This window comes from Desulfovibrio sp. (assembly GCF_041907885.1).
Taxonomy (GTDB): domain Bacteria; phylum Desulfobacterota; class Desulfovibrionia; order Desulfovibrionales; family Desulfovibrionaceae; genus Desulfovibrio.
In genome coordinates this window covers 1-52,974 of record NZ_JAYRGM010000018.1, presented here as the reverse complement: position 1 = coordinate 52,974, position 52,974 = coordinate 1, and the positions used below count along the sequence as shown (strand labels likewise).

Here is a 52,974-nt window from a genome sequence, read left to right as displayed (position 1 = left end):
TGCTCCAGCTTGCTTTCGAAGTCAACAACTTTTTTCCGTTTCGTGAAACTCTTTGTTTCACCGTGGAGCCAGCTGCTTTTCTTCAATCGCGAGGAGCGGTTATGCTCCCCTTCGCTTCAAGTGTCAACCGTTTTTTTCGTTTCCGCGAATTTACTTCGCTTGCGTTTCCGTAAACCGTTTTCCCTCGTCGCGAGGAGCGTTTATGCTCCCACCCGCCAAACAAGTCAACCACTTTTTTTCAGTTTCGTGAAAAACAGCGTTCAAAGTCCTACTTGTTCGTGCAGCGGAAGTTAAAAATACCCAAACTCCACCAGGGAGTCAAGCCGATATGGCATTTTTTGACGGCTATTTGCTGAACAGCTCGACGTTTCAGGCAATTTTGATCTTTTTCATCCCCCGCAGGGCCAAAACCAGCACAGCGCCACACAGTGCGCTCTGCCACTGTGCGAGATTTGTAAACAGCAGCAAGGCCAAGGCAAGCATTCCCCCAAAGGCAGCAGCAGTTGCGTACACATCTTCTTCTATTGCTCGGGCCATGTCGCCAAGACAAAGGTCACGCGCAAGGCCGCCGACCAGGCCACCCAGCACCCCAACAATTATACTACCCGTGGGACCAAGCCCGGCCATCACACCTTTTACAGCGCCAATACCAGCTCCAAAGGCCAGTCCCAGGGAATCCAGCCAATAAAATGCAAACCATGCACGGCTGCCCTGCCCGATCAGAATACCAGTGATGCCGCCACACACGCACGCTGCCAGATATTCACCCTGATTAAGGGTAATGGCGGCATAGCCGAGCAGCCCATCACGCACAAGCGGCGCGGCCATTCCCGCCAGACAGGCAAGAACCGCTGCGCCGCTGAAATGTGCGCCCGTTGAGCGCGCCCTACATGATGCGGCAGCGGCCAGCACGAAGCTGGCCGCCAGATCTAACACAAATAAGGGAAGGTTCTGCATGCACGCACCCAGAGATTACTTGGCCAACCCCACTGCCCGGCGTTCACGAATGACCGTTACGCGGATCTGCCCTGGATAGGTAAGATTTTTCTCAATCTTTTCGGCAATATCCTTGCAGAGGATATAGGTGGTATCGTCGTCAACCATATCGGAATTGACCATCACCCGAATCTCACGGCCAGCCTGAATGGCGTATGCCTTGCTAACTCCGTCAAAGCTGGTGGCGATGCCTTCCAGATCTTCAAGGCGCTTCACGTAATTTTCGAGAAGTTCCTTGCGTGCGCCGGGGCGCGCACCAGAAATGGAATCCGCCGCCTGCACAAGCACAGCCAGAGCCGTTGAGGGGCGCTGGTCTTCGTGATGGGCGGCAATGGCGTGGATGATCTCCTGGCTTTCGTTGTACTTCTTGGCGATGTCTGCACCGATAAGAGCATGCGGGCCTTCCACCTCGTGGTCAACGGCCTTGCCGATATCGTGCAGCAGGCCTGCCCGCTTGGCTTTTTTAACATCCATGCCCAGCTCGGCGGCCATCATGCCGCACAGGGCAGACACTTCAAGCGAGTGCTGCAACACGTTTTGAGTAAACGATGTGCGATAACGCAACTGGCCGAGAAGACGGACAATTTCGGGATGAATACCGTGTACGCCTGCGTCAAAGGTGGCCTGTTCGCCCACCTCGCGCACCTGGGCGTCCAGCTCTTGCTCGCACTTTTGCACGATGTCTTCAATGCGGGCGGGGTGGATACGTCCATCCTGAATCAGGCGTTCCAGTGCCATCTTTGCAACCTGACGGCGCAACGGACTGTAGGCAGAGAGGATAACGGTTTCGGGCGTATCGTCTATAATAAGGTCAACGCCGGTGGCCGCCTCAAGCGCGCGAATATTGCGCCCTTCACGTCCAATGATGCGGCCCTTCATGTCTTCGCTGGGAAGGGTTACTGCCGTTACGGTCTGCTCGTTGACGTAGTCACCCGCATAGCGCTGAATGACATTACAGAGAATTTCTTTGGCCTTGCGGTCGGCAGTTTCACGCGCTTCCATTTCGATCTGACGGATCATGCGCGCCGATTCGTGCCGAGTCTTGGCCTCAATTTCGCTGAAAAGCCGGGCCTTTGCCTCATCGGCAGTAAGGCCTGCGATTTCCGAAAGCCGCTGTTCCTGCTCATCAATTCGGGTCTGCAAGAACATTTCAGACTCGCTGAGCTGGCGTTCCTTGCGGGCCAGCTCTTTCTCGGAGGTCAGCAGCTCATGCTCTCTGGTAGTAGCTTTTTCCAGCTTTTCTTCAAGGCGGCCGCCCATTTCTTCAAGCTTGCGTTCGCGGGCCTTAACCTCGCGCTCACGTTCCTTGAATTCGTTTTCGAGCTCGCGTTTCTGGTTAAACAGATCATCCTGACCCTGAAGCAAAATCTCTTTCTTCTGGGCCTGCGCCTCTTTGCGCGCTTCAGCAACTATGCGTTTCGCCAGATCATCGGCGTCGCCAACACGCTTTGCGGCAGAGCGCTTGTGCGCCACAACCCCCAGCGCAACCCCCAGCAGCGCCGCAGCTACAAGCGCTGCAATGAACAATGGATCCATGAATCCAGCCTCTCTCTTTTATCAATACGGACCCTGCGCACAGGCGCGGGCCGACGAACACCGGCAGGCGGCAAAAGACACCGCACGCCGTAGCAAAATGAGCCCAAAGGGGCTGCTGAAACCCTGGCTGGATACCGAATAAACGGTCTGGAGTGAACTGCGCAAAAGCACTGGCCGCGCATAAGGCAGCCAGATACGTCAAAAGAGAGGCGCGTTCCCCAGAGCGCCGTGTCATGCTTACGGTACAGAACCTGGATAACCAGGTCGGGCGCCTGTATGTCCTCTCCAGGCTTCCCGGTCTTGCCGGGCGTGCACACACAAGGACAGTGACGGCTCCCTATTATAATCTTGTCAGGTTAGCACCGAGGCATAAATCACGCGCGTCCCAGGGAAGCGCCCAAAGGAGCCTAAGAGGACTCCTCTATTTTTGAAAGCAGGGCCTCGACGCGATTCTGCACGTCGGCCTGCTCTTTCTGCGATTGCAGCAAATCATCCGCCAGTCCAAGGGCTATAAAAGTCAGCAGAATGTCCTTGGTCTGCCCTCCGTGGAACCTCAGCTTCTGGTCTGCGAACCGTTCCTCTACCAGCCGCACGGCTTCCTGCACACGCCGCATATCTGCGCCGGGCTTGAAAGCTATGCTCAGCCCAAGAACGGTGAGGTTGATAGTATCCTGGTTCACAAAAACCTACTCGACGCTGTCGTGCTCCTGAATCCTGCGCAACAAGGCGTCTATGCGATTCAGCGCCTCAGTACGCAGCTTTTCTTCGTTTTCAAGAGCTTCACGCAGCTTTTGGTTTTCCTTATCAAGCGCTTCGTTTTCGGCTGCCACAGCGGCAGACTCCGCGTTGATTTTAGCGTTTTCCGCCTTCAGGCGGTCAAGCCGGGCCAAAAGCGCCTCAACCTGCGATTCTAGCTGCTCCAAAAGTTCCATGATTTGTAGATAACACTGCTACATAACCTTGGCAAGAATGGATACGCCCAGGCAAAAAAATACCCGCGCCGACCAATGCCGACGCGGGCCATATATCACGCAAACCCTTGCGACGCCTGCTGCAAATCCTGTCTATTTGTTTTTGCGCGGCAGATTTTTTTGTTTCTCGCGGGCAATGGCCAGCTCTCCGTTGGGTACGTCGCGGGTAATAACCGAGCCTGCTCCCACGAGGGCATCGTCGCCCACGCTCACGGGCGCAACCAGGGCCGTATTGCTGCCGATAAAGGCATACCGGCCAATCTTTGTCTGATATTTGTGTTTGCCATCGTAATTGCAGGTGATTGTGCCAGCGCCAATGTTTGTGCCCTCGCCTATTTCGGCATCGCCAAGATAGGTGAGGTGGTTGGCCTTGGCCCCCTTGCCGAGACGGGCTTTTTTGAGCTCAACAAAATTGCCCACATGCGAAGCTTCTTCAAGCACCGCACCAGGGCGCAGGCGTGCGTAGGGCCCCACCAGGGCCGAAGCGCCCACGCGGGCTTTTTCAATGTGGGAAAAGGAGCGGATTTCGGCATTGTTGGAAATCACGCAATCGCGCACAACGCAATGCGAGGCAACGCTTGCGCCCCGGCTGATGCTGGTGTGGCCATAGATTTCGCACGGGCCGGTCAGTTCCGCGCCGGGTTCCACCTGCGCCAGGGGCCCAACTCGCACAGAACCGGGTGCGTGTACAATAACACCAGAAGCAAGCAGCCCATCAACAATACGGGCGCGCAAGGTTTCTTCCATGCGCGAAAGTTCCACCGGCGAATTCACACCCATCAGCGAGTCATCGCGCCCACACTGGATGCCAAGCACTTCGTATTTTTCTGCAACGGCAAGTCCAATCAGGTCAGTGATGTAGTATTCACCGCTTTTATTGCTATTATTCAGATGCGGCAAAAGCGTTTCTACAGCCGAAAGGCTGCAATAGTACATGCCCGCATTAACTTCGTTGGTGGCTTGTCCGTAGAGCGACGCGTCGTAATCCTTGGCTTCCACAATGGCTTTGACCTTGCCCTGCTGGCGCACCACGCGGCCATAGGCACCGGGGTTGTCGAGCTCAATGGTGGCAAAGGCCAGATCGGCCCCTACCGCCTCGGCAAGAAAAGAACGAACCAGAGATTCAGAAAGCAGGGGCGCATCGCCGTTAACGACCAAAAGATGCGTACAGCCCGCCTCGCTCAACGCGGGCAGGGCCTGAATAAGAGCGTGCCCTGTGCCAAGCTGCTGTTCTTGCAGCACAAAACGAGCATCGGGAAAGGCAGCCTGCACCATCTCGGCGCGATGCCCGGCCACAACCCATATATCTTCTGCAAATACAGGGCGCAGTGCTTCAATAACGCAGGCAAGCATGGGCTCGCCCAGCAGGGTCTGCAACACCTTGGGCCGGTCGGAATGCATGCGGGTTCCCTTGCCCGCCGCAAGAATCAGAGCCGCGTTCTTCGGCATGGATATCTCCTTCATTCGCCACATGGGCGGGAAACTTTGCAGGCAGACCAATAGCCTCTTGCGGGGCAAACAGCAAGACCACATAAACAAGACGGGCCAGTCAGCGCCCAAAAATTATCCGCGCAGACGCACCTGCGGCGGAAGCCCTGTGATACAAAGTTTGGCATAGGTGCTGCGCAAGCGCACGTCCAGTGCTTCGGCAGTAATATCTGCCAGACGGGGGAACATGCGCTTGAGCACCATAACAGCCTTGACGGCTGCGGGTGTAAGCGCGAGCCCTTGCCCTTGCGCAAGACGCAGACACTTGCCGCCATAATAAAGCTGAACAGGCGCAAGCCCGGCTGGATCCCCGGCCTGTATTGCCTGATTGAAAAGTGGCGCGGCGTTGAGCACGGCCTGCGTGAAAAAATTCTGCATGACAAGTGAGCGCTGCGGATCAGCCTGACAAAGAAAGCCCGCAGAACAAAGGCTGCCTGCGGCATGCGCAAGCCAGCCCGCGCACTTTGCTTGGACTGGGAAATTGGGTAAATCGCTGAGCATGCCCGCAATTTTTTCCTGCATGAACGAATCGTGTAGGTACATGGGCCGCATATCGCGGGTAGAATTGTCGCCATGGTGCATGTACAACACCAGCCCTTCAGTGTTCACCCCCACCTTTGCGCCCACGCCATAGCACCGCAGCCAGTATTGCTGATCTTCGCAATGACGTATGCTCTCATCAAAATAGCCAACCCTTTTTGCGCACGCCATGCGCAACAAAAAGCAGTGGATAGGAGCGAGGTTGGCATTGCAGGCATGCACGTCCCAGTGGCTGTTGGCCAGCGACCAGAGCGTCACATCCTGCCCCTCATGGTCATTCTGCCCCTGCTGAAGATTCATGCAGCGGCAGATGACCATGTCCAGCTCTGGCTGGGCCTCAAAAACCCTCAGATGGCTGGCCAAAAGCCCTTTGGCAAAAAGATCGTCAGCATCCAGAAAGGCCACAAAATCGCCGCTGGCCACCCGCAATCCGGCATTTCTGGCCGCAGATGGGCCCGCGTTGGCCTGCCGGATAAACGTAATATCCGCCCCCAGGCTTTCGGCCACCTCAACGGTATTGTCCGTTGACCCGTCGTCCACAACAATAACCTCTACATCAAGGCCGGGCGCACGCTGGCCAAGCACGCTGGCCACGGCCTGCGGCAAAAAGGCGGCGTAGTTGTAGCTGGGAATGATGACCGATACCAGAGTTTGCGCGGGCATGCTGCCTCCTGCGATGTCGGGGGGCCAGGGGTTGCCCCAGCCCCACCCGATCAGTGGAATATTCAGCCGCCCGCAGGGGCATGCTGTAATAAACGGTCTGCGGCCTCAGTTTTTCCACACAAAGGTAAACACCTGTTCCACATCTGGGTGCAGGGTGTGGTGTACCGGGCAGCTTTGGGTGCAACGCTCAATGACGGCCTTGTCCTTGGCGGAATATTCGCGGTCGGGCATCGTAAAGGTCACTTCAATCTTGCCGATGCGGCGCGGGTCGGCGCTCATGGTTTTGGTGATTTCCATTTCCGTGCCGGTCACGTCCACACCATGATTTTTGGCATAAATGCCAATAATGGTCATGGCGCAGGCCCCAAGGGCCGTGGCGCACAGATCCGTGGGTGAAAAAGCCTCGCCCTTGCCCTGATTGTCTGTGGGGGCATCGGTAATGATTTTTGTGCCGCTCTGGTTATGAATGCACTCCACACGCAGATCGCCAAGATATTTTGCGCTCACGGTAGCCATGTACACTCCTGATGTTGTGCCGCGCTTGCGGCATTCATAAAGATTTACCCAAAAACATTATGCTCGCGCAACGTGTTACAGGCAATAGCCAGCAAGGTCAGCCCGCCCAGCAGTTCTGCCCAGCCGTTGACAGCGCACAGGTTGGCCAAAGTCTTGCCCAGATACACGCCAACAGCACTTATGACCGCGCAAACCACGCCAATCACGAGCGAAGGCCCCCACACCGATGTCCCCAGAATGGCAAAGGAAAGCCCCACGGCAAGGGCATCAATGCTGGTGGCAACGCTCAGCACCAGCAGATTGCGCCCCGCAGCGGGATCGACCGACGGACAGGGACAGGATGCCCGCGCCCGCAAGGCCGAAAAACCTGAAAGCACCATTTTGCCGCCAATCCACCCCAGCAGGCCAAAAGCAATCCAGTGGTCCCAGTCTTCAATATAGGAGCGCACCGTTACGCCCAGATACCAGCCCACCACGGGCATGGCGAACTGAAAAAATCCAAATGCCGCCGAAATTCTGAAATAATGGCGCGGAAGTGGCGCGCGTAACGCGCAGCCAGATGCCAGGGCAACGGCAAAGGCATCCATTGAAAGGGCGACGGCCAGCAACAAAACAGCATAAAACGACATACCAACCTCATGGGGCGGCGCAAATATTGCGCCAGCAACGATTACAGAATGGCCGGACTATAGGGCAAGGGCGGCACAGCCGCAAGCCAGCCCCCGCACTTGCGGCTGCAACGCCCACAGGATACAAGGTTGGTTATGCAAACTATCCCTTTTTGGCTTTTCTGCTGGCAATGGATTGCCGCTGTTCTCACCCTTGGTGCCAGCGCCGCCTCGGCCATGCCCGTTATTATTGCCCTTACCCTGGCCGCTGGCAGGCGCGGCAACGCTGGCCTCAGCGCTCTGGGAGCCCGCACACTCGCCCGCTGCGCAGCAGCCCTGGCCCTTCTTGGCCCCCTGCTTGCCACAGGCGGTGTACTTGCCCTGCTGGCAAGCCTGCGCGGCCAGGAACACATGCTCGACGGCATTTCGCCGTGGATGCCCGCCATGCTGCCTTACTCAACGGCTGTGATCGCGTGGATTGCGGGCATTGCCTGCCTGCGGGGCTATCTTGTGGTGGACAAGGCCGCAGCGCAGTCGCACTCCCCTGCCGGGCAAAACCGCTGGCAACCGGGCCAGATCGGCCTGCGCGTGGCCCTGGCGCTGTTGGCGGCACTGTGCTTTTTTGTTGCACAGGTCTTGCCCAACTGGCCTTTTTCTGGCCTGCCCCAGGGGCTGACCATGTCAGATGTGGTTCTGGTTGTCCTTTCCACCACCGTACACGACTATTTTACCGCATTTGCTCCGGCGGGCAGCGTGGCCCTGCTGGTTCTTGCGCTCAAATGCGGCTCCGGCAGTGCGGGGCTTTCCGCCGAGGACGAGCAGCGCGCGGCCCGCTGGTGCGCCCTGTGGGCCATGGTGGGCTTTATCCCGCGCTGCATTGACCGCTGGGGACTTGTGCTAGGTCTCTATCTGCGGCCTGGCCCCCTGCCGCAAGGTGTTGCAGATCAGGCCCTGGGCCTTGTGCCCACCACGCTTGCCATAGCCTGCTGGGTTGCCCTGTTTGTCTTGCGCGCACCCCGCAAGCTTTACTGGCTCAATCTGCTCGGCGCAGCACTGCTGGTGCTGGGCGCCAGTTATCCCTTTCTTGTAACGCTTTCGCGTTGAGGCTTGCCCACCCCGCAAGCCGGGCGTATACGAAGTGCCACACGCGGGTTTATTTTTCCGCAACCAGGAGGAATCTATGCGGCGTCTACTGTTTACAACCCTTCTCGTGCTCTGCCTGGCGGTCAGTGCTCAGGCTGAGACACGCGCATTTACGCTTTTCAGTGCCGATCTGCCGCAAGGCTGGGATGGCGAGGAAAATATGGGCTTCAAGTCTGGCAATCCCAACGAATGCATGCTCATTCTGGGCCTTGCCAACGCCAAACGCGATGGCTACGATGCTCTTGTGAGCATCTTTGTGCTGCCCAACGACCAGAAAGAAGACTCCGCCTCTGTGGCCAACAAGCTTGCGCCGCTTCAGGCAAACGCCTCTACCCCCCGCCCGCAGGGCCATTTCTGGACATTCAACGGCGAACCGCGCAGCCAGACCTTTCCCGCACCGGGCGTGACCAAGGTCAGCGCCACGCCAGACAAGGTTCTTATTGCCATTGTGCAGGATCCCGATCAGCGCGGGGCAGAAGCTGTTTTTGCCAGCCTCAAGGGGCTTACGCCCGAGGCCGCCAAACTGCTGGGCGAGTAAAAAAAAATTCAGATGCAGCTGCCTGCCGGTGGCTGCAAAAAAACGGCTGCCCCGTCAGGGACAGCCGTTTTTTTATGCAGTCGATAAAACCTGCCGCCAGTGGGCAGGCAGGGGTTTGAGCGGCCTATTCGTGCCAGCCAAGAAACATCTTGTAGGCGTCGTTGTTGGATTCTTCCACATGCGGATAGCCCATGGCCTCAACCCGCTTGAGAAAGTCCTCGAAGACGGCCTTTTTTTCATCCGGCACTTCAAATCCCACCAGAACGCGGCCAAAATCCGCACCGTGGTAGCGGTACTGGAACAGCGAGATGCTGAAGTCCACCCGCATGGCATCCATAAAATCAAGCAGTGCGCCTGGGCGTTCGGGAAAGGTAAAGCGCAGCAGGCGCTCGTGCAGAATCAGGGGGGCATTGCCGCCCACAAGATGACGCACATGCACCTTGGCAAGTTCGTTATCCGTAAGGTCAATGGCCTCAAAGCCCTTGCTGCGCAGCTCTTTAAGCACCTGGGCAACATCGTCGCGCCCGTTGATCTTGATGCCCACCAGCACCCTGGCCTTGACCGGATCGGAATAGCGCGTACACAGCTCGGTGATGTTGCGGCTGCCAAACGAGGCGCACAACTGACGGAAACTGCCCACGGTTTCAGGAATGGTCACGGCCAGCAGGGCCTCACGCTGCGCACCGATTTCGGCGCGGTCAACAACGTGGCTCAGGCGGTCAAAGTTCATGTTTGCGCCGCTCACAATGGCCACAAGGGTGGCATCCTGCAAGCCGCCCGCCTTGGCATAGGCCCGCAGCCCTGCCAGCGAAAGCGCGCCCGCAGGCTCGGCCACCACGCGGGTATCTTCAAAAATATCCTTGATAGCACCGCAAATGGCGTCTGTTTCAACGGTAATGATGTCGTCGAGCAGGTCGCGGCACAGCACAAATGTTTCTTCGCCCACCAGCTTTACGGCCACGCCGTCTGCAAACAGGCCCACATCGTGCATTTCCACACGCTGGCCAGCCATCACAGAACGCCGCATGGCGTCAGAATCCACAGGCTCCACACCGATAACGCGGATTTCAGGGCGCAGATTCTTGATGTACGCGGCAACGCCCGCAGCCATGCCGCCGCCGCCAATGGGCACAAATACGGCGTGGATGTCACCGGGGTGCTGGCGCAAAATTTCCATGCCAATGGTGCCCTGCCCTGCGATTACGTCGGGGTCGTCGAAGGGAGGAATGTACACACAGCCTGTTTCCTGAATCAGATCAAGGGTATGCTTCCATGCATCACTGAATGATTCGCCAGAAAGCACCACCTGGCCGCCCAGGCGTTTAACCGCCTCTACCTTGATGGCCGGGGTGGTCACGGGCATCACAATGGTGGCCTCGCACCCCAGCTTGCGCGCGCCCAGGGCAACGCCCTGTGCGTGGTTGCCAGCCGAGGCGGTAATAATGCCCCTACGCAGTTCTTCCTTGGACAGGTGCGCCATCTTGTTGTAAGCGCCGCGAATTTTGAAAGAAAAGACAGGCTGAAGGTCTTCGCGCTTAAGAAAAATATTGTTGCCGGTGCGGCGCGAAAGACTGACCGCCTCGTCCAGAGGGGTTTCTACCGCCACGTCGTACACGCGGCTTAAAAGGATACGATTCAGGTATTCGCTGTGCTTGTCCATGAGAATGTCCTTGCGAGGCTTCGCGCATGGCCGCCCTTGCGGTCTAAAAACGCATTTTTGTAAGGCCAATCTTTATATACCCGCAATAAATGCTTCTCAAGCCCTTACGTTTCAAAAAATTTCGAGACGGCGCTGGCGGGGGAAAAATTGCTGTTGGGGCCCTGCAACACAAAACCATACCGGGGCCCGTGCAGTGCCGTATCTGTACAGCTCACCCCTGTTGCGCTATGCTTGGCTGATGACCGAACCGATTTCCGAATTTTCCACATCCGAAACACACGGCCTGACCGAATACACGCCGCACATTTCTGTGCGCGCTGCCGGTCGAGTGTGGCGGCTGACCAGGGCAGCCGATCTGGAACAGCTGTGGGATGCCATGACTGCCACACCCGACGATTTTGAAGACGAACGCCTGCCCTACTGGACAGAATTGTGGCCTTCAAGCGTTGCGCTGGCGGGCTGGCTGGCACAACAACAGCAGACCATCGCGGGCCAGGCCTGCCTTGATCTGGGTTGCGGGCTGGGCCTCACCGCCATTGTGGGCCAGTGGCTTGGCGCACAGGTAACCGCCATGGATTACGAAGAAGACGCCCTGCATTTTGCCTTTAGCAACGCCGGGCTCAACAATGTGCCGCAGCCGCTCTGGACAGTCATGGACTGGCGGCGTCCTGCCGTGCGGGCGCAGAGCATGCACCGCATCTGGGGCGGCGACATCATGTACGAAAAGCGGTTTGTGGCCCCGGTGCTGCGTTTTCTTGACCATGCCCTGGCCCCCGATGGCGCGGCATGGGTGGCGGAACCGGGCCGCTCGGTTTACGATGCTTTTTTGCACGCGCTGCAAAGCGGTGGCTGGCAAGGACGCCGGGTGTACACCGAAACGGTTGAACCGCTCTACGCCCAGCCCGTGCCCGTAACCGTACACGTTTGGGAAATCTGCCGCCGGGCCTGACGGGTGGCATTCTTCAACTATAGCACTGCGCCCCCCGGGCATAACGGAAAATACCATGGGAAACCTGGCACGCTTTGGTGTTTCACTGGATGAGGACCTGCTGGAGCCGTTTGACGAACTGTGCAAACGCAAAAGCTATCCCAACCGCTCTGAAGCAATCCGCGACCTTATCCGCAAGGCGCTGGTGGAAGAACGCTGGAGCAACGACCCCTCCGGGGCGGGCACGCTCACCCTGGTGTACGACCACCACAAAAACGATTTGGCCCGCCGCCTCATGGCCATCCAGCACGACGACCACGATCTTATCGTCACCACGCTGCATGTTCACCTCGACCACCACAACTGCCTTGAGGTTCTGGTGCTCAAGGGCGAGCCCACGCGCTTGCGCGCCCTTGCCGACAAACTGATTTCATGCCGTGGCGTAAAGCACGGCACATTTACCGCCACCACCACAGGACAGGATTTAGCATAATGGAAGATGTTCAAAGCCACGCCCCGCAGGTTGCCCTTAATATTGACCGCGTGGGTGTTCGCGATCTCAAGCTGCCCCTGCTGGTGCGCGACCGCTGCCAGGGCAAGCAACAGACCGTGGCTACCGTAGACCTGGGGGTGGACCTGCCTTCATCCTTCAAGGGTACGCACATGAGCCGCTTTGTTGAGGCTCTTGAACAGTGGAACGACGAAATAAGCTATCAATCGGTGCGACGGCTGCTGGTCAACATCAAAGAGCGGCTGGGCGCACGGCGGGCGTATGCCCGTTTTTGCTTTCCGTATTTTATAGTAAAAAATGCCCCCGCTTCGGGCAGCCCCGCCACCGTGGCCTACGAATGCCGCCTCACCGGTGAGCTGGACGACAAGGGTCAATCATTTGTGCTTGAAACAGATGTGCCGGTAATGACCGTCTGCCCCTGCTCCAAGGCCATCAGCCGCGAGGGGGCGCACAGCCAGCGGGCCATGGTGCGTATGCGCCTGCGCATGCGCGCTTTTTCGTGGCTTGAGGATTTTATCGACATTGCCGAAGCGTCAGGCTCATCTGCCGTGTACACCCTGCTGAAACGCGAAGACGAAAAATTTGTGACAGAAAACGCCTTTGCCCACCCCACTTTTGTGGAAGACGTGGTGCGCAACGTTGCCCAACGCCTCACGGCGCACGGCCAGGTTGAATGGTTCAGTGTTGAAGTTGAAAGCATGGAATCAATACACAACCACAATGCCTTTGCCCGCATAGAACGCGATCTCACCACACGGGAAACTGTCTAACTGCCCGGTTTTTCCCGCAAAGTACAAGCTGCGCATACCCAAATATCATTTGCGGTTTTTGGGTAATGCGCCGTATCTGCCCGCCAACCGTGACAAAAAAAAGTTTTTTGCATTCGGGTAATACTTATGCTAGTAATGCCGTAAGGTGTGAATGATGAGTAGCAGCAACAGCCTACAAATCGGCGCGTCGGCCTTGAATGCCTTTTCGTGGGGCACGGCCGTTACGGCGCACAATGTGGCCAACGTTAGCACGGCTGGCTTTGAGCCTCGGCGCGCTGTTTACTCCAACAATGCCAACAATCAGGGCGTCAGTTTTGACGCCGTACTCAAGGATACCGGCTCGGCCGCTGTCCAAAACCCAGACTGGGCTGCCGCCAAGGCAGTCTACGATGTCACCTCAGGTCTTCCTCTAGAAGCATCCGCCCCCAGTGGCACGGATCTTTCGCGAGAATTCACCACGATGATCACTACCCAGCACGCCTATGAGGCTAACGCCCAGGTTGTTCGCACCAGTGATTCCATGCTGGGTACACTTTTAGACATCAAGGCCTGACCAACTACAGACAAGCGGGTTTGCTCCCGTTTTTTTGCGTGACCCGCCGTGGCCTTTGCTGCGGCGCAACCCACACGGAGCGCCGATGGGTAAATATCTGAAACTGTGTGTGCTGGCTCTTGTTTGTTCAATGGCTTTTGGCTGCGCCCAAAAAACCAGCTATAAAACCGATCCATACAGCACTCAGGCAGAACAACGCTTCCGCCGCTCATACGAAGCAGCGTTTGACAACAACGAACAGCAGGGCAGCCAGCAGCTTTTGCGCAAGGCCAGGTCTGCAATCGGCACTCCATATGTGCCGGGGGGCATGTCTCCCGGCGGGTTTGACTGCTCCGGCTTTGTCTGCTGGGCATACAAAAGCGTGGGCGTAAATCTGCCCCGCACCGCCCGCGAGCAGTCTGTGGTGGGCAAACGCATCAATAATGTCGAAGAAATGCAGGTTGGCGACATCGTCGCCTTCAGGCATCCCCGCCGGGGCTATCACACCGGCATATATGTGGGCGATGGCAAGTTTATCCACAGCCCGCACCGCCGCACCACCGTGCGCGTCAATTCTCTTGATGACCCCTACTTTAAAGGCACGTTTCTCGGAGCCCGCCGCGTAAAGATGGACGGTACGGAAAACCTTGTTGCCGAAGCGGAAACACGCCTCAACGACTACGCCGAAGAAAAGGCCGTGCGCGATATTTACCGCAGCCACAAATCTTCGCACAGCGTGGCCGCCAATGACGACCACGGCAAAAACCGTGGCAAGGATAAAGACAAAAACTCCAAGGACAAAGATCGCTCGAAATCGCGCGACAAATTTGTAGAAGTGGCCAGCCTGGACAAAAAGAACGGCTCCAACCGCAAGATTGAAGTGGAAAAGGCCGACAAGTCGGACAAATCCTCTGCAAAATCTTCGGCAAAATCTTCGGCAAAATCTTCGGCCAAGGAAGACAAGTCCGACAAAAAGAGCAGCGCCAGCTCCTCCAAGTCCGGCTCATCCAAGCAGGAAGCCGCCAAGTCGGAACACAAGAGCGACAGCCGCAAGTCGGAACCGGCAAAATCTGAAACGCGCAAGAGCGAAAGCCACAAGTCGGAAGCTGCCAAGAGCGACAGCAAATCCGGGGCCTCCAAGTCCAGCGCGTCCAAGGACTCGTCCAAGAAGGAAAAATCGGATTCCGATAAGGTCGCCTCAAAGTCTGACAACGCTAAAGCCAAAAAAGCTCCCGAGAAAAAACGGGATAACAATTCGTAGGACATACTGATGCTTCCCAATATCTCTCCCGCAGAGGCACAAAACATGCTGCGGGAAAACAAGGCGCGCCTTGTCGACGTGCGCGAGGCGGATGAACTTGCCGCCGTGCGCATTGCTGGCGCAGAAGCTGCCCCGCTTTCGGTTATTTCGTGGATGAACCTGTCGCCCGCCACGGCGGAACTTCCCATCATCTTTACCTGCAATTCCGGCAACCGCACTACCAAAAACAGCGACCTGTTGCAAAAGCTGGCCGCTGGCCCTGCATGGCAGATGGAAGGCGGCGTGAGTGCCTGGGCCAAGCAGGGGCTGCCGGTAGAAACCACGCAGCAACCGCTGCCCATCTTTCGCCAGATACAGATCGGAGCTGGCGGCTTGGTGCTGGCTGGCGTGCTGGGCTCTTTTGTGTGGCCCTCCATGCTCTGGCTTTCGGCCTTTGTGGGTGCAGGGCTGATATTTGCAGGCGTTACGGGCTTTTGTGGCCTTGGCCTGCTGCTTGCGGCCATGCCCTGGAACAAAAAATAGGCACATGAGCGCCGCGTTGGCTATTCGCGGCAGGCTGGCTCCCAGCCCCACCGGCTACGCGCACCTTGGCAATGCCTGGGCGTTTTTGCTGGCCTGGCTCGCGGCGCGCAGCGCTGCCGGGCAGGTTGTACTGCGCATTGAAGATATTGACCCCCAGAGGTCGCGCACAGAATATACAACTGCCCTTATTGAAGACCTCACATGGCTTGGCCTGGACTGGGATTTTGGCCCTGACAAACCAGAACCAGCGGCGGGCAAAGCCCTTGGGCCTTTTGAGCAAAGCCGCAGGGGTGCTCACTATGCGGCAGCCATTGCGCAGCTTGAGCGCGCGGGCCTGACCTATCCGTGTTTTTGTACCCGCAAGGAACTGCGCAGCATGGCAGGCGCACCGCACGTGGATGATGCAGGCGCGCCCTATCCGGGGACCTGTCGCAGCCTGTCGCTTGCCCAACAGCAGGCGCACACGGCTGCTGGCCGCCGCCCTTGCCTGCGCCTGCGCTGCCCAGAGGGGCCCATCAGTTTTGTTGACACCGTGCTTGGGGAGCAAACGCACACCCTGGCAGACTGTGGGGGCGACTTTGCCTTGCGCCGTTCTGATGGCGTGGTGGCCTATCAGCTTGCTGTGGCAGTGGATGATGCGCTCATGGGAATAAATCAGGTTGTGCGCGGGCGCGACATTCTCATTTCCACGCCCCGACAGATTGCTCTTCTAAAGCTCCTGGGCTATGGTGCTCCCGCTTATGCGCATGTACCGCTGCTGCTGGATGCCGAAGGGCAGCGGCTCGCCAAGAGGCATCAAAGCCTGACGTTGCGCAGCCTGCGTCAAACAGGCGCAGATCCGCGCCGCATAACCGGCTTTTTGGGATCACTGGCAGGGTGTAACCCTGGTGGTCAAGCCGCCAGCCCTGCGGAACTTTTGCCGCACTTTTCGTTCTTGCGTCTGCCCGCTGAAGACATACGCATAGAAAGCGAAACTCTGCGCGCACTTGTGGCCTGATGGCCATTTGCTCAAACACCGCTCATGCAGACAGAGGATGTTTATGACCATGCAAGACCTGGATCAAAGCTTTCTGGACAAGATTTTTCCCGCTGGACGCGCAGACGAATTTTTTGACGCGCTTTTCGGCGGTGCGGAAGAAGGCGCTTACGACATTGGGCTTGTCTGCCGTGGCGTAGAGGCGCAAAAGGCCAAGCTGGCCTTTGAACTGCGTCAGCGCCCCGGCAAATGCCTGGCCTGCAACCTCACCTATGGCCTGCCCCAGGTTTTTCAGCGTCACCCCATTCTTAACGTGGCGGGCGTTGCCCGTGAAGTGGCCGCGCACCTTGGCTGGCCCGCAGAATCCACCAAGTGGAAGCTCGGCCATACCGAGGAGGTAAACCGGGAACTGCACGTCATTCCCCTTGTGGTTGAATGCGTTTAGTGCATCTGATTCTATTCGCTTGACAACCGCCTGTTTTTCAGGCAATTGATCTCGGTTGCCAGCTTAGCTCAGTTGGTAGAGCAGCTGATTCGTAATCAGCAGGTCAAGAGTTCAAGTCTCTTAGCTGGCTCCACAGAAATCAAGCCCTCACGGTGAATAACCGCGAGGGCTTTTTTTGTTGGGGTATCACCGGGCGACCACCGCGTGCAGACCGATCAATTCGGCCCATCCAAACACAAGACCGACATTTTCCCCCAAGGGCAAAATGCCAGCCTTATGTTTCGCCTGCCAGCTGGCCCAGTGGGGCCACACTGCGGCTGCGTATTTATTCAACGAACTGCCCTCTCCGCTCAGTCGCAAACGCCCTCATGTTCCGGGCCTTCGGGAATCGTGCAGGATTGCAGCTTTTTACCAGTACCGCTGCACTCAAAACAGTTAGATCCATCGTTGTTTTTTCCACTGCCTTCACAAGCAGCGCATGTGGTGTAGTCATCAACTCGCGTATTCTGGGCCATGTTACGTCCCCCTTGCTGGAGTTATGCTATGCATTATCACTAGCACCTCCCCACCAGGGGCACAAGCCATCTCCCGCGCAGCCGCTGGATTAATCCTTTTTCCTCAGCCGCAGACAACCAGCTATACTTGCTACTTTTCTCAAATGCTTTTTCACGTCACACTTTCACCTCTTCCCAACAACCACTAAAGCTTCAAAAAATATTTTTTTTGCTTTAATCAATGATAGTTAGCATTCACACTATACAAAACACGTAACAATACTGCCAAATAGGAGTAAAGTTCTTTGACACACAGCCGTAAATTCGCATATACAGAAAATCATCTATAAAATAAAACTATTTTTCAAATTATACTATTTATTAATTTTTTAATACACTACAAATATTTACCTACTCATGTAAAAAGCACGTTACATGCCTATTTTAAAAAAACCTATTTTTTTATTACATTTAAAACATATGTGAAAAAATTTGCAATACTCACACATCACCTAAAATCTTCACGGTGAGGCATACCATGAGTATCAAGTCCAAAGTTCTGCTCCTCTCCATTATCGGGCCAACCCTGCTTGCGATCACCATCTTTGTATACGCCGTGCAAAGTATCTGGACATCAGAAGAACATGCCGTCATTCATTCCGCCCAAGGCATTGTGAGCATGGCAGAATCGGCCCGCAACGAGATGGCCCAGAAGTTCAACGGGGTTATCAAGCCACTAGAAGAAATCCCGCGTGACAAGCTTGTTGAGGCCGTACCGATCATCACTGCCATATAGATGGCGCGCCAAAATGCCAGCAAACTTGGGTATGGTTTTCGCGTTCCCAAATATTCTCCCCGCAATCCAGAAAATGAACCCAACGCCCTTGAAAGGGCCGCCCTTGATCAAATCAGCTCAAAGGGCCTCTCAGAACTTGTGGTGCGCCAGCCCGGTGCAATCCACTACTTCAAGCCCATCGCCCTTACTGCCGAATGCCTCTACTGCCACGGCGATCCCAAGGGATCCCCCGATCCCATTGGCGGCATCAAGGAAGGCTGGAAGGTAGGCGAAATCCACGGAGCATTTGAGATCATCTACTCTCTGGATGATGCTGTATCCAAAACCAAGAAGGCCGCCCTTGCCATTGGCCTGGCTACGTTTGTGGTGCTGGTGCTTATTATCGGCGCTGTGTGGGTCATCATGCGCAACAGCCTGGTTACCCCGCTGATGCGGCTGCAAATTTTTGCCCGCGAGGTATCAGAGGGCGAGCTGGACACACAGCCGCACGGAACTTTCAAGGCAGAGTTGCAGGCACTAGAGCGGGCTTTAACGGCCATGGTTGTGCGGCTGAAAGAAAAGATTTTGTTTTCAGAGCAAAAAACCGCCGAGGCAGAAGCGGCAGAAGCCCGTGCAGAGCAGCACGCCCAGGAGGCATCGGATGCACGCGACGATGTTCTCAAGTCGCGGGCGCAAGGCATGGTTGAAGCAGCAAATATGCTCGAAGGCGTGGTAACAACTGTGATTTCTGCATCACAGGAGATTTCTGCCCAGGTTGAGCAATCCAGTAATTTTGCTTCAACCCAGGCCAATAACATGAATACCGTTGCCGCCGCCATGGAACAAATGAATTCCTCAGTTCTGGAAGTTTCCACCAATGCGGCCCAGGCGTCATCGTCCTCTGAAGTTGTCCAAGCCAATGCGCAGAAAGAATTGCATGCGGTCAAAGTAATGGTTGAAGCCATAAAATCTGTGCAGACCATGGCCAATGACCTCAAATTTGGCATGAGCGAGCTGGGACAAAGAGCTGAAGATATCGGCAAGATCATGAATGTCATCAACGATATCGCCGACCAGACAAACCTGTTGGCGCTTAACGCGGCAATTGAAGCGGCCAGAGCTGGCGATGCAGGCAGAGGGTTTGCCGTAGTTGCAGACGAAGTTCGCAAGCTCGCAGAAAAAACCATGCTGGCTGTTACGGAAGTTGGCAATGCTATTCAATCTGTCCAGCAAGGAACACGCAACAATGTAAACAGTGTGGATATGGCCGTTGAAGCCATTTCAAAGGTTAATGGAATGGCAGAGGGCACAGGTGAGGCCATCAGCCAGATCACAGCGCACGTTAATGATATGGCCTCGCAGATTCAGGCAATTGCCCGTGCTGTGGACGAGCAGACACAGGCATCTGCCGAGATTACCAAGTCCATTTCCATGGCCGATCAAAATTCTACAGAGACCTCGGCGGCACTTCAGGAGATATCAACTGCCCTGGTGGATCTGGCACAGCAAAGCCAGGTTCTGCAATCGCTTATCACCAGATTGCGCACAGGAGCAAAACAGATCACCGAAAAATTTGTTTCTCAGTAATGGTGCTTTGGCACAAAAAAATAGTTTTGCGCCATATAATGATTCAATCATGGCGCACCAATAAAACATCACACGTGAACAATATAATAGAGCTATCTTGAGTTGCGTAGCAACTACAAGCATTGGAGGCGGAAAAAATTTCCGCCTCTTTTTGCTATATTGTCCTCTCACCAAGTACGGGTTTATGCGCAGATATTCATACTCACACACTACAATTTAAGATTTATTCCCAATTGACGTCCCACCCCCCTATCGAATATTGAGTTAATGCCGATTGTTAATAAAATCACATCATATTTTTTAATCTGGTCGCCCACAAGACAATCACGCCGGAGGCTTCATGAAGCGGTTGACGATCAAGACCTTGCTGATCGCCCTGGGGTGCGCAACTGTTGCCGCATTTGCCACCATATTTTTGCTTTTCTTTACCGAATTTCGCCACATAGGGCAGTCGATAAATACTATCGTCAATCAGGAAGAAGCCCTGCTCGCCCAGATGCAGGAAATGTACGCCCAGGGGCTTCAAACCGAGCAGGCCATGCGCAACATAGTGCTGAGCCCCGGTGATGGTACGGCCCAAAACAACTTTACCGCTGCCCACAACAAATTTCAGGCGGCCAACAAGGCAGCCCTTCAGCTTGCCCCGCCAGCCCTTGCAGAAGACCTCAATAAAATTGCCGCCCTGTGGGCAGAGGCGCACCCTCTGAAACTTGAGGTGATCAACCTTGCGCAGGGGGGCAACATCCAAGCCGCCACAGATCTGCTGACCACCAAGGAAACACAAAAATGGCGTGCCCTTAAAGATGCACTATTAAAGAACATTGAAGCCCAGAGTACAAAGTCCAAAAAAATTTATGCCGACTTTCAGGCAGGCGTAGACAAATCCATGGTTATGGGCATTGGCATTGCGCTGTTCATTTCCATAAGCATTGCCTGCCTTTTGCTCAAGGTGGCGCACATGATACTTGCTCCACTGAAGAACATTAAAATATTTGCCCAGGCCCAGGCCAAGGGCAACTTTGAGGGACAGATTGAAGGCGAATACTCTGGAGAGCTCAAGGATGTGGTTGATGCCCTGAGCCTCATGTCTTCCAAAATGAATGACTCGCTTGGGTATACAAGGGGAACCCTGAGCGCAATCGCCACGCCCTTTCTGGTTGTAACTGTAGACAGCAAGGTGCGACGCACAAACAAGGCCCTCACCGATCTGCTTCAAACCGATGTGGGCCCGGACGAAGCAAAGGACATGGACGTCAGCCTGTTTTTTTACGGCGAAAAAGGCCGTAAAACGGTTATTTCAGATGCCATGGAAACGCTCAAGCCCATTCAGATTGAGCGGGACATGGTGGCCAGAAAGGGTGCAAAACGCCATGTGCTCATTGCCGCCTCGCCCCTTTTTAACGAAATTACCAAGGAACTGGTGGGCGGCCTTTGCCTCTACACCGACATGACAGACCTGCGCGAGAAAGAAGTGCGAATTCTTGAACAAAACAATTCAGTGCTTGAGGCAGCCAAGGCCGCCGAGGGCATTATAAATGCCCTGCTCGACTGCTCGCAACGCCTGGCAGACATCATCCACCTAGCCGAAAAAGGCGCTGATGAGCAAAAAGAACATGCAGAGGCAACCGTGCGCGCCATGTCCGAAATGGGCGAGAGCATTCGCGGCGCTTCAGAAAGCGCCGACGGTGCAGCTGCCGAGGCCAACAACGCCGGCATACAGGCCGCCCAGGGGCAGACATCGGTAAGTCAGGTGGTAACCTCGGTAGAGTCGGTGCGGGTTCAGGCCATAAGCCTCAAGGACAGCATGAGCGAGCTGGGCCGACGTGCAGAAAGCATTGGCAACGTTATGAATGTTATTTCAGACATTGCAGACCAAACCAATCTGCTGGCGCTCAATGCCGCCATTGAAGCAGCCCGCGCGGGCGATGCCGGGCGCGGTTTTGCCGTGGTGGCCGACGAGGTGCGCAAACTGGCAGAAAAAACCATGGGCGCCACGCACGAAGTTGAAGAAGTGGTTACCAATATTCAGGTGGGAACCCGCAACAACGTGTTGCAGATGGATACGGCAGCCAGCACCATTGAAGAAACAACCGCCCTGGCCCAAAACTCTGGCGATGCTCTGGGAAAAATTGTTTCCATGGTGCAGGAAACCATTGGCCGGGTGCGCAGCATTGGCCAGGCGGTTGAATTGCAGATCAGCACATCCTCGCGTGTGGATGCCGCAGTGAGGGATATCAACAGCATTGCCACCACAACAGCAGAGGGCATGACAGAGGCTGCGCGCAGCGTAGACGAATTGCGCGGTCTGGCAGACAAGCTGCAACATGTTGTGGCAGGCATGAGAAAAAAATAGCGCTGCACCCGGCAAACCAATGCATTCCGCCCCCGAGTGGCCGCCCAGCCTGCTGCTGGATGGCACCCGGGGGCGGCCTGCATTTTGGGCATCGGCAAAAAAAGCCGCGCCAACTAGGGCGTGTTAATAGCCAGATTCTGCCCGGTTACGCCACAATAAACCAAAAAAAGTTCAACCCCTTCGCTGCCAGTGTAACCGTAGTGCGGTTTGTTGACCATTTCTGCCAAAAAGTCGCCCTGTTTGAGGTGCCGTTCCTGATTGTCTGTTTCGCTTTTTACCGTCAGGCTTCCACTGTGTACATAGGCGATGTTGGGCATGGGGTGGGTATGGCTGGCAAGTTTGGTATTGGGGGGAATAACGATTTTTACAATCTTGATGTCTGCATTGCCAGCCGGGTACGCGCCGTATTCTGTGCCATCCCACGAATGAGTGGCCTCAAACAATACCGTTTTGCTCACGCCCACCACGGGAGGTGTGGCAGCAAGGGCAAAACCCGGGCCAGCCTGACCATAGGTTTTGCCTCCGGCCCAAAAGCCTGCCGCAAAAACGGCCAGACCAACCAAGACGCTGAAAAACAGATTCCTTCTGAGCACGCAAACCTCCATATTTGACGGTGGCGTATTGCCAGCGCACACGAACATGATTTTTCAAACAGCATCACGGGCAGCATCACGGGCGACATCACGGGCAGCATCACGGGCTGTAAGCTGCCACAACACAGGCAAATATATGGTTTACTGCACCCTGCCGAGCTACAGGCAAGGTCTGCCCCACGCAGGTTTCCCCACAGGCTTACCTTTTCCGCGTGTTGCCCGCAAAGCTGCCCCTGCGCAGCCAGAGCAGAATGGTTGTAAACATCTGCTCCGGGTCAACCGGCTTGGCAATAAAATCATCCATGCCCGCCGCAAAGCAGCGCGCGCGGTCTTCATTAAAAGCATTGGCGGTCATGGCAATGATGGGCAGATCACGTGCAAGGGGCAGCTTTCTGATCTCGCGGGTTGCCTCCAGGCCGTCCATGTTGGGCATCTGCATATCCATCAAGATCATTGCGTATTTTCCGGGCCGCGCGGCCCCTACGGCGGCAAGAGCCTCCAGCCCATCGCGTGCAACGTCTATCTCAAGGCGCGCTTCTGCCAGGGTTTCGGTGGCAACCATCATATTGATTTCATTATCTTCAACCAGCAAAATACGGCTGCCAGAAAAACCCGCCACAATCTCCTGGCAGGCATTTTTAATCTGCTCCCTTACCCGCACAAGACTGCTGTCTTCAACCTTGTCAAAAACTGCCGTAAACCAAAAAGTGCTGCCCTGCCCCAGGGTGCTGCTGGCCCCGGCATGTCCCCCCATCAGCTGTGCCAGCTTTTGGGTAATGGCCAGCCCCAGCCCTGTGCCACCAAAACGCTTTGACATTAACGCGTCAACCTGTTCAAAGGGCGCGAACAAGCCGGGCAGTTTTTCCTCTGCGATGCCAATACCTGTATCAACCACCTCAAAAAGAAGCCTGATCTGCGAATCAGTTTCCTCTTCCTTATGGGTACGGATTGTAACGCTGCCCGATGGCGTAAACTTGATGGCATTGCCCACCAGATTGAGCAGGGCCTGCGTCACCCGCATGCTGTCCCCACTGATTGCGCAAGGCAAAGTGTCAGACTCTGCCCGCAGCTGTAAGCCCTTGGCAGAGGCGCCCTCGGCCATTATTGACAGCACATTGTCGGCAACGGTCCTCGCGTCCATGGGCTCGTTGACAATAATCAGCTTGCCAGCCTCGATCTTTGAGAAATCCAGAATGTCATTGATCAGGCGCAGCAAATGCCTGCCAGAGGTCTGAACCCGATCCAGCTTTTCTACGGTGTCATTGTCGTGCGCTCTTTTTCTCAAAAGATGGGCAAGCCCGATTATGGCATTGAGGGGCGTGCGTATCTCGTGGCTCATGTTGGTCACAAACGAGCTTTTGGCGGCGTTTGCTGCTTCTGCCTGGGCGCGGGCCATGTTCATCTCGGCCATGGCCTTTCGCTCGTTTGTAATGTCGTCGATAACGGACACAACCCCTTTGGAACGGTCGTGCGGGTCAACCGCTGTGCCAGTCATGCGCACCCAAACACGGCTGCCGTCACGGCGCACCAGTTCTTCTTCACGGCAGTGGATTTCGCCAGCCCATATCATGTCATAAGGAATTTTGCCCGCTTCTATGTAGGCATTTCTGTCTACATACCATATTTCAACCGATTTGCCGATCATCTCGCCCTGCGGCCAGCCAAATATCTCGTGCATTCTGCGGTTACCGCGAACAAACATGCGGTCGGCTATCAGGGCAATGCCAGAGCTGGCGCAATCAAATATGGTCTGCAACTCTGCCGTGCGCGTGGCCACCAGTTCTTCCAGCTGGTCATTCAGGGCTGCGGTGGCCAGCTCTGCCAGCTTGCGCCTGCGGTTCTGCATTGCCAGAGCAATGGAAAGGGCTGACAAAACAACAATGGCCACCAGGGCAATAATTACCGAACTACGGTAGTCGCTCCAGAGTGTTCGCGGACGATTTATAAAAATGGTGTTGGTGGGCAGCTTTGCCGGGTTGGCCCCCCAGCGTCGTAATTGCGCCCAGTCAAACAGGGGCTGCGGCGCTACAAGAGCATCGGCATTGTCTTTGCCAAGTGTGCGCTTGCCGGACAAAATCTCAAACCCAACCATCCCAAGTTGCCTGCCTACCGCTGCGGTGATTACCACAGAACCACCAACAAGCCCCTGGCGAACGTGGGCATCATACAGGGCCAACACCGGTGCACTGGCCTTTTTGGCAATTTCGGCCGCAACATCAGCCGGAACAAAATTGCGGCCTGTTATGTCCGCAAAGTAGGTTCCCAGCAGAACAAGCGAGTCTGCGGGCAGGGTTGCCACGCGCAAAAGCATCTCTTCGTATGGCAGGGCAGAGGTGTCTTCAATCTCAATATTTTTTGCCAGGGATGCAGCAGCGGCAGAGGACTGCTCATAAAAGGCTGCCTGTGCGCTGCCAGCACCACCAATGACGACCAGCCGCTTTGTACGCGGAAAAAGTTCCATGCCGTAATGGATTGTTCCGGGGGTATCCCAGCGGCTGATAATACTCAGAACTGGCCTGGCGGGCCCCTGCCACGCAATGGCGGGGTTGGAAACAAGTGTGGCAAGCACCGGAACATCAGCAGGCACTATGCTGTGCCCCTCTTGAGCAATAAACTCCAGAGCGGCCTGATTTTGGGTAATCACCAGCCCGATATCTGCCTGGGAAATTTTGTGCCGCAAAAGTTCGGCAAGCATTGTGCGCCACTGCGGGGTGTTGTTGCGCACAAGGTCGAGCATCTCTACATAAACATGGCTGAAACTGAGGCCTTTGTCTCTCAGAGCATCCACGGCAGAGGTGGTGAGCGTGTCCGAAACTGGCAACCCGTATTGGGCGCCAGAAAGCAGAAGCACGGCCTTGTGCTCTGCCCCGCCCTGCACGCCACGCTGTGCCGCGCTGTCGCCGTTTGCATGCACTGGCGAAAAAGCGGCTCCCGCAACCAGCAAAAATAGGGCGCAAAAAAGTGCGCTCAGCCGCATCGCAAAAATGCGCAGCGCTTGTAGGCGGGGCAACGCTTTTATCAGCGTTGCGACTAAGGCTGGTTGAAATCGCATCCGTTATGCCCCGGCACGGCAATAACCGTAAATGTGTAGCCGCCGTATGCGATCACCTGCCCATCATTGACCGGGGTGAAGGGCAAAGGTTCTGGCGAGGCATAGATTTTTCCTGGGTGCGATTGCAGCAGTTCTTCAAGCGCGCTGCCAGAAAAGCCGTGCTTCTCCAGCCCGCGCATCATGTTTGTCCAGGCGGCATCGTCCTCAATAAACCTGTTAATGTGGTTGCCGTCTTCGGCGCTGCAAAAAATCCGGGCTTCAGGCGTGCGCAGCACCGAGGTGAGGCCGTTGTGGTCGCTGTGCAGATGAGTGAGGAAAAAATCCAGTTTTTCCAACGGGGCATCCAGCTCTTGCAACGCACTGCGCAGGGCGTGTTCGCACTCGGCCATGTTGAAGCCATTGTCCACAAGCAGATGTCGATCATCGCCCTTGATCAGATAGGCGTTGAGCTGTTTGAGGGGATTGCCCGGCAAGGGCACTTCGATACGGAACAAACTGGGCAATTCTTCAAAAACCATGGGGCACCGCCTGCACGCTTGGGAGGAAATTACGTTGCTCGCCGTATAATTTCTGTTGCGTCCTGCGGCGGCTTTTGGCGAAACCGCCGCAGGACAGTTCCATGGCATTACGCTGACGGCCCTAACGCCCCGCCCAGCCAGCAGGGCATCCAGCACAAAGGCCGGGCCGTAGCCCTCAATAACTTTCTGGGCGTGGCCCACAAGAGCCGTACTGTCTTTGAGCAGACAAACCAGCCCCTGCAACAGCAGCAGATCTGTACCGGTGATGTTGCCCTTCTTGGGCATGCGCAACAGTGCAGACTGCACGATGTCAGCCACCGGGGCCACATGCGGCTCTACAAATGACAAGCCCGTGAGCTTGGCATGCAGGGTACGCAGCGGCGAGAGCGCCTTGTGGGTTACCTCCGTCTTGCCGTGATAAACCCTGCGCCATATATCGTCAGCCGACTTGGCCACCTCATCAAACAGGGTGCCGCCGAGGCCTTGCACCTCTTCCGCCAGACCGGCTTCCAGCACAGCGGTGTTGTCTGTGTGCTGTTCAAGCGGGGCCACCTTATACAACTGCCAGCGAAAATCCATGCGGGCGCGTACATAGTCAGGCCCCACAAGGGAGTTGCGAATAATTTCGCCCCACTGATGGTGCTTCTCAATCCATGCTTGTACATTTTGGTCATAGTTCGCCAGAAATGCCTTCTTTTCTTTCTGAAATTCGGTGCGGATGTTAAGCAGCTCCTGCACGATCTCGCCAGCCCTTTCTTCAGGTATGGCCCAGCCGGACATGAACCGTACCCCGTGCCGGTCAAGGTAGTTGAAGGCGCGAGCCTTGAGCGTGCCGAACACTTTGAGGTTTTCCGGGTCGGCAATGCGCTTGGAGCCCAAAGATGCCAGATCTTCAGGGGGCAGTTCTGCGCCGCCCAAGTCTTCTTGGCTCATTTTGCGTCGAGCTGACCACAGGCTGACGTTGAGGTTTAGGGCCAGCAAGTTGTCCAAAATGCGGATGTCAGAAACAAGTTGTGTCATTATAGCCTCCTAGAAAGAGCTTTTTGCAAGGTTGAGGGCGTAGCCTTGCGTGATCTTTTTTGTCGCGCGAGCTTCAAGTTCAAACACGGAATTGTTGCCAGCACAATTTTCAGCGGAGATAAAGTGTTGTTGCCCGACAGTGTCCGGCTTGCCCCACTTTAGCGTGAGGCCCACAGGGCTAGCCTCGCCGATCCAGAACTTGCCGTCCTGCTTTTTGCCGGAAAGGTTGTGAATTACCTGAAGATGAACGAGGGGCTTGCCCACCGTGGGTGTGTGGTGCAGATGGCCGCGCATGAAGCGTAGGGCTTGCTCGCCTTGCAGGATTTCAATTTCTGCCGTTACGGTTTGGGGGGATTCAACTTCCACCAGTTGTGGGAACATGCGCTGAGCCAGCTCGTGCAACATTGCGCGGGTTTCACGGCTAGCACGGAAGGCCAGAGCCCGGTCGAGGGCGTAGGTTACAGGCTGTACGCCCTGATGGGCCAGCGGCTGAAAGCGAACGGTCAGATCTCCCCAGCGCAGCAAACTGCGCGTGGAGAATGTTACTTCGATGGCGTTAGTAAGATTGCTGGTGGGATCCTCGCCCATGAACAGCTTGCGGACCTCATTGGCATAGTCCACCATGGTAGTGCACAGCGACTCGGGCAGCGATGGGAAGCGCCGGGCAAGTAGGCTCTTTTCCACATCAGCAGATGGATAGTCCACCTCGCAGATAGTGAAGCGGTCCAGCCATGCGAGATTTTGCCGCTGGGTGCCCTGGTAGAGGCCGGTGTCATCGCCACCCCCATTGGTATTGGCCGTGGCAACCAGACGGAACATGGGATGTGGCACAATCAGTTCGCCGCCGTTTTCCGCAATGCACAGGGGGGAGCCGTCCAGCACGCTGTTCAGGCCTGCTGCAATTTCAGGGGATGTCAGATCAATTTCGTTCAGCAAGATTATCGCCCCGTAACGCATGGCAAGCGCAAGCGGGCCGTACTCGAAGGTCATGCTGCCATTTTTTACTGTCAGGTGACCAACCAGGTCGGCAAACTCCAGCCGCCCGTGCCCAGTAACCTCAAAGACGGGGTAGTTAAGCCTGGCTGCCAGCTGCTTGATGCATGTTGTTTTACCACAGCCAGTAGGGCCGAATACGTACAACGGTTCCTGTGCGTTGAGAAACCAGACCACAACATCGCGGCTTGACTCATGGAAGATATAGTCGTGGTCAATGACCGGGGTGTAGGCCGAAGGAACGGCGTATCCTTTGACCGTGGTGCCGGAGGGCTTGCCGCTGAAAACCTGCCCGGCATCAAGGTCGGTGGGTTGCAGGTTACTAAGTCCTTCGATCAAATTTGTATTCATAATTGCTGCTCCTTAGATGCAGAAAAAGCCCGGCTCCTTTTAAGGGAACCGGGCTCTTCGAAATATGGTATCAGTCTGGCTAGGATGGTTTTTTGTGTAATTATAGGGAATTGTCTGGCAGGTGAACTTCTGCGCCCTCAGACACCGAGACGGTTTCCGTATGACCATCAGGATAACGCAGGGTGTATTGCCCTTTTTCATCCAGATAGTTCAGTGGAATGCCTTTTTTAAGCTCAAATTCAAGAATAACATGCTGATTTTCAATGGCAGTTGCAACCAGCTCTTCAAGGGCAAGTGGCATAATGTCTCCGTTGCACTGCTGACAATTTGCCTATCAGGAAGCAGTGTTCTCCTTATGGCACTATTCGTCAGAGGGCATACGTCGTAGGGCTTGTCGATATGCCTCAAGGCGTTCACGCTTGCCAATGGAGATGACCGTTACAAAGAGAATGTCATCATTCACCTTGTACACCAGGCGATACCCAATGGAGCGCAATTTGATCTTGTAGCAATCACGCATGCCAGACAGGGCAGATGAGGGAACTCTCGGCTGTTGTAAACGTTCTACAAGTTTCTTTTTAAACTGTTCTCTGATGCTGGCATCAAGCTTTTTCCATTCTTTCAGTGCTAGCTCATGAAACTGTAGACTATAGCTCATCAAGCGTTACCTTGACAAAAGGGCCATCTTCGCGTTTTTCAACAATCTTTCTGTCTTCAAGATCTTCGAGAATTCCGAGGATTTCTTCGTAGTGCTTTGCGGACAAAAGGTAGGCTTCTGGCTTGTTATGGTTCAAAACTGCCACCGGCGCATCCTTGGCAGTTGCCAGGACATTCGCAAAGTTCCGTTTGAGTTCTGTGACGCTAACGGTGATATTGGAGTGTATGGAATCCATGAAATCCTCCAAGTTGGATAAATTCGATATCTTTTATGGCATCAAATTTGACATCAGTCAATAAGACTCAGTCCGCTGCAATTTCCCGGGCAATTCGCACCCGTTGCGGATTGCCCTGATAACTACCGCGAGTTTCAATGTCGTCATAATCTTCGCCAATACGGATGAACAGGAAGTCTTCGTGGGGCAAATTGTCCATGAACTTGCCAACAAAGGCGATTTCATCAAAATCATCATACCACTTTTCCCCTTCCCACAGAAAGACAACGGAGCCTGAGCCTTCATCGATTTTGTTGGGTTTGCCACCGATGAGCATTTTGATTGCTGCAAAGTTGTCGGGATTGTTCTTTTCTGCCTCTGCAAGAGCTGTTTTTAACCGATTCATGCCATTTTTTGTCAGGCACAGGGCCACGTCAGAATAATATCCCATGTAGATCTCCCGAAGTTCAGTTTATGGGCGAAATGCTCAATTTTTCAAAAGGTGAGCCCGTACGCTCACAGCGGGCCAGCAAGGTATCCACGTCGGTGTCGCCCAGATGCTCCGCATGAAAAATCTCGGTCAACTCCTCCCGCAGAGCATCCTTGTCCAAAGTGGTGCGGCCTGCTGCCACTGACATGCGAAAGCGGTAGTTTCCCGTGTCTACCCAATCCCGTGTGCCAGCCTGGCGGTGAACAAGCTTGAGCACAGTTTCCATCTCTTTTATTTCGCTATCTAAAGCGGTGCGCTGCTCCTTGAGCGCAGCCAGCCTTTCCAGGGCTGGTTCCCATTGGGGCATTTGCACGCCCTGCGGAAATTTGGGGCAGTCTCCGTTATGTTCGCAGTATGAGCACAATGGGTAAAAGCCTTGAGCGCAATCCACCTGTGCCAGGGTTATGTGCCCGGCGCGAAATGCTGCAAGCTCGCCCCAAAGCTGTGCCGCATGGTCAAGGGCCGTATCAAGCATGGCCTGGTTGAAGCCATAGGGGCCAAACGCCTTTACTTCCTTCATGGAGAGGCAGAGCAACCATGCTTCCATACTTGCCTCAGCAGCAGTTGAAGGCATCTCAAGGCTAAATTGGGCACGGCAAAGTTGAGGGAAGGTCATCTTCTCATGCAGAAGCGTACCGTCCTCAGCACGGTAACTGAAGACGGGTTTGTTCCAAGCTTTTGTCAGAAGACCGATTTGGCCATGCAATTGCAGAAGATGAGAATCATGCGGCGAAGCTGGCAGTTTGTCTGTGCTTTTCACTTCCAGAATGCGTATGGCATTGACCGGTGCGCCCCAGACCAGCACAAAATCAAGATGAGCTTTGATGGGCACGCCCTGATGTTGCCAGGTGATCTCAAGCTGGGGCAGTACATGGAGGCCCAGTGATTCGAGAGCTTGCCCAACCCCAGATTCGAACCAGTGCCCGCGTTGCAAAGTAAGCAGGCGCTCTAGGCTGTTCGCGGTGGGCAACACCTTTTTTGCCAGCGCAGCCCGTGGGCATTCCCAGTGCTGACCGATGTCGCTCATACCCACATATCTGGAACGGTCGCCCAAATGGGCAAGTGTGTCGTTGTGGGCTACGGCTTGCAGCCCCTGTCTGATTAACGCCCTCAATCCTTCCGTGCGGTCCTTCTGCTCCATGGGGTAGTCTCCATAAAAGCGAAAGGGCCGCCATCAGGCAGCCCTTTCTCTCGGTATTTTGATTTTCATTATGCGGCATCAACATACTTCCACCACAATTTTCTCTGCGGGTTCCAACGGAAGCCCGAACCGGTCAGTAATTCCTTTTTGGCCTGCGTGTTGCCCGTGGCAATGATGCAAGGCCGTCCGTCCTGGGCTGTAACTTGCTGGTAGGTGACGCCATCTAACGGTGGGAGATTTTCAAGGCTTGCTGACGGGCGATTTGAGGGGGCTGAAATGTTGTTTGTGGTGGATGCTTCGCGTTGACGCGTTTTTTGCGATTCAGGGGGGATTACGGACAATTTAGGCCGTGCAGGTGCTTTTTTGCCATTTTTTGCACCTTCACCATCGTCATCTTCAGTTACCATGCCCAACATGGCAGTTAGAGCGTAGCGCCGGGCGTATGTTATTGCCGATCCCATGCCCTGCGGGTCGGCCTTGGGCAGAGGAACTACGGCCAAAGAACTTTGCCACTGGCCAGACTCTGCATGCGTCAGCTTGGTAACCAGCCCTAAGGCGTTGGGCTGCTCCACAGGTACAGGGTACTGGCACAGCCAGATGCCGTTTTCGATAAGCGCATCTCGGCATGCGTCCATTACGCTGTTAAGGCTGGCGTACCAGCTCTTGGTGAAGGGGTTCTCAGCATCTTTTGTAGCAGGTTGCACAGTTCGCTGTACGTTTAACAGGGCCTTAGCCAAATCGGTGATGTTTTCAGACTGATATGCGTTCATGAGAAAGATCCTGGGGTTAAGCTATACGAATTTCATGTGCTAACTAGTGCTGAAAGGCGTTTTAGAGACTATCTTCCTTCTCTTCACTAAAATGATATATTTTTTATGTGCGATGAAAGACATCTTAACTACCCAAAAGTACATGAAAAGTATCTGTTTGACGGAAATTGAATTCATTTTGTCTGGGAGAGTCTGGCATTTAGTCATTGACAATGATATATCTATAGCTAAAATTGATACATGAATAACACAAAATGGCTCTTCTTCTCGTTTTCAGTTCCGTCCAGACTTCAGGGGTTTCGCGTCAAAATTTGGCGCAGACTCAATGCCTTGGGCGCTGTGCAGATCAAAAATTCCATCTATGTGCTGCCCGCTAACGAGCAAACGCAGGAGCATTTAACATGGATGGGCAAGGAAACTGACGAACAGGGCGGCGAGTCGCTGATTATTGCCAACGGCAGCCTGCTGAATATTTCGGATTCGCAAATCGCTGCCGCTTTCACCAGAGCTCGCGACGAAGACTATCTTGCCCTTGGTGAAGAAATACGGGCAGCGGTGGCAGAAGCCGATTCGCAAGAACGGCCTGCCGCGCTGCGCAAGCTTGAAAAACGCCTGGAGGTCGTACGGGCCATTGATTTTTTCCCGAGCGGCAAGGGAGAGAACCTACAAAAAATGCTTGATGAAGCGCAGCACCCCCCGGTTGAGGGGCATCCCGTTATTCCGCTGGTAGAGGCAGCGCGTTATCGCCAAAAAACATGGGTAACCCGCGCAAATCCCTATGTGGACAGACTTGCATCATTTTGGCTGGTCAAACGATTCATTGATCCCGCCGCCAACATCAGGTTTCTGCAAGATGCGGATGCTGTTCCCAGCGGGTCAGACATTGTTTCTTTTGATATGGCTCATGCCGACTTTACGCATGTTGGTGGGCTTATCACCTTTGAGGTTATTGCCGAGGCCTTTGCCCTGACTACGCGTATTCCTCTAAAAATGAGGGAAGTTATAAAAGCTATTGACCTTGAAGATCTGGATGCCGCCCCGGTTGAAACCCCCGGCGTATGGCGCATGCTGGACGGGCTGGTAGCCGCCAATAGTGATGACCATGCCCGCATTGAGCAGGCCTTTGTTTTTTTTGACACCCTGCTTGCCTCATACACACCCCAAATATCCACAGGAAAGTAAAATGAAAGATACAGCCATTCATGTAGCTCAGCTTATGGCCGCCTCTGCCCGCACCGCACCCAAGGCTGGCGGCAAGGATTTTTTGGAAATTGGCGTAATTTGCAGTGATGAAGACCTGCAAAAAATTGCGCAGTGCATGAAGGACTACGCCCCCAAAAGCACCAACGAGGCCTTTTGGCTGCGTGATGCCGCAAATATAGAAAAATGCCAGGCGCTGCTGCTGGTGGGTTTGAAAAACAGCGCGTGCGGTGGCTACGACTGCGGGGCATGCGGCTTTCCCACCTGCGCGGAATTTGTGAAAAAACGGCAGCTTGTCGAAAAAGAGATGGGCTACTCTGGCCCCTATTGCGCCCTGCGCATGATGGACGTGGGCGCAGCCCTGGTGTCCGCGGCCAAAACAGCCAGCCTGCTCAATCTTGATAACCGCATACAGCAGCGGGTGGGGGCAGCGGCAAAGCATCTGGGTCTTATTGATGCCGAGGTTGTCATGGGCATACCCGTGGGATTTTACGGCAAGTCCATTTTCTTTGATCGTTCTGCACCCAAACATTAGGCAATAATTACGGGTGGTGTTCATGATACCACCCAGTCGAGGCATGTATGCGAGATTTCAACAACCTGTGTACCGTGGGTTTTCTTGCCCGTTTTTCGTATGCCCTGGCCAGAAATCCGGTGCTGCCTCTCTTTGCTCTCTTTTTGGGGGCAGGGCCTGAGGCGGTGGGACTGGCAGTGGGTATTTCCACAGTTACTGGCATATTGTTCAAGCTGCCCGCTGGCGCACTTTCAGATGTGGTGGGCAGAAGGCACACCATGCTAGCCGGGTTGGTAGTGTTCGGGCTGATGCCCTTTGCCTATTTTTTTATTGATTCGTACCGGGCGCTGATGCTTGTGCGTTTTCTGCACGGTTTGGCAACCGCCATCTACGGCCCCGTGGCCATGGCCGTGGTGGCCGAAGTTGCCGGGGCGCGCCGGGGCGAGCTGCTCTCGTGGTTTTCTTCGGTAGGGATTATTGGAACCCTGCTGGGTGCGCCCATTGGTGGCTTGGTGCTTGATGTGAGCGCCAGCGGCGGGCCGGTGCTGTGGCAGTTCCGCATGGTTTTTGCCCTCAGCGCTGTTTCGGGTATGGCGGCTCTGCTGCTTGGCCTCAAAACACTGGGTGTAGATGCACCGCCCGAAACCGGGCATGCGGCAGGCTCTGGCTTGCAGCGCTTTCGGCAGGGCATTGGCCAGGTGCTCTCAGACAGGCGGCTGGTTACAGTCTCTGCCGTTGAGGGTGTGCAAAATATGGGTATGGGCGCGCTAGAGGCCTTTTTGCCCATCTATGCGGTAACTGTGGTGGGCTTGTCAGAATTTCAGGCAGGGCTGCTGTGGGGTGCGCAGATATTTGTAACCATGCTCAGCAAGCCCCTGCTGGGTAGGATGTCGGACTCACGCGGCAGACGTGGCTTGATTGTGGTCGGTTTGGTCCTGTGCGGCGGAGCGCTTGCGTCAATTCCTTTTTTGCATGCATTTTTGCCCCTGCTGGCGGCCAGCCTTGTGTTTGGCATGGGTGAGGCTCTGGTAACGTCATCATCTGCCGCTCTGGTGGTAGATATGTGCCGTGATCGCCAGTTTGGCTCGGCCATGGGCGCGTTTGGAACCATCTTTGATATCGGGCACGCATCGGGCCCCATCTGCGCGGGTCTGCTCATTGGCTGGGGCGGGTATCAAGTGAGTTTCCCTTTGCTGGCAGTAGCAATGATTATAGCGATTCCCCTTTTCTTGAAAAATGTTCCCCGGGAAGACTGAAGCATATCCTTTTGAGGCTTGCGTAGAGTCGGGAGGCGTGCTTCTGTATACATAATCCGCTTAATTAAAGAGGCGGGGCAATACGGGAAACAGGGAGAACACTTATGAGTTTGTTCGGCTTTCTGAAAAAGAAGAATGCCTGCCAACTGTTGGCGAACCCTGACGACTCGGTTTCGCAGAAGTACAGGCATTTTCGTGAGATGCTTTCGAAGAATGACGCCATATTGGACGGGCTGGCCGCTCTTGAACAGACGTATTATGGAGGCGAGCCTTTCACCATAGATGCGGCCAGGCGCACTTGCCTGAGCATAGGCGAAGATACTTTTTGCATGGTCAAGTCGCTGAATGAGCTGTCGCAACAACGCCATCAGGGATTGTATCAGGCTTTTGATCGAGTGCTGAAGTTGGCCCTGAAAAAACTGGAGGCCAAAGCTATTGTGCAGGACGGGTCGCTTGTGCTTTCGCTTTCTGCAATAAATAAGCAAATGGGCTGGGCTGCCGACGCACGCCCTGGACATGCAAACCCTGCTGCCATGTTTAACCGATCACATGAAATAGCCGAACTGGAATCCCTGCTCGGCGGCAAAGCTTCTAAACTTGCCCAAATCCGCAATGTTGTTGGCCTGCCAACGCCAGACGGGTTTGTGCTGACCACCGCCGCCTTTCAACGCTTTATGCAAGGTTCCGGGCTGGCCAGTTGGATCGCAGAAGAGTTGGCTCCCATTACCCCCTTCGACCTGCCAGATTTGGAAAGACGTTCGCTACGAATCCGTAACGCTGTGCTGCAAGCTTCATTTCCTGATGAAATAACCCGTGAGTTGACAACGGCTTTGCAGCAGCTGGTCGCCACCAGCAGGCAGGGCGTTTTGCTCGCGGTTCGATCAAGTGCGGTAGGTGAAGATGGCGCTGCCAGCTTTGCCGGACAGTATGAATCGGTGCTCGATGTTGCCCCGGAATATCTGGCGGCTGCCTGCCGTCAGGTCTTCGCCAGCAAGTACACGCCTCGCGCCATTCTTTATCGTCTGCGGCACGGTTTTGACGATGCAGATGTGCCCATGGCCGCTCTGGTGCTGACTATGGTGCAGAGCAAGACCAGCGGGGTACTGTATACGGTTGATCCTGCAAGCAGAGGCACAGGCTCCATGCGCCTCGACGCGGTGGAGGGTTTGGGTGAAAAACTGGTGTCGGGCGAAGCGCTTCCTTCGGTGTACCTCCTTTCGCGTGAACAACCAGCGATTTTTGCTCGTCCGGAAAGCCCACTCCTGACCGACTCCCAGATACTCGATCTGGGTAAGACGGGTCTACGCCTTGAAGAATATTTTGGAGCGCCCCAGGACGTTGAATGGTGCATTGATGCCGAAGGCCAACTGTTTGTGGTTCAATCCAGGCCGCTTGGTACTAATGACGATGCAACCGTTTTGGCCCAGCCAGAGCTTTCAGAGGAGGAACGGGCGAGTTTACAGATCATTGTGACTGGCGGTGTAGCGGCAAGCCCTGGCGCAGCCTGCGGAGAAATTGTTGTCGTTGAGGGCACCATTCCAGAATCTATCCCGGAAGGGTGCATACTCGCAGCCAGAAATGCTGCCCCGGAGTTGGCGGCGCTCATGGACCGGGCTGGTGGTATCATTACAGCCATGGGAGGTGCTGCAAGTCACTTGGCTTCGGTCGCTCGTGAAATGGGAATACCCGCCCTGTTTGGGGTTTCAGGATGCCCGCATGTTTTCTCACCGGGGCAGGTTGTGACCTTGGATGCTTCGGGCACACGCGTGTTGCAGGGCCGGGTGGAATCCCTCCTGTTCGCTTCCAAAACGTGGTCGTCCCTTGTGGACAGCCCGATGCACCGCCGCCTTCGTGCTGCGCTGGACCATATTTCTCCATTGACTCTGACCGACCCCCAAGCCGCCAATTTTGTGCCGGAAGGTTGCGAAACTCTTCATGACATCGTGCGCTTTACTCATGAAAAGGCCATGCGGGAGATGTTCGGCATGAGTGAGGACGCGGAAGACGCGCCCAATGTCGTCCACCTCAAGGCCCAGATTCCGCTGACACTCTATTGCGTGGATCTGGGCGGTGGTCTGCGCGAATTTCTGACCACCTGCGACGATGTCACCCCCGAAGACCTGCGCAGCACCCCCATGTGCGCCATCTGGCGCGGATTTACCCATCCCGGCATCACATGGTCGGGAGCAATCGCCTTCGACGCCAGGAGCTTCATGACCCTCATGGCTTCTTCCGCCACTTCAGACGTTGGTGGAAGAACACCCGGAGGTGACTCATACGCCCTGCTTGGAGCCGAATACATGAATCTCTCTGCCAGGTTCGGCTACCATTTCGCCAACATCGACGCCTTCTGCGGCGAAACTGCATCCCAGAACCATATCAAGCTCCGCTTCGCAGGCGGTGTGGGGACGTTTTCTGGAAAATGTCTGCGGGTGACCTTTTTGGCCAAAGTTTTGGCCCGGTTGGGCTTCACGGTGGAAACGTCGGGGGATGTGCTTGATGCTTCCCTGAAGGGAGCGCCACTCAAAGAGACAGAAGAGGCACTCGACCAGCTGGGCCGCCTGATGGCTGTGAGCCGCCTTCTGGACATGGCCATAACCGGATCGGCTGAAATAGAAGCCATGGCCGAGGGGTTCTTCAAGGGCGACTATGACCTGCTCGCCAAACGTCAGAAGAATCCACTTCCGGAGTTCCATCTGGCGGTAGGCGACTGGGAGTGTGTTGAAGACGATACGGGGGCCAGGGTAGCCCGGCAGGACGGAGCTCGATGGGCCACTGGCCTGTCAAAAAGTTTCACCTCATTCATGGGCAGACTCTCGGGGCGGCGTTATCAGCGTTTTCTGGATAACGTCGAAGCATACTTCTACTTTCCTCTCGCCGTGGCCAAAGGATCGGAGATGGGGGACGGACGGGTCAGCCTTATGGTGAAGCCCGCTGCAGGCTCCATTGATCAAGCCGGAGGGCTGGCCTTCGCTGTCCGCACGGCAGGCACATATCTGGTGCTTAGGATCAACGCCCTGGAGGACAATCTGATTCTCTTCGCCTTCAAGGATGGACGCCGGAGCGAACTTGCCAGTGCCCATGTACCCGTGGAGTGCGGACAGTGGCGGGAACTGGCGGTGGAAGTGCGGGGCAACACGGTCACCGGCTTTGTGGATGGCACTCCCTATATCGTCCACGACTTTGATTGCGCTCCCAAGGGCCTGGTGGGCGTGTGGTCCAAGGCAGATTCCGTGGTGGAGTTCTCTGAATTGTGCCGCTCCGACGGGCAGTCGGAACGTGTGTTCCTTTCTCGGTCTACAAGAGAGATTGAACTGGCAGGCGCATGAGCAAGAAAATGCTACGATGATTATGCCTTGCATCAGGCTGTTTCAGGAAGAATTTGATAGTGGTCGAAAATCGATTGCATCGTGTCTTTTGACAGCTATCGTGTAGATGCTCGGGGCAATCCTTTAGAGAAATTTTGCCACAATGTTTGTCAGTTCCATTTATGTTAAGCGGTTACTTCGGTCAGGAATTCAATCAGGCACATATCTAAAAGAAGGAGTGACTATGGAAAATAACCAAGGCTCTTCTGAGGTGTCCTTAAAGGAAGCATTCCTTTACTGGTTCAAGCTGGGGTTCATCAACTTTGGCGGCCCTGCGGGGCAGATCGCCATGATGCACAAAAACCTGGTGGATGGCAGGGAATGGATCAGTGAGAAGGTGTTCTTGCGGGCGCTCAATTTCTGCATGCTATTGCCGGGGCCGGAAGCACACCAACTGGCGGTATACATAGGCTGGCGGCTCAACGGTTATTGGGGTGGAACCATTGCAGGGCTGTGCTTTCTATTCCCCTCGGTAATTCTGATGCTGTTTCTTTCGTGGCTGGCCGCCGCCAAGGGGCAGGTTCCCATGGTGGCAGGAATTTTTCATGGTATCGCAGCCGCCGTTGTGGCCATTGTTATTGAAGCGCTCATACGGCTTTCAAAAAAATCGCTCAAGCACCCTGCGCTGTACGCATTTGCGGGTGGTTCGTTTGTATTGGGGCAGTTTTTGGGCGTGTCCTTTCCTGTGATTGTTTTACTGGCCGGGGTGGCCGGGGTTATTCTTGGCAAACTGCGGCCAGATATCTTTTGTCAGAAAAAACCGGGAACAAACGAATGCATGCTTGAGGAGCCGGAATCGTTTACCAACCTGCCTCCCCTCACTCACCTTTTCAAGGTAGTGGCAATTTTTGTGGTGATCTGGATGGCTGTTATTCTGCCTGTTTTCGCATGGCGGGGCATGGATGACATCCTTTCCCAGATATCCATATTTTTCAGCAAGGCTCCTTTTGTGACCTTTGGCGGGGCATACGCTGTGCTCGCCTACATTATTGAGCATGCGGTAAACCTTGGCTGGCTGACGGAAAAGGAAATGCTGCTGGGCCTTGGTCTGGCAGAAACAACCCCCGGCCCGCTGATCATGGTTACACAGTTTGTGGGTTTCATAACCGCCTGGAGCCAGCCCGGAAATCTGACGCCCATGACGGCGGCTATTCTGGGTGGGCTGCTCACCACCTTCACCACCTTTTTGCCCAGCTTTATGTTCATATTTGCGGGCGCGCCCTACATTGAGGCCATTACCGCCAACAAGAAACTCAATGCCGCGCTCACAGGCATATCTGGTGCGGTGGTGGGCGTGGTGCTCAAAATCGGCGTATTTTTTGCGTGGAATACGTTTTTTCCCGCCACAGGTTTTGATGCTTTTGCCGTGGTGGTTGCACTGGCTTCTCTTGTAGCGCTGGTGCGCTACAAACTTTCTATGCACGCTCTGGTTGGCCTAAGTGGGCTGGCCGGTTTTCTGTGGCAACTTGCTCAATAAATTGGGGAGGGGGAAATGAGAGGAAACGTGTTTGTCGTTACCGCGCTGTTATTCGTCGCGCTGGGGGTTGGAGGGGTGTTGCCTGCCGAGGCAAAAGAAAAGCCAGTGGTCGTCGGAAAGGGAGCTGTTCCTGTAGGGCTAATCAGACCGTCAGCTTCGGTAACGGCTGTAGAAGGGGCAACCTATGTGGGATCACAATCCTGCCGTGATTGTCACTCCAAGGAATACACCGAATGGGCTGCCTCCGGGCATGCCAACATGCTTCGCGCAGTCACGCCCGACATTGTAAAAGGGGATTTTGCAAATTGCGAAATTGCTTATGAAGGCGTTGAGGTTGAAGCCGCTGACAAAAGCAAAGTGAAAATTGCTCCCAAGATCAAAACTGAAACGAAAGACGGCAAATTTTTTGTCACGCTTTTGGATATGGACAATCCCGCCAACAACCAGTCGTATGAGGTTGTTGAGGTTCTGGGTTCTTTGTGGGAACAGCAATACTACCTCAAGGTGGGGGATAAAATTTTCCCCAGCCCTGTCCGCTGGGTCGCCAATGACAAGCAGTGGCGCAAAGTAGCGTTTGCTCCTTTCTGGTGGGTTGCAGATGGAACTGCGGACGGACGCCCCAAGAAGCCAGAAGAAATGCCCGGCAAACAGACTGTGGACTACCAGTGCAATGGTTGCCACACCACGAATTTTATTGCGAAAAAAGATGAACAGGGAAAATACGCCTTTTCACGCATTGAAGGCGGTATCGGCTGCGAACAGTGTCATGGGCCGGGATCAAAGCATGTTGATGCCCAGGGGGACGGCGGTATTCTGAACCCCGCCAAATTGGGAACATGGCAGCAGGAACAGCTTTGCGGGCAGTGTCATATCCGTGTTACGAGCAAGCAGGATAAGGATTTTGCCTTCCCACTGGGCTTTAGAACCGGGCAGACGGACCTTCAGGACAAGGTCGAATTCTGGACGTATTCCACCAAGCCTGCGAACTTCTGGGGTAACGAAGACGCCAAAAAGAACCGTCAGCAGTATCACGACACCATGCGTTCTGGGCATATGGCAGCCGGTGTAACCTGCTCTGCCTGTCATCTGGACCATGCCACCAAGCATTTGACCTCGAGCTTGAAACTTCCTCGGGAGCAGCAATGCATCGGCTGCCACACAGCACAGAAAGCCATGTTTGAGGGAAGTGTCCACGCACAAAAAGGTGTGACATGCGTAGATTGCCATATGGCCAAAATGGGGAACCGTGCTGGTGCAACGCAAAAGACCCCCAAGGACCCGTGGGATGTTTCGGCGCACACCATGCGCGTTGTGACGCCGGAAGAAGCAGATGTTTTCAAGATGCGCTCAAGTTGTGACAAATGTCATTCGGGTGCAGAGCGCTCGGCAAAGGGTGCTCAGTTGGTGGGAGTCCGGGAAGATGTGCTGAACAAAACGCAGCGCGCGCTGCAGGGTACTGCCATTTCTAAAGAAAACCTGAACAAGGTTCTTATGGATGGTTCACTTGGGGCACATAACCCACAAAAAACCTTGCAACTGCTCGAATCGAAAAAGAAGTAGTCGTGACTTGCTGTGCCAGAAGGGGCTCCCCCTTCTGGCACAGCAATCTGTTGAGCTGATAGAAAGCGTGTAGGTAGACAGTGGCCTTCATTATGGCTGAGCAACAGCTTAACCAGTTTGCCAAAGAATTATGGAAAACTATGGAGGATGCATGAGCGTAACTATTTCTCCGCAAGAGCTTCAGGCGCTGCTCGATAACAAATCCGCAACGGTTTGTGATGTGCGGCGAGAGGCGGACTATCAGGCAGACCAGCGCACCATTGCCGGGGCAGAGTGGCATAATCCCGAAACTGTTGATGCGTGGGCCGAACAGCTACCGAAAAACAAGCCTGTGGCTATTTATTGCGCACGCGGTGGCTCCGTAAGCAAATCTGTGCATGCAGCGCTGACGGCCAAGGGCTTTAACGTGCAGTATATGGAAGGTGGCCTTGCCGCCTGGGATGCCGCGCAGCAATAAAAACGAAATTCTGATGTGGTATGTAATGATAAGAGGCCTGGGAAATTCCCAGGCCTCTTATCATCTAAAACTCATACCTCAGCGAGCCAAACACGCCATGCCCAGTGCGGTGTTCCGAGGCCTGAAGGTTATAGCTCAGCCCAAGGGTAAAGTCGCCCTTGCCAAGTTCAAAGCCCAGGCCGCTGTCAAAGGTGGCGTAGTCCACCACCTGCATTTTCATTTCGGCCTGGCTGTCCACACCGGGAATGCGAGCCTTGCTCTTGGCCTTAACGTCTCCCGCCGCCGGAATAACGCCCAGATCAAGCTGCGGCTTGATCTGCCAGCCGCTCTCGGTTTCAAAGGTTTTGGCAAAGTTCACGCCTACGGGGAATGTCCAGATGGACTGTGTGCTCTCGTCCACCTCAAAGACCGTGCCGCCGCTCTTCACGTCATAGCCATCAGTCACAAGCCCGAGGTAGCGCACCCCCACATGCGGAATAATATCCAGCGCACCGGCGTTGAATTTGTATTCCGCCTTGAGGCCCGTATTCCAGGCATGGCTGGTGACATCGGCCTTGAGGTCGCCCATCTGCATTGAGGCAGGCATCTCCTGCTCTACCTTGCTGTAGTTGCCGGTATAGCCCACATCGGCTGAGAGGCCGAAGTTGTTGTACACCCAACCGCCGTAAAGGCTCACGCCCCAGAAGTTGAAGCGGTTATCCGTGCTGTTGAAATCGCCGTTGGATTTGGCGTACCCGGCACCGACGTTGAACGCAGCACCAAAGCGGAACATGTCGTTGATGGTGTAATCCGCACCCAGGGCAATGCCGCCCAGGTTGCTGTTGTAGCCGGTCTTGAAGTTCTCCGCCTTCATGCCCCAGACGCTGTTGGACTGGTAAAGCGGCATGATCCACACCCCAAGGCCGTTTTTGAGGCCGTCCCCGGCACTCAGGCCGGAATCAAGGCTGAGGCTGCCGTCCGTATCTTGGCGCACGGCCACGGCCTGGCTCATATCCGTACGCGGCAACGCCAGAGATGTGCGGTTGAGTACCGCGCCGGAAGCAGCAGTCGCAGCGCTCAGGGTAGTGCCCTGCACGGCACCTACGGCTGCCATCTGGGCCGCACCTTCAACCGTGGCAGCGGCCTTGTTGCGGTCTGTCGTGCCGATGTAATTGTCGCTCATGGCACGGGATACGAAGCGCACGCCCGCATTGGGCGAATTGGGGTTTACCCCGGTCTGAACCACCATGCGATCTACCAGCGCCCCCATGCTGTTCGACAGCATGGGGAAGGATGAAGACGCCGCATTGGCCTTAAGGCTCACGCTGTATGCGCCCGTGGCCGTATCAAACGTGCCGCCCGTGGCGGAAAGCAGAGCGGTGCTTGTGGTAAGGTTGCTGCCTGTCCAGCTGGCAGCATCCTTTGTGGAAGCGCCAAAGCCGCCAGTGACGTTCAGCGTTTCTCCGTCCTGACCGCCCACGATGTGCAGTTTTGCGCCGGAATCCACAGTAAGGGTGCTGGTTCCACCGGCTTCACCGGAAAGGGCCACGCCGCTGCCGATGCCCAAAGCGTCCACCACAAGCAGGGACTTATTGGCAAAATGTGCGGTGTTGGCCGTGGCGGCTGCGCCGCCCGTGACCCATGTTCCATCCACATTGATGCCGCCTGCGGTGCTCAGCGTCTGCGGCGTGCGAAGGGCGAGCGCAGCAGTTATGTCCTGCCCCCACAGGCCCTTTCCATCACTCTGATAACGCAGCACTTCTGTGCGCAACCATTCGGCGTCCGTGCTGCCAAGCGAAACCATGCTGTTCTGGCCCACGGTCATGAGGGCATCCACGGTATTTGCGGTGAAGGTCAAACCGCCCATGGAGGCGTTGGAAGTGTCACCTGCGGTAGCGAAAGGCGGGTCAAAGTTGAGCTGACCACCGTTCATGCTGACGCCGGTGGCAACAAGGGTGCCGCTGCCGGAGCTGCTGCCCACGGCAACCGTAGTGGTTGCGTTGCCAGTGAGGCCCCCGGCAACAGTGTGTGTACCGTTGATCACATTGATAGTATTGGTGCCGGTTGAGGCATCAATACCGCCCTGTAGCGTGCCTCCGGTTGAGCCACCCGCAGGATTGCCCAGCGTCAGTATGCCGCCGTTGAGCGTAACGCCGCTGTCTGCCAAAACATTGCCTGAAGCCTGTCCCGTAAGGGTCAAAGCTGCGTTGCCGCTGACAGTGGTTGCGCCGGTGATGCCGCCAACCGTTGCGGCCCCGGAAGTGAGCCCTCCGCTGCCGCTTATGACTGCAGTGGGTGTGGCAAGCCGGGCATCGCCCACATTCTGCAACGAAGCGCCGGAAGTGCTCACCGTGATACCCTGTACTGTACCCGTGCTGCCAGCCGCAAGGAGCTTGTCTGACAAGGTCTTGAAGTCGGCCAGCGTCATGCTTGAACCGGCATAGCCGTTCAACAGCAGGGTGCCGCCATTGGCGACATTGATGGCGTGCTGGGTGGCAGAGTCTTTGAAGTCATCACCACTGGCGTTGACCAGTTCATCATACTTCACCTGCAAGCTACCCGTACCCGTTACTGCCACGCCCGTGGAACCGGCAGCGTAGGCTGCATTGGCCACACTGCCATTGACCACAAGTTTTCCTGAATTGGTGGTGCCGCCCACAGTCAGCAGACCGCCGGTCTGATCAAGGTTGTTTACGGTCAGCACAGCGTTACCGCTGATCTTGGCCTGTCCGCCGGTTTGGGTCAGATCACCAGTCTGCCAGTTGCCATGCCCAACCTGAAGCGAGCCGCCGCTCACGACCAGAGATGTGGTGGAATTCTGGTTGCCGCCGGGGCCGGAATCCGCCCCAAGAAAAACGTTGTTGCCCGTGCCAACGCTGAGGCTTGTTCCCTGCAGGAACGCCGTGCCATCAGTTGTGCCTAGCAGTGTGAGCGTGGCACTGTCGCCACCAGCAACGTTAAAGGCAAATGTGCCGTTGCGCATGTCTAGCGAATTCAGCGTGAGCATGCCTTTTTTGAGAGTTGCCGTTCCGCTGAGGGCCAGCCCCATGTGCTGGGCGCTGACAGTGCCACCGTCAAGGGTGAGGGTGCTACCCAGCAGGCCCGTGCCCGGCTCGGGGCTGAAAGAGCCGAAGTGCAGATTCTTCGCAGAAGTTAGTGTGCCGCCGGTGTTAACGGTTACGTCTGACCCGCTCACCTTGGCGTTGCGCGCAATGGACAGCGTGCCGCCATTGTTCACATCAATTGTGGTGTAGGTTTCTGCCGCGCCGTCCGCTACCTGATGCGTGTCGCTGATGGCGATGGGCGCAGCGGCAACTGCCATGCCAGCACCTCCCATCAAAAATGCGCTAACTGCCACTCCGCCAAGTACATTGAGCATGTGACATTTTTTCAGAATTCCCCTGTAGCGTTGCACGAGCATGCCCAGGGCGCCTTGTGTAAATCGCATGCAATCCTCCTCAGAAATTGTCTGGTTGTGTCCAACCGCTTCCTTCGTGGAAGCTGGAACAACGTTGTTCTTCCCGGTGTGAGGATTATGTAAAATTAGCCGTCGGTCAATACCATACTAGCGAATGCGCCGCATTTCATTCAGATCTTGCATCATGCAAGAAATATCATGCCCATTCGGACTGGCTTTTAGGCGGGAACGTCAACAGCGAGGAATATCGCAGTGGACGGTATCCATGCGTCTGCAGTACCACACGCGTAACATTCAACGTATTGAAGATGGCTCGCGTCAGCCTGGTGTGCTGCTCGCGCTACGCATGGTGGTCGCAGTTGATGCGGAACCGGGAGAGTTTTTTGAAACTCTTTTTGAAGAATCCGTCGGCGAAGCGCTCGATGGGGCGGCATCGTCACTCAAAAGGATTAGCGTGACTTACCAGCCACTGGGGGCTGTTGAGGGCCTGAAGAGTATATTTGGTCCATTACTGGCTCAAGCACGGTTGGCCGTCGGCATGTCGCAGACCGCCATGGCAAAAGGCGCGGGTTATAACCTGCGCAATGTCAATGCGGTGGAAAAAGGACAGCAAGAGCCTGGCGTGATGTCCGCTCTTGCCCTTGTGGCGGCAACGGGGGTCGATATCCGCGGGTTTTTTGATCAGCTGCATCAGACATCAGCGGCGCTCTCCAAAGAGTAATTGCGGCGGGCCGTGGAGATATGGTCAACTGGGTGTTCCTGTGCTAGTGGCAGGGCATGACAGACACAAAAGGGTGCACAGGTAAAACCAGCAGAAAATGCGCAGGTATGTGGCTGTGCTTTGCTCTGGGCGTTACTCTGTGCTTTTTATCCGCCTGCGCTTCCTCGCCTCGGCAAAAAGCCAGTGCTCTTGCGCAAGAGCAGGGATTTGCCGAGCACCTCTTCTCAACGCAACCGTTTACTTTGTACGGCTTGCTTCGTCCCAGCTTAGCGGCTCACTCCAAAATTTTGCGCGTGTATATTGAAGGCGACGGACACGCCTGGGAGTCACGCACCCGGCCATCTACAGACCCTACGCCGCGCAATCCTACGGCCCTGCGCTTGGCTATGGCTGATCCGGGGCCGGACCCCGTGCTTTATCTGGCGCGACCATGCCAATATGTTCAGGGCGACGACAAACGGCAGTGTTCAAAGCGCTACTGGACGTCAGCGCGGCTTGGGCCGGAGGTGATTAACAGCCTTGATGCGGCCATTACCCAGGCTAAGGCTGCATGCGGGGCAGAACAGATTGCCTTGGTTGGATTTTCTGGCGGTGGCGGTGCTGCGGCGCTTCTCGCTGCCATGCGGCCGGATGTGGTCTTTCTGGGAACTGTTGCGGGCAATCTTGATATTGATGCTTGGGCAGACCTGCAGGGCGTAAGCCAGCTTGCAGAATCTTTGAACCCCAAGACGGTGGCTCCATCGCTGCAGCACTTGCCCCAGCGGCATTTAAGCAGCCGCACGGATGCGACCATGCCCCCGGAAATCAGCGAGGGGTTCTGCCGGGCAGTGAACCAGCCAGAAAGTTGCGTTGTTATTTCAGGTGTGCCGCATGGCGGGCCGTGGCAACGTTACTGGGGTTATGATTATACAGGCCAAAAAAGAAAGGGCGAGGCCCATCCATTTGAGGATGCTTACACTAGGGCAAGCCCATAAGAGCAGCAATGGGCCTCATCTGCACTGTAGATCGCATCGTTGCTCTTGATTATTTCAATAAGACCATCTGCCTCTACCTCAGACAGGTCAGCAAAGTCTTTTCTGAAATGCATCGACGATAACGCTTCTGCGTCAACGCCAAACTGTACAGCTAGGCTGAACACGTAGGATAACATTTTGGGGGAAGCTTTGGGTGGTTTGCTAGTGCTGTTCATTGCAGAATCCATCCAGTATGTGCATTGAGTTTGTTTAGTCGCGGGGTATCACTGTGGGGCGATACCCCGCTGGGGGTTATTGAAGCGTATATGTTTCCAGTTTGCTTCGCAGATAGGTGATAAACGACTCTCGTGTATAGCCAACCTTGGAACCAACCCGTATCTTTCCGCATGGGCCTATATGAAGGGCGTCGTTGTTGCTAAGCGTTTTGGCAGAGATAAGCCCGCCTGTGGCGCGTGACGCTTCTGCCCGAGAGACCATTGGGGGCAGCTCGCGTTCAAGGGTTTTGAAAAAATCTTCCGTAACGAAGCCTTGGGTGAATACTGAATCGATGTGTGGGAACTTTTGCTGCATGGGTACCTCTTGGGGATGTGCTGTGGGCCGGTGATGGCATCGGAAGGAATGCATAATATCATTCATTGTGGAGTCGATGATAGATATCCGCACTCATCTGATTGAATCAGAAAGTGTACGCCTCGTGATGCGAGTGCAAGAAGATACTCGTGACCACTTTGGATTAAACTCCTTTGAGCGTGCTTTTGCTAGATAGCTGGCAGCATAAACAACGGCATCTATCTGTGCATAAACGTCTGGGGAATTCCTTTCTATAAGTTTCCCCTTTGTTCCATTGCTGTCAGAGAAGTTAACCAAGCCATCATAAGTGGTTTGTAGCCTTCTTTTCACTGCAATGCTTATCGCGTCTTTAAAGGCGTAGCCATTCTGAATGGCATTGGCATTTGCAAAGAAGTTTAGATGGAAATGTGGGGTATCGTCAGGTGTTGTTTTTTCTGATGTCCACACGTAGTGGATATCAGGGTCATTTTTCCCTTTGCTTGCCTTTGCGTCTAGTGTTCTCACGGCACTTTCAATGATTCTGGTTATGTCCATACTTGTAAGAGGTGTTTTGGTGTGTCTTGCGCTTTGGATATCAATGCGTACAGAAAGCACTTTTGAGTGCCTTGATAGCATATATTCGATTGTATCAACAATCTGATCTAATGTTTTCGTAAAGCATGCATGCTCTTTGCTGTTTCCACTATTCACTTTGAATCCACGATATGTACTTTCATTGGTTGTTTTCTTGATCATTGTTCTCTCCATTGTAGTTTGTGTCCATTGGTATGTTAGCTTGTGTAATGTTTTATGGTTTGCGCTTGTATGTGTCTTCTGTTGTGTTGAGCTTGTGTGTATTGCTTGTTGTTGTGTGGTATATGATACTACTAAAACCGGGTTTATGGTTTTCGTTTTGGCTTTGTATGGCAAGGTTGATGGCGTTGGTTGTTGTGTATTTGCCGTAAACACTGCTTGCGATAAAGTTGTTCCATGTTCATTTTGTCATGTGCCCCTCTTTGCAACCATCGAACTGGTTTCAAAGAGGGGTCGCCTCAGAAAACGGAAAATAAAGCACGCTAAGCCGGTTGCAACGGTCGTAGCGGCCTGAACTTGCCCGCGCCGATCTTGGCGCTGCTGCGCCAGAGGTAATCGCCGGTCAGGTTGATGTGTTCCCAGCCGAGCGGCGACAGGTATTGCAATAGCGCGTCATCGACAGCATGCCCGTTGCCACGCAACGCATGTGCTGCGCGCTCCAGATAGACCGTGTTCCACAACACGACGGCCGCCGTCACCAGGTTGAGGCCGCTGGCCCGGTAGCGCTGCTGCTCGAAGCTGCGGTCGCGGATTTCGCCCAGACGGTTGAAGAATACGGCGCGGGCCAGCGCGTTGCGCGCTTCGCCCTTGTTCAGTCCAGCGTGGACGCGGCGGCGCAGCTCCACGCTTTGCAACCAGTCCAGGATGAACAGCGTGCGTTCGATGCGCCCCAGCTCGCGCAGGGCGATGGCTAAGCCGTTCTGGCGCGGATAGCTGCCGAGTTTCCGAAGCATCAGCGAGGCTGTCACCGTGCCCTGCTTGATCGAGGTCGCCAGCCGCAGAATTTCATCCCAGTGGGCACGAATAGCCTTGATGTTCAGCCTGTCGCTGCTAATCATCGGTTTGAGCGCGTCATAGGCGGTATCCCCCTTGGGGATGAACAGCTTGGTGTCGCCCAGGTCACGGATGCGCGGCGCAAAGCGGAAGCCCAGGAGATGCATCAGGGCAAAGACGTGATCGGTGAAGCCTGCCGTGTCGGTGTAGTGTTCCTCGATGCGCAGGTCGGACTCGTGGTACAGCAGGCCGTCAAGTACATAGGTCGAGTCGCGCACGCCGACATTGACCACCTTGGTGTGGAACGGCGCGTACTGGTCGGATATATGGGTGTAGAAGGTTCGCCCAGGGCTGCTGCCATATTTCGGGTTGATGTGACCGGTACTCTCGGCCTTGCTCCCGGTTCGGAAGTTCTGGCCGTCCGACGATGACGTGGTGCCGTCGCCCCAGTGTTCGGCGAAGGGATGCCGGAATTGGGCGTTCACCAACTCGGCCAGCGCTGTCGAATAGGTTTCGTCGCGGGTATGCCAGGCTTGTAGCCAGGCGAGCTTGGCGTAGGTCGTGCCGGGGCAGGACTCGGCCATCTTGGTCAGGCCCAGGTTGATCGCGTCGGCCAGGATGGTGGTCAACAGCAGATTTTTGTCCTTGGCCAGATCGCCCGATTTCAGGTGCGTGAAGTGGCGGGTGAAGCCCGTCCACTCATCGACTTCGAGCAGCAGTTCGGTGATCTTGACGTGTGGCAGGATCATGGCTGTCTGGTCGATCAGCGCCTGCGCGGTGTCGGGTACCGCCGCATCCAGCGGCGTGATCTTCAGGCCCGACTCGGTGATGATCGCATTCGGCAGGTCGTTGGCCGCTGCCATGCGGTTGACCGTGGCAAGCTGCGCTTCAAGCAGCGTCAGGCGGTCGTGCAGGTACTGGTCGCAGTCGGTGGCCACGGCCAGCGGCAATGCGCTGGACTGCTTGAGGCTGGCGAACTTCGCGGGCGGCACCAGGTAGTCCTCGAAGTCCTTGAACTGGCGCGATCCCTGCACCCAGATGTCGCCCGAGCGCAGCGAGTTCTTCAGCTCGGACAGCGCGCACAGCTCGTAGTAGCGCCGGTCGATACCCGCGTCAGTCATCACCAGCTTCTGCCAGCGCGGCTTGATGAAGTCGGTCGGGGCATCGGCAGGCACTTTGCGGGCGTTGTCGGTGTTCATGCCACGCAGTACCTCGATGGCATCGAGCACGTTCTTGGCGGCGGGTGCGGCCCGCAGCTTGAGCACGGCAAGGAATTCCGGCGCGTAGCGGCGCAAGGTGGCGTAACTTTCGCCGATGCGGTGCAGGAAATCGAAGTCATCGGGCTGAGCGAGCTTCTGCGCCTCGGTGACGCTTTCGGCGAAGGCATCCCAGGACATGACGGCCTCGATGGCGGCGAACGGATCGCGGCCAGCTTGCTTGGCCTCGATCAGCGCCTGGCCGATGCGCCCGAACAGCCGCACCTTGGCGTTGATCGCCTTGCCGGATGCCTGAAACTGCTGCTGATGCTTGTTTTTGGCGGCGTTGAACAGCTTGCCCAGGATGCGGTCGTGCAAGTCGATGATTTCGTCGGTGACCGTGGCCATGCCCTCGATGGCCAGCGCCACGAGGGTGGCGTAGCGCCGTTGCGGCTCGAACTTGGCTAAGTCGGCGGGCGTCATCTGGCCACCCTCACGGGCGATCTTGAGCAGGCGGTTCTGGTGCACCGACCGCTCGATACCGGAAGGCAGATCGAGCGCCTGCCACGCCTTGAGGCGTTCGATGTGTTCCAGCATGTGCCGCGAGTTCGGTTTAACCGGCGACTGGCGCAGCCAGGCCAGCCAGGTCGTCTTGCCGTTGTCCCGGCGCCTGAGCAGATCGTCGAGGCGGCGGCGATGCGTGTCCGACAGTGGTTCGGCCAAGGCGTCATAGATGCGCCGGTTGGCGCGAGTGATGGCCTCGGCGCTAGCGCGCTCGATGGCGTTGAGCGCGGGCAGGATGATCGACTGTCGCCGCAGATGCTCAACCAAGGTGCTAGCCAGCACGATGCCTTTGTCGGTTTGCATGGCCAGGTCGGTCAGCGTGTGCACGGCCTGCCGGTAGTGGCTCATGGTGAACGGCTGGAAGCCAAACACCGTTTGCAGCTCGACCAGGTGCTCGCGCCGGGTCTGCTCCCGCTGCCCGTAGTCGTCCCAGCTTTCGACGCCGACCTTGAGCTGGTCGGCGACCAGTTTCAGTAGGGGCAAAGACGGCGCCTGATCGACACCAAGGAAGATTCCGGGAAAGCGCAGGTAGCAGAGCTGCACGGCAAAGCCCAAGCGATTCGCAGGCCCGCGCCGCTGGCGGATGATGGAGAGATCGGTATCGCTGAACGTGTAATGTCGAATTAGGTCGTCCTTGGTGTCCGGCAACGCCAACAGGCTTTCCCGCTCGGCGGCGGACAGTATGGAACGACGAGGCATATTTATTGATCCAATTTCAAGTATTGATACAGGGTCTCCCGGCTGACACCAAATTCACGGGCCAGCTTCGCTTTTTGCTCGCCCGCCGTGACGCGCCGTTTCAGTTCAGCAATCTGTTCACCGCTCAGAGACTTCTTTCGGCCTCGGTAGGCTCCGCGTTGCTTAGCGAGCGCGATGCCTTCGCGCTGCCGCTCACGGATCAAGGCCCGCTCGAATTCGGCGAATGCCCCCATGACCGACAGCATCAGGTTCGCCATCGGTGAATCCTCGCCGGTGAAGGTCAGGCTTTCCTTGACGAACTCGATGCGCACGCCGCGCTTGGTCAGCTTTTGTACGAGGCGGCGCAAGTCATCGAGGTTGCGCGCCAAGCGATCCATGCTGTGAACCACCACGGTGTCGCCTTCGCGCACGAAGGCCAGCAGCGAATCAAGCTCGGGCCGCTGGGTGTCCTTGCCCGACGCCTTGTCGGTGAACACCCTGCCGACTTCGACATGCTCCAGTTGCCGCTCCGGGTTCTGGTCGAAGCTGCTGACCCGGACGTAGCCGATGCGTTGACCCTGCAAGATACCTCCAAATACGAAAGTGTCAGGAAGAAATCTATGACCTTTCGCCGCAGGTGTCAAGAAACACAAAAGTTAACTCTATTCTGACGTTGCTGGGTGGCTTCTCCTGACATCAGGATAGGGTATGCCTCAGTCTGACAGTGATGAGTCGCAGGGGCTCTGTTGCAAAGATTGGCGGCAGTCAGAGGTAGGCTGTCGCTCTGCGCCGATCAGGCGGCTGCTGCGAAATGGTGGTTGAGCATGCCCATGGCCTCCGTCAGCGCCGAGGGCCCAATGCCAAAAGCTCTCTCCACAAGGCGCACCTCGCCCCTGATGCCGGGCTGCAGGCACCAGGGGCGAGCCTGTCCTTTGCGCAGGGCTCGCATGACTTCGAATCCCTTGATCGTGGCATAGGCCGTGGGGATCGATTTGAAACCGCGCACCGGCTTGATCAGTATCTTGAGCTTTCCGTGATCGGCCTCGATCACGTTATTGAGATACTTCACCTGCCGGTGGGCCGTCTCCCGGTCCAGCTTTCCTTCGCGCTTCAATTCGGTGATCGCTGCACCATAGCTCGGCGCTTTGTCGGTATTGAGCGTGGCAGGCTTTTCCCAGTGCTTCAGGCCTCGCAGGGCCTTGCCCAGGAACCGCTTCGCTGCCTTGGCGCTGCGGGTCGGCGACAGGTAGAAATCGATCGTGTCGCCCCGCTTGTCGACTGCCCGGTACAGGTAGGTCCACTTGCCCCGCACCTTGACGTAGGTTTCATCCAGGCGCCAGCTCGGATCAAAGCCACGCCGCCAGAACCAGCGCAGCCGCTTCTCCATCTCCGGGGCGTAGCACTGGACCCAGCGATAGATCGTCGTATGGTCGACCGAAATGCCGCGTTCCGCCAGCATTTCCTCAAGGTCGCGATAGCTGATCGGATAGCGACAATACCAGCGCACCGCCCACAGGATCACATCACCCTGGAAATGGCGCCACTTGAAATCCGTCATCGTTCCGTCCGTCCAATCTCCGCCAAGCATGCTCAAGCTTCACGATTTTTGCAACAGAGCCCACACGAGTATTGAGGGCACTGTTGCAAAGTTAGCGATGAGGCAGCCTTTTGTCTTATTCAAAGGCCTTACATTTCAAAAACTCTGCTTACCAGGCGCATTTCGCCCAGGGGATCACCATAATAAAATGCTGAGGCCTGGCCTTTGCGTAGTGCACGCATCACCTCAATACCTTTGATGGTGGCGTAAGCCGTCTTCATGGATTTAAATCCCAGCGTGGCGCCGATTATCCGTTTCAGTTTGCC

The 52,974-nt window shown here is 55.6% G+C and carries 47 protein-coding genes, 1 tRNA gene, 1 other RNA gene and 2 pseudogenes; 23 read left to right on the top strand and 28 right to left on the bottom strand.

Annotation, left to right across the window (positions count from 1 at the left end):
- Positions 1-369: 369 nt before the first annotated feature.
- The 9 genes from ACE3NW_RS09820 to ACE3NW_RS09780 all read right to left on the bottom strand — a co-directional run bounded on the left by ACE3NW_RS09820 (position 370) and on the right by ACE3NW_RS09780 (position 7,339).
- Positions 370-957, bottom strand: coding sequence for a TRIC cation channel family protein (locus ACE3NW_RS09820; protein ID WP_374282881.1), 588 nt, complete (start codon positions 955-957; stop codon positions 370-372).
- Between the two features lie 15 nt (positions 958-972).
- Positions 973-2,532: a ribonuclease Y gene (gene rny, locus ACE3NW_RS09815; RefSeq protein WP_374282879.1), complete on the bottom strand. Its 1,560-nt coding sequence runs from the start codon at positions 2,530-2,532 to the stop codon at positions 973-975.
- Positions 2,533-2,743: 211 nt separating this feature from the next.
- A non-coding RNA gene (gene ssrS, locus ACE3NW_RS09810) (6S RNA) lies at positions 2,744-2,927 on the bottom strand.
- Between the two features lie 12 nt (positions 2,928-2,939).
- Positions 2,940-3,212 (bottom strand): cell division protein ZapA, encoded by a 273-nt coding sequence (gene zapA, locus ACE3NW_RS09805; protein WP_291330892.1) that lies wholly within the window; start codon positions 3,210-3,212, stop codon positions 2,940-2,942.
- A 6-nt stretch (positions 3,213-3,218) separates the two neighbouring features.
- A complete protein-coding gene (zapB, locus tag ACE3NW_RS09800; protein WP_374282877.1) occupies positions 3,219-3,464 on the bottom strand; it encodes a cell division protein ZapB in 246 nt (81 codons plus the stop codon).
- Positions 3,465-3,596: 132 nt separating this feature from the next.
- Positions 3,597-4,952, bottom strand: coding sequence for a bifunctional UDP-N-acetylglucosamine diphosphorylase/glucosamine-1-phosphate N-acetyltransferase GlmU (glmU, locus tag ACE3NW_RS09795; protein WP_374282875.1), 1,356 nt, complete (start codon positions 4,950-4,952; stop codon positions 3,597-3,599).
- A 114-nt stretch (positions 4,953-5,066) separates the two neighbouring features.
- On the bottom strand, positions 5,067-6,194 hold the full coding sequence (locus tag ACE3NW_RS09790; protein ID WP_374282873.1) for a glycosyltransferase family 2 protein: 1,128 nt from the start codon (positions 6,192-6,194) through the stop codon (positions 5,067-5,069).
- 105 nt (positions 6,195-6,299) lie between these two features.
- Positions 6,300-6,710 (bottom strand): OsmC family protein, encoded by a 411-nt coding sequence (locus tag ACE3NW_RS09785; protein WP_374282871.1) that lies wholly within the window; start codon positions 6,708-6,710, stop codon positions 6,300-6,302.
- 44 nt (positions 6,711-6,754) lie between these two features.
- Positions 6,755-7,339 carry a manganese efflux pump MntP family protein gene (locus ACE3NW_RS09780; RefSeq protein WP_374282869.1) on the bottom strand — a complete coding sequence of 195 codons (585 nt, stop codon included), beginning with the start codon at positions 7,337-7,339 and terminating at the stop codon, positions 6,755-6,757.
- A 135-nt stretch (positions 7,340-7,474) separates the two neighbouring features.
- Here ACE3NW_RS09780 and ACE3NW_RS09775 point away from each other — a divergent pair, with 135 nt between their 5' ends.
- Together ACE3NW_RS09775 and ACE3NW_RS09770 are read left to right on the top strand one after the other, a co-directional pair.
- A complete protein-coding gene (locus tag ACE3NW_RS09775) occupies positions 7,475-8,422 on the top strand; it encodes a spidroin-2 (protein WP_374282867.1) in 948 nt (315 codons plus the stop codon).
- A gap of 76 nt (positions 8,423-8,498) precedes the next feature.
- Entirely contained in the window at positions 8,499-8,999 is a 501-nt protein-coding gene (locus ACE3NW_RS09770) for a protoporphyrinogen oxidase (protein WP_374282864.1), read from the top strand.
- A 124-nt stretch (positions 9,000-9,123) separates the two neighbouring features.
- Here ACE3NW_RS09770 and ilvA read toward each other — a convergent pair whose 3' ends face one another.
- Positions 9,124-10,659 carry a threonine ammonia-lyase, biosynthetic gene (ilvA, locus tag ACE3NW_RS09765; protein WP_374282862.1) on the bottom strand — a complete coding sequence of 512 codons (1,536 nt, stop codon included), beginning with the start codon at positions 10,657-10,659 and terminating at the stop codon, positions 9,124-9,126.
- A gap of 238 nt (positions 10,660-10,897) precedes the next feature.
- On the opposite strand from ilvA, the gene ACE3NW_RS09760 reads away from it, so the two are divergent.
- The 12 genes from ACE3NW_RS09760 (at position 10,898) to ACE3NW_RS09705 (ending at position 21,813) form a co-directional block, all read left to right on the top strand.
- A complete protein-coding gene (locus ACE3NW_RS09760; protein ID WP_374282860.1) occupies positions 10,898-11,608 on the top strand; it encodes a methyltransferase in 711 nt (236 codons plus the stop codon).
- A 55-nt stretch (positions 11,609-11,663) separates the two neighbouring features.
- The gene (gene nikR, locus ACE3NW_RS09755; RefSeq protein ID WP_374282857.1) at positions 11,664-12,080 is read left to right on the top strand and encodes a nickel-responsive transcriptional regulator NikR; all 417 of its coding nucleotides are present in this window, start codon (positions 11,664-11,666) and stop codon (positions 12,078-12,080) included.
- A complete protein-coding gene (gene folE2, locus ACE3NW_RS09750) occupies positions 12,080-12,868 on the top strand; it encodes a GTP cyclohydrolase FolE2 (protein ID WP_374282855.1) in 789 nt (262 codons plus the stop codon). Before nikR ends, folE2 begins: the two co-directional genes overlap by 1 nt.
- A gap of 154 nt (positions 12,869-13,022) precedes the next feature.
- On the top strand, positions 13,023-13,421 hold the full coding sequence (locus tag ACE3NW_RS09745) for a flagellar basal body rod C-terminal domain-containing protein (protein ID WP_374282853.1): 399 nt from the start codon (positions 13,023-13,025) through the stop codon (positions 13,419-13,421).
- A gap of 85 nt (positions 13,422-13,506) precedes the next feature.
- A complete protein-coding gene (locus ACE3NW_RS09740) occupies positions 13,507-14,661 on the top strand; it encodes a C40 family peptidase (RefSeq protein ID WP_374282851.1) in 1,155 nt (384 codons plus the stop codon).
- A gap of 9 nt (positions 14,662-14,670) precedes the next feature.
- The gene (locus ACE3NW_RS09735) at positions 14,671-15,183 is read left to right on the top strand and encodes a rhodanese family protein (protein WP_374282849.1); all 513 of its coding nucleotides are present in this window, start codon (positions 14,671-14,673) and stop codon (positions 15,181-15,183) included.
- A gap of 4 nt (positions 15,184-15,187) precedes the next feature.
- Positions 15,188-16,180 carry a tRNA glutamyl-Q(34) synthetase GluQRS gene (gene gluQRS / locus ACE3NW_RS09730; RefSeq protein ID WP_374282846.1) on the top strand — a complete coding sequence of 331 codons (993 nt, stop codon included), beginning with the start codon at positions 15,188-15,190 and terminating at the stop codon, positions 16,178-16,180.
- 43 nt (positions 16,181-16,223) lie between these two features.
- Positions 16,224-16,604 carry a hypothetical protein gene (locus tag ACE3NW_RS09725; protein ID WP_374282844.1) on the top strand — a complete coding sequence of 127 codons (381 nt, stop codon included), beginning with the start codon at positions 16,224-16,226 and terminating at the stop codon, positions 16,602-16,604.
- A gap of 57 nt (positions 16,605-16,661) precedes the next feature.
- Positions 16,662-16,737, top strand: a tRNA-Thr gene (locus ACE3NW_RS09720).
- An 899-nt stretch (positions 16,738-17,636) separates the two neighbouring features.
- Entirely contained in the window at positions 17,637-17,894 is a 258-nt protein-coding gene (locus tag ACE3NW_RS09715; RefSeq protein WP_374282842.1) for a hypothetical protein, read from the top strand.
- On the top strand, positions 17,895-19,460 hold the full coding sequence (locus ACE3NW_RS09710; protein WP_374282840.1) for a methyl-accepting chemotaxis protein: 1,566 nt from the start codon (positions 17,895-17,897) through the stop codon (positions 19,458-19,460).
- A gap of 340 nt (positions 19,461-19,800) precedes the next feature.
- Positions 19,801-21,813, top strand: a complete 2,013-nt coding sequence (locus ACE3NW_RS09705; RefSeq protein WP_374282838.1) for a methyl-accepting chemotaxis protein — start codon at positions 19,801-19,803, stop codon at positions 21,811-21,813.
- 113 nt (positions 21,814-21,926) lie between these two features.
- Here ACE3NW_RS09705 and ACE3NW_RS09700 read toward each other — a convergent pair whose 3' ends face one another.
- From ACE3NW_RS09700 to ACE3NW_RS09655, 10 genes and pseudogenes are all read right to left on the bottom strand, one after another.
- Positions 21,927-22,406: a cupin domain-containing protein gene (locus ACE3NW_RS09700; RefSeq protein ID WP_374282836.1), complete on the bottom strand. Its 480-nt coding sequence runs from the start codon at positions 22,404-22,406 to the stop codon at positions 21,927-21,929.
- 199 nt (positions 22,407-22,605) lie between these two features.
- A complete protein-coding gene (locus tag ACE3NW_RS09695; protein WP_374282834.1) occupies positions 22,606-25,320 on the bottom strand; it encodes a response regulator in 2,715 nt (904 codons plus the stop codon).
- A gap of 116 nt (positions 25,321-25,436) precedes the next feature.
- Positions 25,437-26,996 carry a DUF3150 domain-containing protein gene (locus ACE3NW_RS09690; protein ID WP_374282831.1) on the bottom strand — a complete coding sequence of 520 codons (1,560 nt, stop codon included), beginning with the start codon at positions 26,994-26,996 and terminating at the stop codon, positions 25,437-25,439.
- A gap of 369 nt (positions 26,997-27,365) precedes the next feature.
- Positions 27,366-28,340: pseudogene (locus ACE3NW_RS09685) on the bottom strand (AAA family ATPase); the annotation flags it as partial.
- Positions 28,341-28,440: 100 nt separating this feature from the next.
- Positions 28,441-28,641, bottom strand: coding sequence for a hypothetical protein (locus ACE3NW_RS09680; protein WP_374282828.1), 201 nt, complete (start codon positions 28,639-28,641; stop codon positions 28,441-28,443).
- A 60-nt stretch (positions 28,642-28,701) separates the two neighbouring features.
- Positions 28,702-28,998, bottom strand: a complete 297-nt coding sequence (locus ACE3NW_RS09675; protein WP_374282826.1) for a type II toxin-antitoxin system RelE/ParE family toxin — start codon at positions 28,996-28,998, stop codon at positions 28,702-28,704.
- Positions 28,988-29,233: a type II toxin-antitoxin system Phd/YefM family antitoxin gene (locus ACE3NW_RS09670; RefSeq protein WP_374282824.1), complete on the bottom strand. Its 246-nt coding sequence runs from the start codon at positions 29,231-29,233 to the stop codon at positions 28,988-28,990. Before ACE3NW_RS09670 ends, ACE3NW_RS09675 begins: the two co-directional genes overlap by 11 nt.
- 67 nt (positions 29,234-29,300) lie before the next feature.
- Entirely contained in the window at positions 29,301-29,663 is a 363-nt protein-coding gene (locus ACE3NW_RS09665) for a hypothetical protein (protein ID WP_374282822.1), read from the bottom strand.
- Positions 29,664-29,679: 16 nt separating this feature from the next.
- Positions 29,680-30,843, bottom strand: a complete 1,164-nt coding sequence (locus ACE3NW_RS09660) for a hypothetical protein (RefSeq protein WP_374282820.1) — start codon at positions 30,841-30,843, stop codon at positions 29,680-29,682.
- A 68-nt stretch (positions 30,844-30,911) separates the two neighbouring features.
- Positions 30,912-31,613, bottom strand: coding sequence for an ERF family protein (locus tag ACE3NW_RS09655; RefSeq protein WP_374282818.1), 702 nt, complete (start codon positions 31,611-31,613; stop codon positions 30,912-30,914).
- Between the two features lie 240 nt (positions 31,614-31,853).
- On the opposite strand from ACE3NW_RS09655, the gene ACE3NW_RS09650 reads away from it, so the two are divergent.
- The 7 genes from ACE3NW_RS09650 to ACE3NW_RS09620 all read left to right on the top strand — a co-directional run bounded on the left by ACE3NW_RS09650 (position 31,854) and on the right by ACE3NW_RS09620 (position 41,445).
- The gene (locus tag ACE3NW_RS09650) at positions 31,854-32,795 is read left to right on the top strand and encodes a chromate resistance protein ChrB domain-containing protein (RefSeq protein WP_374282815.1); all 942 of its coding nucleotides are present in this window, start codon (positions 31,854-31,856) and stop codon (positions 32,793-32,795) included.
- A 1-nt stretch (position 32,796) separates the two neighbouring features.
- Positions 32,797-33,348: a ferredoxin domain-containing protein gene (locus tag ACE3NW_RS09645; RefSeq protein ID WP_374282813.1), complete on the top strand. Its 552-nt coding sequence runs from the start codon at positions 32,797-32,799 to the stop codon at positions 33,346-33,348.
- Positions 33,349-33,395: 47 nt separating this feature from the next.
- A complete protein-coding gene (locus ACE3NW_RS09640; protein WP_374282811.1) occupies positions 33,396-34,583 on the top strand; it encodes an MFS transporter in 1,188 nt (395 codons plus the stop codon).
- Between the two features lie 104 nt (positions 34,584-34,687).
- Positions 34,688-37,912: a PEP/pyruvate-binding domain-containing protein gene (locus ACE3NW_RS09635; RefSeq protein ID WP_374282809.1), complete on the top strand. Its 3,225-nt coding sequence runs from the start codon at positions 34,688-34,690 to the stop codon at positions 37,910-37,912.
- 223 nt (positions 37,913-38,135) lie between these two features.
- Complete coding sequence (chrA, locus tag ACE3NW_RS09630; RefSeq protein WP_374282807.1) at positions 38,136-39,428, top strand: chromate efflux transporter; 1,293 nt, start codon at positions 38,136-38,138, stop codon at positions 39,426-39,428.
- A 15-nt stretch (positions 39,429-39,443) separates the two neighbouring features.
- Positions 39,444-40,988, top strand: coding sequence for an ammonia-forming cytochrome c nitrite reductase subunit c552 (locus ACE3NW_RS09625; protein WP_374282805.1), 1,545 nt, complete (start codon positions 39,444-39,446; stop codon positions 40,986-40,988).
- 151 nt (positions 40,989-41,139) lie between these two features.
- Positions 41,140-41,445, top strand: coding sequence for a rhodanese-like domain-containing protein (locus tag ACE3NW_RS09620; RefSeq protein ID WP_256267579.1), 306 nt, complete (start codon positions 41,140-41,142; stop codon positions 41,443-41,445).
- 64 nt (positions 41,446-41,509) lie between these two features.
- Here ACE3NW_RS09620 and ACE3NW_RS09615 read toward each other — a convergent pair whose 3' ends face one another.
- The gene (locus ACE3NW_RS09615) at positions 41,510-44,872 is read right to left on the bottom strand and encodes an autotransporter domain-containing protein (protein ID WP_256267580.1); all 3,363 of its coding nucleotides are present in this window, start codon (positions 44,870-44,872) and stop codon (positions 41,510-41,512) included.
- Positions 44,873-45,107: 235 nt separating this feature from the next.
- Between ACE3NW_RS09615 and ACE3NW_RS09610 the strand changes: the two genes are divergently transcribed.
- Together ACE3NW_RS09610 and ACE3NW_RS09605 are read left to right on the top strand one after the other, a co-directional pair.
- The gene (locus tag ACE3NW_RS09610; protein WP_256267581.1) at positions 45,108-45,563 is read left to right on the top strand and encodes a helix-turn-helix transcriptional regulator; all 456 of its coding nucleotides are present in this window, start codon (positions 45,108-45,110) and stop codon (positions 45,561-45,563) included.
- Positions 45,564-45,619: 56 nt separating this feature from the next.
- Complete coding sequence (locus ACE3NW_RS09605; RefSeq protein WP_374282801.1) at positions 45,620-46,537, top strand: hypothetical protein; 918 nt, start codon at positions 45,620-45,622, stop codon at positions 46,535-46,537.
- Here ACE3NW_RS09605 and ACE3NW_RS09600 read toward each other — a convergent pair.
- The 7 genes and pseudogenes from ACE3NW_RS09600 to ACE3NW_RS09570 all read right to left on the bottom strand — a co-directional run.
- On the bottom strand, positions 46,516-46,752 hold the full coding sequence (locus ACE3NW_RS09600; protein ID WP_374282798.1) for a hypothetical protein: 237 nt from the start codon (positions 46,750-46,752) through the stop codon (positions 46,516-46,518). The genes ACE3NW_RS09605 and ACE3NW_RS09600 overlap by 22 nt on opposite strands.
- Before the next feature lie 76 nt (positions 46,753-46,828).
- A complete protein-coding gene (locus ACE3NW_RS09595; RefSeq protein WP_374282796.1) occupies positions 46,829-47,107 on the bottom strand; it encodes a hypothetical protein in 279 nt (92 codons plus the stop codon).
- Between the two features lie 93 nt (positions 47,108-47,200).
- The gene (locus tag ACE3NW_RS09590) at positions 47,201-47,842 is read right to left on the bottom strand and encodes an inovirus-type Gp2 protein (RefSeq protein ID WP_374282794.1); all 642 of its coding nucleotides are present in this window, start codon (positions 47,840-47,842) and stop codon (positions 47,201-47,203) included.
- A 320-nt stretch (positions 47,843-48,162) separates the two neighbouring features.
- A complete protein-coding gene (locus tag ACE3NW_RS09585) occupies positions 48,163-51,132 on the bottom strand; it encodes a Tn3 family transposase (RefSeq protein ID WP_026383935.1) in 2,970 nt (989 codons plus the stop codon).
- A gap of 2 nt (positions 51,133-51,134) precedes the next feature.
- Entirely contained in the window at positions 51,135-51,695 is a 561-nt protein-coding gene (locus tag ACE3NW_RS09580) for a recombinase family protein (protein WP_003055107.1), read from the bottom strand.
- Between the two features lie 209 nt (positions 51,696-51,904).
- Complete coding sequence (locus tag ACE3NW_RS09575) at positions 51,905-52,669, bottom strand: IS6-like element IS6100 family transposase (protein WP_001389365.1); 765 nt, start codon at positions 52,667-52,669, stop codon at positions 51,905-51,907.
- Between the two features lie 128 nt (positions 52,670-52,797).
- Positions 52,798-52,974: pseudogene (locus ACE3NW_RS09570) on the bottom strand (IS6 family transposase); the annotation flags it as partial.

Excerpts from the sequence above, each read along its gene's own strand:
- ACE3NW_RS09820 (WP_374282881.1), bottom strand. The coding sequence starts at position 957 with ATGCAGAACCTTCCCTTATTTGTGTTAGATCTGGCGGCCAGCTTCGTG.
- rny (WP_374282879.1), bottom strand. The coding sequence starts at position 2,532 with ATGGATCCATTGTTCATTGCAGCGCTTGTAGCTGCGGCGCTGCTGGGG.
- zapB (WP_374282877.1), bottom strand. The coding sequence starts at position 3,464 with ATGGAACTTTTGGAGCAGCTAGAATCGCAGGTTGAGGCGCTTTTGGCC.
- glmU (WP_374282875.1), bottom strand. The coding sequence starts at position 4,952 with ATGCCGAAGAACGCGGCTCTGATTCTTGCGGCGGGCAAGGGAACCCGC.
- ACE3NW_RS09790 (WP_374282873.1), bottom strand. The coding sequence starts at position 6,194 with ATGCCCGCGCAAACTCTGGTATCGGTCATCATTCCCAGCTACAACTAC.
- ACE3NW_RS09785 (WP_374282871.1), bottom strand. The coding sequence starts at position 6,710 with ATGGCTACCGTGAGCGCAAAATATCTTGGCGATCTGCGTGTGGAGTGC.
- ACE3NW_RS09780 (WP_374282869.1), bottom strand. The coding sequence starts at position 7,339 with ATGTCGTTTTATGCTGTTTTGTTGCTGGCCGTCGCCCTTTCAATGGAT.
- ACE3NW_RS09775 (WP_374282867.1), top strand. The coding sequence starts at position 7,475 with ATGCAAACTATCCCTTTTTGGCTTTTCTGCTGGCAATGGATTGCCGCT.
- ACE3NW_RS09770 (WP_374282864.1), top strand. The coding sequence starts at position 8,499 with ATGCGGCGTCTACTGTTTACAACCCTTCTCGTGCTCTGCCTGGCGGTC.
- ilvA (WP_374282862.1), bottom strand. The coding sequence starts at position 10,659 with ATGGACAAGCACAGCGAATACCTGAATCGTATCCTTTTAAGCCGCGTG.
- ACE3NW_RS09760 (WP_374282860.1), top strand. The coding sequence starts at position 10,898 with ATGACCGAACCGATTTCCGAATTTTCCACATCCGAAACACACGGCCTG.
- nikR (WP_374282857.1), top strand. The coding sequence starts at position 11,664 with ATGGGAAACCTGGCACGCTTTGGTGTTTCACTGGATGAGGACCTGCTG.
- folE2 (WP_374282855.1), top strand. The coding sequence starts at position 12,080 with ATGGAAGATGTTCAAAGCCACGCCCCGCAGGTTGCCCTTAATATTGAC.
- ACE3NW_RS09745 (WP_374282853.1), top strand. The coding sequence starts at position 13,023 with ATGAGTAGCAGCAACAGCCTACAAATCGGCGCGTCGGCCTTGAATGCC.
- ACE3NW_RS09740 (WP_374282851.1), top strand. The coding sequence starts at position 13,507 with ATGGGTAAATATCTGAAACTGTGTGTGCTGGCTCTTGTTTGTTCAATG.
- ACE3NW_RS09735 (WP_374282849.1), top strand. The coding sequence starts at position 14,671 with ATGCTTCCCAATATCTCTCCCGCAGAGGCACAAAACATGCTGCGGGAA.
- gluQRS (WP_374282846.1), top strand. The coding sequence starts at position 15,188 with ATGAGCGCCGCGTTGGCTATTCGCGGCAGGCTGGCTCCCAGCCCCACC.
- ACE3NW_RS09725 (WP_374282844.1), top strand. The coding sequence starts at position 16,224 with ATGACCATGCAAGACCTGGATCAAAGCTTTCTGGACAAGATTTTTCCC.
- ACE3NW_RS09715 (WP_374282842.1), top strand. The coding sequence starts at position 17,637 with ATGAGTATCAAGTCCAAAGTTCTGCTCCTCTCCATTATCGGGCCAACC.
- ACE3NW_RS09710 (WP_374282840.1), top strand. The coding sequence starts at position 17,895 with ATGGCGCGCCAAAATGCCAGCAAACTTGGGTATGGTTTTCGCGTTCCC.
- ACE3NW_RS09705 (WP_374282838.1), top strand. The coding sequence starts at position 19,801 with ATGAAGCGGTTGACGATCAAGACCTTGCTGATCGCCCTGGGGTGCGCA.
- ACE3NW_RS09690 (WP_374282831.1), bottom strand. The coding sequence starts at position 26,996 with ATGACACAACTTGTTTCTGACATCCGCATTTTGGACAACTTGCTGGCC.
- ACE3NW_RS09680 (WP_374282828.1), bottom strand. The coding sequence starts at position 28,641 with ATGCCACTTGCCCTTGAAGAGCTGGTTGCAACTGCCATTGAAAATCAG.
- ACE3NW_RS09675 (WP_374282826.1), bottom strand. The coding sequence starts at position 28,998 with ATGAGCTATAGTCTACAGTTTCATGAGCTAGCACTGAAAGAATGGAAA.
- ACE3NW_RS09670 (WP_374282824.1), bottom strand. The coding sequence starts at position 29,233 with ATGGATTCCATACACTCCAATATCACCGTTAGCGTCACAGAACTCAAA.
- ACE3NW_RS09665 (WP_374282822.1), bottom strand. The coding sequence starts at position 29,663 with ATGGGATATTATTCTGACGTGGCCCTGTGCCTGACAAAAAATGGCATG.
- ACE3NW_RS09660 (WP_374282820.1), bottom strand. The coding sequence starts at position 30,843 with ATGGAGCAGAAGGACCGCACGGAAGGATTGAGGGCGTTAATCAGACAG.
- ACE3NW_RS09655 (WP_374282818.1), bottom strand. The coding sequence starts at position 31,613 with ATGAACGCATATCAGTCTGAAAACATCACCGATTTGGCTAAGGCCCTG.
- ACE3NW_RS09650 (WP_374282815.1), top strand. The coding sequence starts at position 31,854 with ATGAATAACACAAAATGGCTCTTCTTCTCGTTTTCAGTTCCGTCCAGA.
- ACE3NW_RS09645 (WP_374282813.1), top strand. The coding sequence starts at position 32,797 with ATGAAAGATACAGCCATTCATGTAGCTCAGCTTATGGCCGCCTCTGCC.
- ACE3NW_RS09640 (WP_374282811.1), top strand. The coding sequence starts at position 33,396 with ATGCGAGATTTCAACAACCTGTGTACCGTGGGTTTTCTTGCCCGTTTT.
- ACE3NW_RS09635 (WP_374282809.1), top strand. The coding sequence starts at position 34,688 with ATGAGTTTGTTCGGCTTTCTGAAAAAGAAGAATGCCTGCCAACTGTTG.
- chrA (WP_374282807.1), top strand. The coding sequence starts at position 38,136 with ATGGAAAATAACCAAGGCTCTTCTGAGGTGTCCTTAAAGGAAGCATTC.
- ACE3NW_RS09625 (WP_374282805.1), top strand. The coding sequence starts at position 39,444 with ATGAGAGGAAACGTGTTTGTCGTTACCGCGCTGTTATTCGTCGCGCTG.
- ACE3NW_RS09620 (WP_256267579.1), top strand. The coding sequence starts at position 41,140 with ATGAGCGTAACTATTTCTCCGCAAGAGCTTCAGGCGCTGCTCGATAAC.
- ACE3NW_RS09615 (WP_256267580.1), bottom strand. The coding sequence starts at position 44,872 with ATGCGATTTACACAAGGCGCCCTGGGCATGCTCGTGCAACGCTACAGG.
- ACE3NW_RS09610 (WP_256267581.1), top strand. The coding sequence starts at position 45,108 with ATGCGTCTGCAGTACCACACGCGTAACATTCAACGTATTGAAGATGGC.
- ACE3NW_RS09605 (WP_374282801.1), top strand. The coding sequence starts at position 45,620 with ATGACAGACACAAAAGGGTGCACAGGTAAAACCAGCAGAAAATGCGCA.
- ACE3NW_RS09600 (WP_374282798.1), bottom strand. The coding sequence starts at position 46,752 with ATGAACAGCACTAGCAAACCACCCAAAGCTTCCCCCAAAATGTTATCC.
- ACE3NW_RS09595 (WP_374282796.1), bottom strand. The coding sequence starts at position 47,107 with ATGCAGCAAAAGTTCCCACACATCGATTCAGTATTCACCCAAGGCTTC.
- ACE3NW_RS09590 (WP_374282794.1), bottom strand. The coding sequence starts at position 47,842 with ATGATCAAGAAAACAACCAATGAAAGTACATATCGTGGATTCAAAGTG.
- ACE3NW_RS09585 (WP_026383935.1), bottom strand. The coding sequence starts at position 51,132 with ATGCCTCGTCGTTCCATACTGTCCGCCGCCGAGCGGGAAAGCCTGTTG.
- ACE3NW_RS09575 (WP_001389365.1), bottom strand. The coding sequence starts at position 52,669 with ATGACGGATTTCAAGTGGCGCCATTTCCAGGGTGATGTGATCCTGTGG.